The sequence below is a fragment of the Endozoicomonas sp. SCSIO W0465 genome, from assembly GCF_023716865.1.
Classification (GTDB): domain Bacteria; phylum Pseudomonadota; class Gammaproteobacteria; order Pseudomonadales; family Endozoicomonadaceae; genus Endozoicomonas.
This window is the reverse complement of the sequence record NZ_CP092417.1, coordinates 7,006,091-7,063,761: the sequence shown is the minus strand read 5'-3', so window position 1 is coordinate 7,063,761 and position 57,671 is coordinate 7,006,091. Positions and strand designations below refer to the sequence as shown.

Here is a 57,671-nt window from a genome sequence, read left to right as displayed (position 1 = left end):
GCAAAACCTGCCAGGCCTTTACCTGACCCCCCACCTACACCTCCACCTGAACCACTGGTTTTACCCTTTCTGGCGGCTTGCTTTTCTGAGTTGGATGCAGTTGCTGAAGTGTTGTCGGTTTTCGACTGAACATCTTCAGGTGTCTTTTCGGGTAAACGGTCTGTGTTCTGGTCTGTATCGCTCACGCTTGGGCCTTCCGATTGTTCGAGAGGGTTGCCTGAGAGAGTGCCACCCTTATTTTTCTGACTGTTACAGGGCTTGTGATCATGTCTTTCAGGGGTCCTGCTCATTTTTCAAAAGAGGCAGATCCGGGCCAGTGCTTGCAACATCATCTCATTGCTGGCGCCACCGGTGTTGGTCACCTGTTGGAAACCCAGGCTACGGGCCTGCCGGGCAACCCGCTCACTGGGAACAAGCAGCCGGTAGTCGGCTCGATAGGACATGGGTAAGTAGTACCCAAGATTTGTCAGGGTTTCTCCGCTACCACAGAGGATGACATTGATTGAATGGCTTTCCAACTTTTTTACCACCGCATTGCGCTCATAGCTTGGGCAGGCACGTTGATATACGACCAACGTATCGACACGGGCACCACAATTGCCGAGATGCTGCTCCAGAACCTCCCGGCCGCCCACACCTTTGATAATCAGGACTTTCTTATCCTGCACATGATTAAAGGCATCCAGAGCCAGGAGGGCTTCACTGTCTTCGCCGGTTTGTGAATATTGAGCCTTGATAGCAAACTGCTCAAGTTCTGCGGCGGTGCTGCTGCCAATGGCAAACCACTGGCAGTGCATCGGTAGCTGTGGCCAGTAGCGCTCGATCAGCTCAACCCCCAGGCGGGCAGCCGGGCGGCTGGTCACAATAACGCGGTCAAACTGGTCGAGCATTAGCAGGCAGTCTCTCATTGCCTGCGTTTCTGCCAGGGCGTCGATATCCAGCATGGGCATTGACCAGGCCTGGCCATTACTTTCTCTGATAGCCTCTGTCAGTGCTCTGGCCTGTGGCTCAGGACGGGTTACCAGCGCTCGGATATGTGACAGATTCATGGTTCTCTAATTACCCGATATTCAGTGATGAGCCAGTTCAGCAAGGATTTTGTCTGCCCCCTGTTGCAGGAGCGATTCAGCTACCTGAATTCCCGCAGACTCGTAATCTACGGCAGCACAGGTCACGTCACTGCGATAGATGGTCCGGCCATCAGGGCTGCCGACCAGGCCCCTGAGGAATAGCCGATCCCCGTTCAGTTCTGCAAAGCCACCAATAGGAACCTGACAACCACCATTCAGGCGCCTGTTCATGGCCCGTTCAGCACCCACCCGGATGGCCGTGTGCTCATCGTGCAAAGGGGCAATCAGCTGTCTGGTTTGTTCGTCATCCAGACGCAGTTCAATACCAACGGCACCCTGTCCGGCAGCTGGCAAGCTCAAGGTTGTATCCAGGTAACTGCGAATGCGATCAGCCATCGTCAGTCGAATCAATCCTGCGGCTGCCAGTATGATAGCGTCATACTGGCCGTCATCCAGTTTAGCCAGACGGGTATTCACATTACCCCGCAGAAACTGGATCGTCAGATCAGGGCGAACAGCCAGTATCTGACACTGTCGGCGAAGGCTTGACGTGCCAACAATGGCTCCCTGTGGCAGCTCGTCCAGGGCGGCATAGTGAGTTGAGACAAAGGCATCCCGTGGGTCTTCACGGGGGCAGATGATCCCGAGGCCAAGACCTTTTGGAAACTCCATGGGGACATCTTTCATGGAATGCACTGCAATATCTGCACGACCCTCCATCAGCGCATTTTCCAGCTCTTTGACAAACAACCCCTTGCCACCAATTTTCGCCAGTGGTGCGTCCAGAATGCGATCACCCTGGCTGGTCATTTTCACCAGCTCTACCCGGATATCCGGATGATGGTATTCCAGCTGCTGTTTGACATATTCTGCCTGCCACAGGGCAAGAGCACTTTTACGGGTCGCGATACGAACGGTTTTCACAGGAATGACGGCTTCTGTTGTTAAATGTTGTTAAATCTGTTGCAAAAATAGTACTCAAATCCAGTGCCTGTCAGTTGCTGGTAATAGTCACTGGTAACGTAGTTGTCAGGGATAATACGACAGACGGGCTTTAAGAGACAGTAGTTGCGGGGGAGGCCAGGTATTCGTTGCCTGGCTACAGAGATTGCATGATTTTCTTGATCAGTGGTACATGACGCCGGCTGATGGACAGTGGCTCCGGCACTTCGCGAAGATGGATAAAGCAGTGCCCTTTGTCATCCCGGGACAGGCTTTCAATGGCATCACGACGTACCAGCGCATTTCTATGAATTCTGACAAAATGCTGATTGTGGTCTTCCTCCAGGGTTTTGAGCGGATCATCGATCAGCACTTCACCATGACGATGATGGACCGTTACATATTTATTATCCGCCATAAAATAGAGCACATCATGTAAGGGGACCAGCTCAATGCCACGCAGTGTTCTGGCCGCGATATGACCCTGTTCTTTGTGCTCTGGCAGATGGTCGTTCAGCCAGGCCAGTTGCAGACGATTCAGTTTACTGGCACGTTGCAATGCCTGGCTCAGGTCTTCCTGACGGATCGGTTTCAGCAGATAACCCACGGCCTGGGCATCAAACGCTTCGAGGGCGTGATTGTCATAAGCGGTACAGAAAATGACGGCTGGTGGTTTGTCCATCGTGCTGATATATGTGGCTGCTTCCAGCCCGCCCATAACCGGCATGCGAATGTCCATCAACACGATATCGGGCTGATACTGGCTGCACAGATCAATGGCGTCCCGCCCATTGCCGGCTTCGTGCTCAAGCACCATAAAATTATCAATTCGGCCAATCAGGTGTCTCAGCCGTTCCCGGGCCAAAGGTTCATCGTCAACAATCAGCACATTCATTGTTCAGTGATCGGTCCCAGTCAGTTATTGGTCAGTGTTGTCAATTAATGGTGGCAATCAATGGTGGCAATCAATGGTGGTAATCAATAGCGTTATCCCATCAGCAGGGATACTGCACCTGCACCGTGAACCATTTGGAGCCGGTATGCTCCCGAATATCCGTGGTCAGACTGGCTTTGCTGCCATAAAGCATTTCCAGGCGGGAGCGGATATTGTTCAGAGCGATTTGATTGCCTTTTGAAATAGTCTCTGTATAGGGCATCGGATTTTCTACAGAAATCTGAACCGTTTGGTGATCAATATCGATGGAGATCGTAATGCAGCCACCGGCCTCCAGAGGCTGGATACCATGGTACACGGCGTTCTCCACCAACGGCTGCAATGTAAAGGGCGGAATGGCCAGTCGTTCCGGAAGTTCATCGATCTGCCACTTGACCTCAAGGCGGTTACCCAGTCTCTGCTGTTCGATCCTCAGATAACTCTCACTGATCTGTATCTCCTTTTGGATGGGGACGACAGCACTGTTGTTTTGACCGGTATTTTGCAGGCTGGCTCTGAACAGATCTGAGAGGTCTTCCACAGCCTGCTCTGCTTTTTCCGGGTTGACCTGAATCAGGCTGGCAATAATGTTCATCGAATTAAACAGGAAATGAGGACGGATATTTGCCTGCAAAGAATCGAGGCGGGCATTGTGGATAACCTGCTGCTGCAAATTGACCTCGTACTGGATATAGAAATAGCGCAGCAGCATGGCGGAGATAATCAGTGCAGCCAGCAGGTTGCGGCTAACTTGTTGCCAGTCAGGTTCAAAGTGAATAGGAGATAGCACTACCTGAGAGAGCAAAGTCAGTAACAAGGTAATGATCTGCACGCCCAGCAATGACATCATGACCGACTGCCAGGTGAGGAGTCTCTTCAGGAAAGGTCTGGCCAGGTAGAGAAAGGCACTGCTGGAGAGCACAATCCACTGAACAAAGAGTGACAGCGTGGCCAGCCGTGTCCAGCTGAAGTCAATATTACCCGGCAGGGCCAGCACCTGAACCAGGACAAACAGTTCTGATATCAGTACCAGCATAAAAACGGACTGGCCTGACCCAAGATCGGGTAGAAAAAAATTATCTTTGCTGTTCTGGATGTGGATCATAATTTTACAAATCTTGTTCTCACAGGGATGGCGAGCATTTACCCGTATCCGATTTTTTCAGTTTCAGAAATTTAAAATGATTCATCTGTGTTATCGGAAGTCTGTCTATTCTCTTGCCCGGAAGGAGATAGGGATGGAGATGGTGAGCGATGCAATCAGGTCATGACACCGATATAATAGCTTCGCTCTCAATGCGGTAATGACGGATCGGCATTGATTGTACGTTAGTCTTTAAAAAATGAGAACCGGGTGGAGAAGAGAATGTCGACAAGCCATTCAGCAGAGAAGGGTGAAAAGAACAGCAGCCACAGTTCCAATAGCAGCTCTGATAATAGCTCTGATAACACGTTCAATAAACAGTGGGGTGGACGTTTCAACGAAGGCGTTGATGCCTTTGTTGCCCGTTTTACCGCTTCCATCGATTTTGACCGACGCCTTTATCGCCATGACATTCAGGGTTCCATGGCTCATGCACAGATGCTGCAACAGGCAGGTATTCTGAGTGAAGACGAACTCAATGCCATTACTGCCGGTCTGGAAGGCATTCTTGACGATATTGAGCAGGATCGTATTGACTGGTCCATCGAACTTGAAGATATCCATATGAATATTGAGGCTCGCCTGACGGACCGCATCGGCGCTGCCGGCAAAAAGTTGCATACCGGGCGCTCCAGAAATGACCAGGTCGCTACCGATATTCGTTTATGGCTGCGTGATGAGATTGATGCCATATCCGGGGAACTCAAACGCCTGCAGTGCGGACTGTTGGAGGTCGCCGAGCGTGAAGCGGACACCATCATGCCGGGTTTCACCCATCTACAGACAGCACAGCCTGTGACCTTTGGTCATCACCTGATGGCCTGGTATGAAATGCTGATGCGTGATGACGAGCGCCTGCAGGACTGCCGGAAACGTGTCAATATCTGTCCTCTGGGCGCTGCGGCACTGGCTGGTACCACGTATCCTGTCGACCGGGAGTTCACCGCTTCTGCCCTTGGCTTTGAGCGTCCTTCCCGCAACTCTCTGGATTCAGTAGGTGACCGGGATTTTGCCATTGAGTTCTGTGCAGCCGGGGCCCTGATCATGACCCATCTGTCACGTATGTCGGAAGAGCTGGTACTCTGGACTTCTGCACAGTTTAACTTTATTGATCTTCCCGACCGCTTCTGTACCGGCTCTTCCATTATGCCGCAGAAGAAAAACCCGGATGTGCCCGAACTGGTCCGGGGTAAAACAGGACGGGTGAATGGTCACCTGGTGTCATTGTTGACACTGATGAAGTCCCAGCCTCTGGCTTACAACAAAGACAATCAGGAAGATAAGGAACCACTGTTTGATACGGTGGATACGCTCAAGGATTGTTTGCGGGCGTTTGCTGATATGGTGCCTCATATCCGGGCGCGTAAAGAGAATATGCTGGAAGCAGCTCGCAGAGGTTTCAGTACCGCTACTGATCTGGCTGATTACCTGGTGCGCCGTGGTATGCCATTCAGGAATGCCCATGAAGTGGTGGGCAAGGCAGTGGCCTTTGGTATTCAGGAGGATCGGGACTTGTCTGAGATGACGTTGGCTGAACTTCAGGTCTTCTCTGATACTATCGGGCAGGATGTGTTTGATGTACTGACTCTGGAAGGCTCGGTAAGCGCCCGTAATCATCCCGGTGGTACAGCGCCAGCGCAGGTCAGGCAGGCTATTTTAAACGCCCGTAAAATGTTGTAAAAGGTCTTGAAAAAGAAAGAACCACCAAGACACAAAGTTTTTCCTGAACCTGGCTGGGGCTGGCAAAGGCTGGCAAAGACTGGCAAAGAAAAGCTGTCCTGCGTGTTGGTTCAAATTCAGGACTTTTTGCAGCAACCCCGGACTGCAAGGACCGAGCGCTTCCGTTGTGTCTCCGTGCCTTTGTGGTTAACCCTTGTTATCAGACTCTGTTGTTTATCATGAGCTTGTTGTTACACCAGATTGTTCTGCGCCAGGCAGAACGTTCGCCTTTCTCAAAAGCCCTCGGTTGCAAAGACCAGTGGTTTGATTACCAGACGCTTGCCCGCCAGGTTTGTTCGGTTGCAGCCGGGTTGCAAAAATTGGGGCTGACGCAACATGAGCGGGTGGCCATTTATTTGCCTAAAACGCCTGAAGCGGTCTTCAGCTTCTTCGGTGCAACAGCCGCCGGTGGTGTGATGGTGCCGGTAAACCCGGTACTGAAAGCACCCCAGGTCTTTCACATTCTCAAAGACTGTAATGTTCGGGTTCTGATCACGAACAAAGCCCGCTATCAGCAGTTGGCAGCGGAAATTCACCAATGTCACGACTTGCTTCATATCATTCTTGTTGATACCGGGCAGGTATTTGACAGTCTGGCCGATGTGGACGATTTGCATAACAGCCTGGTAGAGGGTGCTTTTGTTAACCGCCAGTCAGCCAATGTGCTGAACTGGGTAAATTTCCTTAAGCCCTGCGCCTGGTGGGAACCGGTATCTTCCATTGATGCGGATATGGCGGCGATTCTTTATACCTCGGGCAGCACCGGTAAGCCAAAAGGTGTTGTCCTGTCGCACCGGAATATGGTGACGGGTGCCAGCAGTGTTGCGGAGTATCTGGGCAATATACCGGAAGATCGGCTGCTCTGTGTTCTGCCATTCAGTTTTGACTACGGTTTCAGTCAACTGACAACGGCCTTTCTGGTCGGTGCCAGTTGTTATCTGCTGGAATATCTGTTGCCAAGGGATGTCATTAAAACCGTCGAGATGCAGCAGATTACCGGGCTTGGCCTGGTGCCGCCACTCTGGGTTCAGATTGCCGACCTGCCCTGGCCAGAAGGGGCCGGTGACAGCCTGCGTTACTTTACCAATACCGGTGGTGCCATGCCGACAGCCACTCTGGGGGTGTTGCGTCAGCGTTTTCGCTATGCCAAACCTTACCTGATGTATGGTTTGACTGAGGCATTCCGCTCCTGTTTTCTTCCTCCCGAACAGATTGATTTACGACCCGGGTCGATGGGCAAAGCCATTCCCAATGCCGATGTGATGGTCATCAATGAGTCGGGTGAGATCTGTGGACCCCATGAAGCCGGTGAGCTTGTGCACCGTGGCGCCCTGGTCAGTATGGGATACTGGAATGATCCGGAGCGAACCGCTGAACGTTTCAGGCCTGCCCCCTGTGCCATACCGGAAATCCCTGCCAAAGAGCTGGCTGTCTGGTCCGGCGATATTGTCCGTAAAGACGACGACGGTTATCTTTATTTTGTGGGTCGTCGCGATGATATGATCAAAACATCCGGTTATCGGGTCAGCCCCACGGAAGTGGAAGAGGTTGTCTACTCCTCCGGGCTGGTGGCCGAAGTGGCTGCCATTGGTGTCCCTCACTCCCGTTTGGGACAGGCTATCGTGTTGGTGGTGGTGAGCACTGACAGCAGTGAGATTGATGAACCCTCATTGATCCGCCACTGTCGGCAATGCCTGCCCGCCTACATGGTGCCCATGCGCGTTATTCAGCAATCGGCTCTTGCCAGAAACCCCAATGGCAAAATTGATCGCAAGCCATTACTGGAAGAATACCGGAGGCTTTTTCAGGATGAGTACCAGGAGGCACTTGTGTTGTGAATGATCTTGAGAAAAGCCCTGTGAAAAGCGTTGTGAAAGAGCGGTTGAGTAAAGGACATCATCGGCTGGAAGCTCTCCAGTCAAGAAACAATCAATTACTGATTGCCGGACATACCGCTACTGAACTGGTGACTATTGCCGGTTCTTCACCCTGCTATATCTACGACCGGCAAGCTCTGACACAAAGAGTTATCCGGTTCCGTCAGCAGATGCCGGGTGAGCTGAAGCTTCATTACGCGATAAAAGCCAATCCAATGCCCGCCGTAGTCGGCCATATGGCACAACATGTGGACGGTCTGGATGTCGCTTCCCATCGGGAAATGCTGGTCGCCCTGGGGGCAGGTATGGCTGCTGCCAATATCAGTTTTGCCGGGCCGGCAAAGGGAGAGCATGAACTGAGAGCCGCCGTTGCTGCCGGTATTACCATTAATATCGAGTCGCCTCTGGAGCTGCACAGACTGTATCTTTGCTATGAGGAGATGGGTGTTCGTCCCCGCATAGCCTTTCGTGTCAATCCGGACTTTGAATTAAAGACCTCCGGGATGAAAATGGCCGGTGGTGCCAAACAGTTTGGTATAGATGCGGAACAAATGCCGTCTATTTTATCAGGGCTCGATTTGGATAAACTGGATTTTCAGGGGTTTCATATTTTCTCCGGGTCACAGAATCTCAAGGCAGAGTCTCTGATCGAGTGCCATCAGCAAACCTTTGAACTGGCCGCACGGTTGGCTCGTCAGGTTTCTGCCCCGGTAAAACATATCAATATCGGTGGCGGCCTGGGCATTCCCTATTTTCCCGGAGAGCAGATGCTGGAAATTGCGGGTATCGCCGAAAACCTCCAGTACCTTCTGGATCATCGCCCGGAGTCCCTCAAGTCATCGGAGTTTGTGATGGAGCTCGGGCGCTGGCTGGTGGGTGAGGCGGGTTATTATATTTGTCAGGTGACGGATAAAAAAGAATCCCGTGGGCAGACTTTCCTGATGACCAACGGTGGATTGCATCATCACCTGTCAAACTCAGGTAACTTTGGTCAGGTCATCCGGAAAAATTACCCGGTTGTTCTGGCTCATTGCCTTGACGGTGAAGAGCAGGAAGTGGTCGAGATTGTGGGGCCGCTCTGCACGCCTTTGGATATTGTCGGGGCAAAACTGGCATTACCGAAAGCAGGGGTAGGAGACTTTATTGTTGTTCTGCAATCAGGCGCTTATGGTGCTACAGCGAGTCCACAACAGTTCCTTGGGCACCCCGAAGTGGTGGAGCTGTTAATCTGAACAGAGATAATCAGGCCAGCATCATTCTGGCCTGGGAATAACTGGGAATAAATAGCCGGGGCAATCAGGCTTCTGCACCGGCAGTGTCCACATAGACAAGAACAGAGCCAACGGTTTCAAATAGTTCGGCATCCAGGTCATCATCATTAACGGTAATACCAAAGGTTTCTTCTATTGCCGTAATCAACCCGACCACTGCCATCGAGTCAAACTCCGGAAGGGCGCCCAGCAGTTCAGTCTGTTCATTGAACGCACTGGTATCCAGCTTGAGAAGATCTGCCAAAATGGCGTTTATTTGTTCCAGCCTGGTCATTTATTATCCCGAGGGTAAAATCGGCAACTTTAGGCATTTTCCGGCTACCGTGCAACTGTGGTCGTCAGCATGGAATAAACGGAAAACTCTACTCTTTACTTATCGTGATGGTGATCGTTAACGTTCGATCTGTGGGTTCAATGCCTGCCAGACAATATCCGGTGTCATCGGGGCAAAAATTTCCGGTTCTGTTTTTGGAAAATCACCTGCCGGGCATTGATCAAGCGTCAAGTGTATCTGTCCCGGGCCATAAGCCCCGACTTTTAACGGGCTGGTGGGGCCGTAGAGAGTGACTGCCGGTGTCTCCAGGGCTGCCGTTAAATGCCCCAGACCGGTATCAACCGCAACGGCTGCCCGGGCTTCACAAATCACGCCGGCAACTTCTGCCAGTGACAGTTTCGGCAGCACAGTGGCCCGGCTGCTGGCATTGGCAATGCGCTCCGCCCTGGCCTTTTCATGGTCATTACCCCAGGGCAATACCACATGGAATCCAGCCTGATTCACCTTCTGCGCCAACTCACACCAGTAGTTTTCAGGCCAGTGTTTTGTCGGCCATGTGGTTCCGTGAATAAAAACCACATAAGGCCTGTCACTCACCAGTCCCCCGGGGAATTGGTCTTTGTTCAGCAGAAACTGGCCTGGCGTTTTGGGCAGTACATAGGCCAGGGACTTGGCAAAGAGCTGTCGTATACGTTCAACGGCGTGCTGTTCCAGTGGGACCGATTGTGGGAACGGGTAAAAACGGCTGGCAATGGGTTCACGGGCCGAATGTTTATCCAGCCCAAACAGCGGGCCTTTGGCTTTGCTGGCAATGAACGCACTTTTTAACAGCCCCTGGGCATCAATCACGGCATCGTAGTTGCTGGCACCCAGGGCTTTTCTGAACTGTTGCCACTCCCCGGACTTCCAGGTTTGCAGCAAAGACTTGCGCCAGCGGCGAACAGCAACGGGAATCACCCGGTCAACAGCGGGATGCCAGGTGGGAATCTCGGCAAAACTCTCTTCCACCACCCAGTCGAAACGAATACCGGGCAGCGCTGACGCCGCATCGGTTAGTGCCGGAAGGGTGTGGATTACGTCCCCCATCGAGGAGGTTTTTACCACCAGAACGTGTTTTGGTTGAGTCAACGGGCCTTACCCCCCTCTTCTACCAGCGTGATTTCAGGATGTGCTTTCGGCTTATCTTCCCGATGATCCGTCAGATGGGCGATGGCTGCCAGAACCCTGTCTGGAGTCAGCTGCTTCATGCAGTTCATATGCCCAAGGGGGCACTCCCTTTTGAAGCAGGGGCTGCAATCCAGTTTCATTGACAGTGTTTCGCTGTTTTTGTTCATGGGCGGCGTATGATCGGGCGTGGTTGACCCGTAAACCGCCACCAGGGGGCGATTCAGAGCCGCCGCTATATGCATCAGGCCAGAATCATTACTGACCACTGCACTGGCACAGGAGAGCAGGTCAATGGCATCGGCCAGCGACGTTTCACCGGCCAGGTTATGGCAGAGGTGCTGCAATGCATCAGGCAGGCTGTTTTTTATTTCAGCGGTGACGGCTTTATCTTTGGCTGAGCCAAACAGCCACACCTGCCATCCCTGTTCAGACAGGGATCGTGCCACTTCTGCGTAGTAACCGGTTGGCCACTGCTTGGAGGGGCCAAACTCAGCACCCGGGCACAGTGCCAGAATCGGCCTGTTAGTGTGCAGATCATAGCGGCCGGGGACTTTACTGGCGGTATTGGTATTGACCTGAAGTGTCGGAATCGGCAGGGGCGATGGCAGTGAGGCACCCTCAGGATAGGCAAGAGCGACAAATCGCTCCACCATGAGCGGGTATTGGCTTTTGTCCAGCTTGCGAATGTCATTCAATAGCCCGTAACGCATTTCACCGCGCCAGCCAATCCGGTGCCTGATGTTGGCCCAGAAGGGAACCAGCGCTGATTTGAATGAGTTGGGTAAAGCAATGGAATGTGTATAGCCTTCCGCTCTCAGGCTTTTGCCCAGCTGGTAGCGGTCTTTAAGCCCGAGTTTGCCATGACCCAGGGGCATATCAATACCCCGGCGAACTTCAGGCATGCGCTCAATAATTGGCAAGCTCCAGGCTGGGGCAAGGACATCAATGATGGCATCAGGATGTTGTTGTTTCAGGGCAATGAACAGCGTTTGCGCCATTACCATGTCCCCCACCCATGAGGGACCGACGATCAGATATTTCATCCCGTCTGGCATTCCTTATATTGAATGGGGAGGCATTATAAGCGGTGTTTGGAATATTTAAAAAGTAAGAGGAGACTCCAGCCTGCTTTATACCCATAAATGAACAAGGCTCTCCGGGGTTGGAGAGCCTGAATGGGTCAAACTTCTGGAATGGCTTTCAAAGTAGCAACCAGCAGGCCCCAGAACCTGGCAACGCTCTGGATATGGACTTTCTCATCCGGAGAGTGCGGGAAGCGGATGGTTGGGCCAAAGGAGATCATATCCCACTGTGGGTACTTGCTGCCCAGCAGGCCACATTCCAGACCGGCATGAACCACTTGCACACCGGGTTCCTGACCATACAGTTCAGCGTAAACCCGCTTCATGGTGGCCAGAATCCGGGAATCCGGGTCTGGCTTCCAGCCTGGGTAACTGTCGGAGAAGACGACTTCGGCATCCAGCATTCTGAACAGCCCGGCAACAGCATCACTCAGGGCGTCGATACAGCTGCCTACCAGGCTTCTTGGCAGAATATGGGCTTTGATCTTACCTTCATTGATGGTCAGAACCCCCAGATTCAAAGAGGTTTCTACTACGCCTGCAATGGAGTCACTCATTCTCTGGGCGCCATTTGGGCAGGCGTCTACCACCGCTACCCACTGGTTCTGATCCCGCAGGGACATCAACTCAGCAGCAGGCGCTGCATCACTCAGAGCCAGTGTCAGCTTTGGCTCTGCATTGGCCAATTCTGCACTCAGCTCATGGCGGCACTGATCAATAATGTTGTCGCACGCTGCCAGGGATGCCTCAGGAATGGCGATGACGGCAGACGCCTCACGGGGGATGGCATTGGCCAGAGAACCACCGTTCAGGCTGGCGATACGCACACCTTCTGCCTCCAGACGATGCAGGACACGGATCAGCAGTTTGATGGCATTGCCTCTGCCCAGATGAATATCACAACCGGAGTGGCCACCTTTGAGTCCGGAAATGGACAGTGTTTTGAAGGTCAATCCACCCTGGGCTGATTCCGTTGAGTAATCACCACTGATTTCGATGCGGGTACCGCCAGCACAGCCGATGTAGAGCTCACCCTCCTCTTCGGTATCCAGGTTGAGAAGGATCTTGCCTTCCAGAACACCCTGCTGAAGTCCCTGGGCACCAATCATTCCGGTCTCTTCAGTAGCGGTGAATAGCACTTCAACAGGACCATGCTGCAGGTCTTTGGCAGCCAACACGGCCAGCGTTGCCGCCATACCGATGCCGTTATCGGCACCGAGGGTCGTGCCCTCTGCAGTCACCCAATCACCATCGACATAGGCTTTAATGGGATCAGTGGGGAAGTCATGAACGGTGTCGTTATTTTTCTGAGGCACCATATCCATATGGCCCTGAAGAATAACGCCAGTTCGGTTTTCCATGCCGGGCGTCGCCTGTTTGCGAATAATGACATTGCCTACCGCATCGGACTGCCACTCAAGATTGTGCTCTTTGGCAAAGCCAATCAGGTACTCACGAATCTGTTCTTCATGGAAAGAAGGGTGAGGAATATCACATATGGCGGAAAAATACTGCCATAGCGCGTGAGGCTGCAGTTCATGGATAGCGCTCATTTAAGACTTCAGTGCTAATTATATTGACTGCTGTATCGGAATATTTATGTGCAGTAGCCGTATAGTGGGGGTGTTGGGGGTAAACATCAATGAGGATTTTCTACTTTGTTGCATTTTATAGCTGTATTATAACGTGCAAAACGGTCTTCAATCGCTGAAACAGAACAGTAAGTATACTGATGAATCAGCAATTTTTTAGGGAACTTTTTTAGGGAACAATGCTGGAATAGATCTGTCTGAAAAGCGAAACAAATACCATCGACCGGAAACCTGATTTTGGACGTAATAGCCAAGCCCCAATCTGATAATCAATCTGACCGATGTCAGACTGTTGAGGATTTAACCGAGTCTTTGGTGGAGGTTTTATTCAATCAGCGTGTAACCGGGGTTACAACCGCTGGATCTGAGACAACCTCACAAACTGACTCTGCCCCGGTTTCGGACTCATCTCTGCGTGATGTTCCGGTAATCACCAGATCAGTTTCTGTGCCGTCCGGTAGTAAATGTGCTTATTCACCAGCAGATACGGGCTTGCGGTTGGAGTACTTACGCCAACATCATGTTGTTGAAGGGTTACATAATGATCCGGATTACTCTGGCTTCATTGCACAGCTATCCCGTCCGCCATCAAGCCATGCAAAGTCATCTTTATCCGATAAATTACTGGACGCGATTGATCGTAAACATAAAGCAGATTTCGAAAAGGCGCTTCCTGTTATTCAGGACCTGGCAAGAAATACATCCTTTTTAGAGCAAGCAGTTAATTTGATCAGAAAAAGCGATCAGGTTTTGCGCAACAGTGGTGATATTGATGAGCCGGGCCTGATATTTAGTGCCGGTATGCTGGACTCCCTTTATAGTCAGTTGACGGATATCTCAAAGCTTTTAAACGGAGAGCTGTGTACGGAATCGCTTTCAGTAATACATTATATAAATATGATATCTTCTGAGCCTGTATTTGATCTTGATATCCTTCAACTTGATCAGTCCCATGTTGATGAAAAAAAGCCATCGCCCTATCACAAGAAAAAAGTAGCGCTAAAGCTTAATCGGACTCTTTATGATCTGCGAGCTATCAATATGACAGGGATGATTGCTAATTATCGTGAAACTGAACTCGTTGTTTATTCCAGTATTTCTAAAACCTCGGCAAAGCATCTTCATGATTATCTAAGGACGAATCATATTGACCGATTGTTTTTCCCTATGGCGGGGGCCGGTTATTTTTCTAAAAGTATGATTGATGCAGGCATGCCCTCAACCTGCTTTGATATCCATCCGCCGGAAAAAACCTTTACCAGGGTAACTAAAGCGGATGTTTTTGTCAGCATTGATAAGTTTGCCAAAGTACTCGCTTTGACTGGCGGAACTATGGATTCATCAGCATTGGTACTTGATGCGCCTCAGCCCACGTTCATGGTTGGTAAAGAGCGCTGGATAGACGCTGGTGAATTCCTTCCCGGCGTCATTAAGTCCTGGTGTGATCATGGAGGCAAGAATTTGCTGGTCATTTCAGAGGCCAGTGATCAAGAGCTGCTTTTCTCTTCTAACGCATTAAAAAGAATGAATATAGTGATGATACCGGTTATACCAGGTTTTCCTCCTGAGATATTTAAAGGTCTGGGGGAGTATGTTGGTATCTGTGGTCTTTACCGGATTGACAAAAAATAAGCGGTTGATCGTCTACTACTGTTCTCACATTGGTTGATGTCCAATAGGGATGGCGAGACTCTGGCGGGACCATTTTTTTCTACTATTCTTCCAGTTGAAATATAAGTCAATGTCAGGGTGTCTTCGTAATGAAACTCTACATGAAACTCTACGACGTCTGTTTAAAACAGAGTAACTGTTCAGCACCCCCACATAAATCTGGAATTTTCTGATTTTTATACCATCCTCTTAAGCACCATTTTTCCACAATATTCGCCAGCATGATTCCAGAACTACCCGCAACTATGTCGGCTGAGATTCTCTTGAAAGAGAATGCAGAGCTGCGGATGAGAGTTGCCTGTCTGGAAGAGCGATGTCGAGAATTGGAAGAAAAGGTTGGCAAGAACAGTCAAAACAGCAGCAAGCCGCCATCGTCTGATGGTTATCAAAAACCTTGTAAAAACAGTAATTCTCCAGATCATTCTGACGACCTTTCCGCAGATAAAGGTACCGATCCATCGGATGAAAAACCCAATCCTAAAAGTCTGAGACAGTCTTCTGGTAATAAAGCCGGTGGAAAGAAAGGGCATCAGGGCACTTGTCTTAAACAGGTCGATATCCCTGACTATATTGAGTACCTTCCGGTTAAAGAATGCAATAAATGTCAGGCGTCTCTTCTTGATAGTGAGCCGGTCAAATATATTGAACGACAGGTGTTTGAACCAGGGAGACCGGGTGAATTTGAAGTAACGGCCCATAGAGCTGAAGTAAAAATCTGCACTTGTGGTTGTCGGAATCAGGCTGAATTCCCGGAAGGTGTTACCGCTGCCGCACAATATGGCTCAGCCACACAGGCTATGGCCGTCTATCTTAACCAATACCATTTCCTGCCTTTTAAGCGCGTGTCAGAGTATTTTAATACTCTCTATAAAATGAGTGTAAGTGCAGGCACTGTCGCCAATTTTGTGGCCAGAACCTATGAAAATCTGGCTTCTACTGAAGAGGTTATTCGTGACGCCTTGCGGGAATCGTCTGTTGCCGGAGCCGATGAAACGGGTATGCGGGCCGAGGGCTCTTTGCACTGGCTACACGTTATGCGGGATGAACAATGGACGCTCTACTACTTGTCTAAAAGCGAGGTCGTGAGGCCATGGACACGATGGGCATACTGCTAACATTTGCAGGCGTTCTGGTTCATGATCATTGGAAATCCTATTTTGCATATGCGGCAACTCACGTACTTTGCAATGCCCATCACCTGAGGGAGCTTTTGGGTGTTGTTGATAGGGACAGCAATCAACTGGCGTTGCGATTGATGAAGCTACTGAGGCTTTCCTGGCATTACTGCAAGGGCTTTAAGACCATAGGTATGCTACAGATGCCAAGTGTTGTCTGTGAACGAATCGAGAAGATTTATGACCGGTTGCTTCAGCGGGCTCTAATGAAAGAAGTCGTCTATATGGAGAAGCAACGAGAGGAGCTTAAGCGCAAGAAAGTCAAGAATACTAAAGCTTACAATCTCTTCAAACGACTCACTGAGTTCAAGGCTGAGACACTGCGCTTCATGTCAGATTTTACCATTCCCTTCGATAACAATGGCAGTGAGCGGGATGTTCGAATGGCCAAGTTAAAGCAGAAAATCTCAGGCTGCTTCAGGAGTGCAGACGGTGGTTCTATGTTTGCACGGATTCGCAGCTATTTGTCGTCTGCCAGAAAACAGGGAATGGACATATATCAATCACTTCATAGAGCTGTTCGGAATTACTGTAATATGCCTTTGCTCAGTGCTGAATAGTTACAAAACAGAAGTTAGCCAGATGGTTCTCTGCTGTCCTGCTGGCATCCACTGTGTTGGTTGCTGAAGGAGCTTATACCGGGCCAGACTCAGGGGGAGGGTATAGAGCACCTGTCTCAGGTGATGGCACGACAACTGTCGCTGCAATTCTGAAGAATCCCCATGACGACATGCGGGTAGTTCTTAAAGGCAACCTGGTTCGTAAAATCAAACATGAGACTTATATGTTCAATGACGGTACCGGTGAAATCACGGCGGATATCGATGATAACGACTTTCCACCGCAACCGGTCAATGCCAATACCAAGGTAGAAATTATTGGTGAGGTGGATGTTAATCGGATATCAGGCGTTGAAATAGACGTAAAGTCACTGCGAATTATCAGCCCATAAGATAAAAGTAGGAATGAAGTATGAAAATCAGGCTAACTGCCGCTGGCCGGACAGTTAGCCATAGCCTGTAAGCTTAGCAATGACTTAACCACTCAGGGTTTTCCTGACGCTTGCCACGAACTTGGTCAAAATACATGGCCTGAAGCTTTTCAGTAATCGGACCACGCTTACCACAGCCAATCTTGCGTCCATCGTGTTCACAAATGGGCATTACTTCTGCCGCGGTACCGGTAAAGAATGCTTCCCGGGCGATATACACTTCATCACGGGTAATACGCTTTTCCCGAACTTCCAGCCCAAGCTCTCTGGCAAACCGAATGATCGTATCCCTGGTAATGCCTTCCAGGCAGGAAGTCAGTTCCGGTGTATAGAGAATGCCATCCTCTTTCACAATAAAAACGTTCTCACCACTGCCTTCAGCCACATAACCTTCATTATCCAGCATCAGGGCTTCTTCACAGCCACTGTCCAGTGCTTCCCGCAGGGCCAGCATGGAGTTCATGTAATTACCATTGGCTTTGGCTTTGCACATGGTGATATTTACATGGTGTCGTGTATAGGAAGAGGTACGAATTTTGATGCCCCTCTCAAGCGCTTCCGGGGACATGTAAGATGGCCAGTTCCAGGCAGCGACCATAGTATGAACCTGAAGGCCTTCAGCCCTTAACCCCATGCCCTCAGAGCCCAGGAAACACATTGGGCGAAGGTAGGCTTCGTCCAGCCCATTCTCGCGAACAACGAGCTTTTGTGCTTCGTTCAGTTCTTCTTTGCTGAAGGGGATTTCCATTCTCAGGATGTGGGCACTGCGAAAAAGGCGGTCAGTATGTTCCTTCAGACGGAAAATAGCAGGCCCTTCCGGCGTATGATAGGCTCTGACACCTTCAAAAACCCCCATACCGTAATGCAGGGTGTGGGTCAGGACATGAGTTTTGGCTTCACGCCAGGGAACTAACTCGCCATCTAACCAGATAACGCCATCACGATCGGCGAAAGACATTGGGAAACTCCAGTTTTACATTGTTTTATCGCTATTGGATCATAAAAAAACGCAGGATGCCAAAGCCAGGTTCAGTCGAGATATTGGATGCCTCATGTTGCCTTAACATCCATAAACCCATTCCAGACAGAAATCACATTCTGTCGAAAGCTTTTCGCAATCGCCTCTTCCGTCACAGGTTCTTCATTCTGTAATGCCTTTTGATGGATACAGAGTCGGAAGGTTTTGTAGGCCTCCCGGAGCTGGTAGGCATCGTCCTTACTGAGAAGCCCTGCTGTTTCCAGTTCTTCAGAGATCCGCACATTGTCGGTCCACTTTAACAGCGAAGGGTACTGGCTTGAGTACCCCAGAACGGCAAACTGCATCAGAAACTCAATATCGACAATGCCCCCCGGGTCATGCTTTAAATGGAACACGCCAGCATTTTTTGATGCCGATGAAGTAGGGTTTGATAAAGAGCCGGTTGACCTGGTGCCCAGGTGCTCCCGCATTTTCTGGCGCATCTCCACAACATCATCACGCAGCTTTTGAATATCCCGTTGCTGGCCGAGAATGTCTGATCTGAGGCCTGCAAATTTCTGTGCAAGCGTTGGGTCGCCAGCAATGACACGGGCACGCACCAGGGCTTGGTGCTCCCAGGTCCACGCTTCTTCTTTCTGATACTTCTCAAAGTAACTGAAGGAGTTGACCAGTAACCCTTTGGAGCCGGATGGGCGAAGCCTCATATCCGCCTCGTAAAGAGTACCGGAAGGTGTCTGCGTCGTCAGAATATGGATGATCCGCTGGCCAAGGCGGGTATAGAACGTTGTGCTGTCAATGGCCCTGGGGCCATTGGTCTCTTTATTGGTACCCCCATTATGGATAAATACCAGATCAAGATCAGAGCCGGGGCCTAACTCAATACCGCCAAGCTTACCGTAGCCAACAATAATAAAACCGGGATTGCACAGGTTGCCGTCAACATCCCGAGGCATTCCATGTTTTTCCACCAGATTTCGCCAGGCAATGGCCAGAACGGCCTCAAGAATAACTTCAGCAATCCAGGTCAGGTAGTCACTCTCTTTCATCAGCGGCAGCGTGCCGGAAACCTGGGCAGCCGTAACCCGTAAGACATGAGCCATCTTGAAGTGGCGCAGTACTTCCATCTGGTTCTCAAGATCGTCCTCCGGTATATGGGCAAGCTGTTGCCGCAGCTCATTGGCCAATGCTTCTTTTTCCGGTGGGTTATAGAGGTCACCAAGATTGAGGAACTCATCGAGCAGCGCTGGGAAACGGGCTATCTGTTCTGCAATCCATGGGCTGGCAATACAGAGTTTGCCAAGGTGCTCCAGCGCGGCAGGGTTCTCGATCAGCAGAACCAGGTAAGCCGTTCGGCGCAATACTGCTTCAATCAACGGAAGAATTCGCAGTAAAAAAGTATCCGGTGCCGTGGAATTGCCGGCCACCCGGAGCAGAAGAGGGATAAACTTATCCAGTCGGTCACGGCTTTGCCGTCTGACCCGGGTAATGGCTTTTCCGTCTCGCAAAGAAACCAGCCGCTTCCAGGAGGCAGCAATATCTGTGAAGCCCTCCTGTAACATCAGCTGCTGTTCTTCCTCCTCACTGAGCTGGCCGAGCCAGAGAGGTTGCCAGTGGTCGCTGTGAGGTTCCTTGGCATTTGTGGTTTCAGGATCAGCAATAACCGCATCAAAGTGAGTGGTAACGTGCTGACGGTGTTCTTCCAGCTTGGTCAGTAACGCCAACCAGTCTTTTTGTCCCATACTATAGGCGACACGTGCCTGGGCCTCGGGGTTTTTCGGCAGATCCTGAGTCTGTCGATCGGCAATGGCCTGAATGGCATGTTCAAGGTTGCGCAGGAAGATATAAGCAGCTTTCAGCTCATTGGCTTCGTCAGAAGAAAAATAGTGTTTGCTCTGCAGCGTCTCCAGCACCGTCAGCAGGTTTCGCTCCTGCAGACTGCGGTCACGCCCGCCATGAATTAACTGAAAAGACTGAATAATGAATTCAATCTCGCGTATACCACCGGGCCCGAGCTTGATATTACTCTCCATGCCTTTGCGCTTCACTTCCCGCTGAATCAGCTGCTTCATTTCCCGCAGGGCGCTGATGGACCCAAAATCAATATAGCGACGATAAACAAATGGGCGCAGCTGGCTGAGCAGTAACTGACCGGCAGGAATGTCCCCGGCAACTACCCTGGCCTTAAGCATGGCGTAACGCTCCCAGTCCCGTCCCTGATCCTGATAATACTGCTCCATCGCCGCAAAACTCATGACCAGTGCGCCGCTGGAACCATAAGGCCGCAGTCGCATATCAACCCGGAACACAAAACCATCGGCACTCTGACAATCCAGCACCTTGATCAGTCGCTGGCCAAGGCGGATAAAAAACTCCTGGTTGGTAATGACCTTTTTGCAGCCACGGGTTTCTCCCTGGCAGGGATAGGTGAACATCAGGTCGATATCTGAAGAGAGGTTGAGGTCTCTGGCACCGAGTTTGCCCATACCCAGCACCACCATGTTCTGGGGAACCGGTTCTTCACCCGGAATGTTGGTACCGTAGGGTGTTCCCATGGTTTGACAGCAGTCCCGGTAGAGCCAGTTGAGTGCACTTTCAATGCAGGCATCCGCCAGGGCCGACATATCCGCTGTCGTTTCCTCCATGCTGACCCGGCGATTCAGGTCGAGCCAGATAATTCGGAGCATTTCACGGTTGCGGTAGAGCCTGAGTGCTTTGATCAGGTCCTGTTCACTCTCAACCGCTTCCAGGGCTGTGTGTAAACGTTCCGGATGGGTTTCGGCAAAATCAGGCAGTTTGTCATGGTTTTCCAGAAGGCTGGCCAGCCACTGTGGGTGGCGAATGCATTGCTGCGCTGCAAAGTCACTGCCTGCCCAGCAATGGATCAGCTCATCCATGACCTCAGGGTTCAGTTGATCGCTTTTTTCAGGAAAAAGGTTGGCAGGAAGTGTAAATGTCGGGTTGTTATCAGCAAATTGCTGCCAGTGGGCAATGACAATGTTCCTGATCGCTTCAGGAATGGTTTCAGTTGACCCGGAGGCAGTTAATTGTTGACTGAGTTGTGCCAGTGGCTCCATAAACCCGCTCTCTTCTGGTTGCTGGAGCCATTTTATGGGAATGGTTATGGGACTGCCAGTAGGCTTGGCATCCTGACTTGTCAGAGGTGATCAATGACTATAATGGGGTTTTTTAAATAACTGATACACGCCGAGCATGCTTTTTATTCGAATAATATCCTATTTACCATTTTTTTTGATTTATCGGTTGGGATGGTTTGTTTATTTTTCTCTTTATTATCTTTTTGGTTATCGAAGAGACGTTGTCTGTCGCAATATCAGGCAGGCCTTCCCTGAGAAGAGCGAAAAAGAAATAAAGCGTTTGGCAAAGCAGTTTTACCGGCACTTTGCAGACCTTTTTATGGAGGTGGTTAAAGCCCATCAAATGAGTGCTGAGCAGTTTAAAAAACGTTGTCGGATCAAGGGTGAAGAACAGCTAATTCAATGTTCTGTTCACAAAGATGCCGGACAAAACAGGCCTATCATCGTGTTAACCATCCACCAGGGAAATTGGGAGTGGATGCTCCATGGCGCCTCGCAACACCTCGATATCCCAATTGACCCGGTTTACAAACCTTTGCATCACCAAGGTTGGGATCAGTTCATCCGGGAGGTGCGCAGCCGTTTTAATTCCCGCCCCATTCCAATGAAACAGGCTGGACGAGATATTCTTAAACGCAAAAACAGTTTCCGGCTTTTTGTCATGTTGGCAGATCAGGCACCGGCAGAAGGTGAAGGCAGTTACTGGGTTTCCTATCTCAATAAGGAAGCTCCGTTTTACCTTGGAGCTGAGAAACTGGCTTACCTGACCCGGTACCCTGTCTTTTTTGCCCAGTGCCGACGGCTAAAGCGTGGTTACTATGAACTTGAGTTTAAAGAGCTGGCCATGCCCCCTTATGAACATGCGGATGATAAAAACAATCATCAGATCATTAATGCTTATGTAAATGCGGCGGAAGCAGCGATCCATGAACAGCCGGAAACGTTTCTCTGGAGCCATCGTCGCTGGAAAAGAAGCCGGGAACGATGAATGAAGCATTGCTGCCTTGCTGGCCTGATCTGGCACACCTTTGAGTGCCAGGCTCCGGGTTGGTAATTATGTCCCTGATGACATCGATTATTGAGTAATATCAATATTTCTGTTGTCAAAACTTTAGGTATTCGGCTTTTAACCAACAAAACCCGGAATTGGCAAATCATGAGCTGGTTTGATTGATTTTGTTGTGCGTGCTGCAGGGTTTTTCCTGAAAAATCAATGCTTTTCGCAATAAAAAATACACATAAGTACTGGTACTCATTGCGGAAATTGCTTATCTTGTAGTTATATTACAGTTGATTAATATCATTTTTTTTACCTTGGGCTGTTAGACGAAATTTGTTCGGTATGCTTGATGTTGCAAGTGATCAATCATTAACAATAACGAACACAAGGTTTGGTGTGGCAGTTTGATACGTCAACAGGCGTAAGGGTTAGCAGGATTGCTACTCGCTTGGCAGGATAACCGGGCATCAGGCTCACCTGTGAAGCTGGCGAGATAAAGTGCATTGCCTCCTGTGGGAGGGGCTGTCTGATCCATTCCGACCATTTGTCCGGAAACTCTGATCCAGGTTCAGGGCAGAAATTCTTTTTCCTGCCTTGATTCTGTCTCATCTGCGCCTGACCCGGGAGTTTGGCAGAGAATAGATTGATGTCAGCCTATTCTCCGTCAGGTTCCCGGCTTTATCGATCTCGGAGCCGATTTGTATGCATGATATCGACCCTATAGAAACCAGGGAATGGCTGGAAGCACTGGATTCCGTTCTTGAACAGGAAGGCGAAGACCGTGCTCATTTTCTGCTGACCCGGCTTTCTCAGCATGCTCGTGCCAAAGGTACGCAGCTGCCCTACGCGATTACCACGCCTTATCGCAATACCATTCCACCAGAAAAAGAAGCCCGCATGCCTGGTGACCTGTTTATGGAGCGCCGTATTCGCTCCCTGGTCCGCTGGAATGCCCTGGCCATGGTGATGCGCGCCAACAGGAAAGACAGCAGCCTGGGGGGGCATATCTCTTCCTTCGCTTCCAGTGCCACTCTTTATGACATCGGTTACAACTACTTCTTCCACGGCCATGAAAGTGACCGTGAAGGCGACCTGGTTTACTACCAGGGGCACGTATCGCCCGGTATCTACTCTCGGGCCTTTCTGGAAGGTCGTCTGGACGAGGGCCAGCTGGATAATTTCCGTCAGGAAGTGGATGGCAATGGGCTTTCTTCCTACCCCCACCCCAAGCTGATGCCGGACTTCTGGCAATTCCCGACCGTATCCATGGGTCTCGGCCCTCTGCAGGCGATCTATCAGGCTCACTTTATGAAGTACCTGATTAACCGTGGTATGTCCCCGGATCAGAATCGTAAAGTCTGGGCATTTTTGGGTGATGGTGAGATGGATGAGCCGGAATCGCTCGGTGCCATCTCCCTGGCCGGTCGTGAGAAGCTGGATAACCTGATCTTCGTGGTCAACTGTAACCTGCAACGTCTCGACGGCCCGGTGCGTGGTAACGGTAAGATCATTCAGGAGCTGGAAGGTATTTTCCGTGGCGCTGGCTGGAACGTTATCAAAGTAGTATGGGGCCGTCATTGGGATCCGCTGCTGGCCCAGGACAAGCATGGCAAGCTGCAGGAAGTGATGGACAAAGCCGTTGATGGTGATTACCAGAACTGTAAGGCGAAAGGCGGTGCCTGGACCCGTGAACACTTCTTTGGCCGTGACCCTGAAGCCCTGAAGCTGGTTGAACACCTGTCGGATGATGATATCTGGCGTTTGAACCGGGGTGGCCATGACCCCTACAAAGTCTTTGCTGCCTACCACGAGGCGGTTAACCATAATGGCCAGCCTACTGTGATTCTAGCCAAAACAGTGAAGGGTTACGGTACCGGTGCCACCGGTGAAGCGGCCAACGTCAGCCACAATGTTAAGAAACTGCCGGTTGATGACCTGAAGCACTTCCGTGATCGCTTCGACCTGCCGATCAAAGACGAAGACATTGAGACCCTGCCTTACTTCAAGCCTGACGCTGACAGCCCGGAAATGAAGTACATGCGCAAGCGTCGTGAAAAGCTGGGTGGCTTTATTCCACAGCGCCGTGTCGAAACGGACGTAAAGCTGGAAATTCCCGGCCTTGAGGCTTTTGAGGCGGTAACCAAGGGCAGTGGTGAGCGTGAAATCTCCACCACCATGGCTTACGTCCGTATTCTGAGCGCACTGGCCAAAGACAAGAGCCTTGGTAAGCACATCGTACCGATCATTCCGGATGAAGCCCGTACCTTTGGTATGGAAGGGATGTTCCGACAGCTGGGTATCTACTCTGCAGAAGGCCAGAACTATGACCCGGTAGACTCCGACCAGGTCATGTTCTACAAAGAATCCAGGCAGGGGCAGATTCTGGAAGCGGGTATTAACGAAGCGGGTGCCCACGCCGCCTGGGTCGCTGCCGCAACCTCCTACAGCAGCAACAACGTGCCGATGATTCCGTTCTATGCGTTCTATTCCATGTTTGGTTTCCAGCGGACTGGCGATCTGGCCTGGGCTGCGGGTGATATTCAGGCGCGTGGCTTCCTGATTGGTGCGACGGCGGGGCGTACCACGCTGAACGGTGAAGGTTTGCAACATCAGGACGGCCACAGCCATATTCTGGCGTCCACCGTACCGAACTGCATCAGCTATGATCCGACCTACGGCTATGAAATGGCGGTGATTATCCAGAACGGTCTGCAGCGTATGTATGGCAACGGTGACAATGTCTGGTACTACATCACCGCCATGAATGAAAACTACCGTCAGCCAGCACTGCCGGAAGGACCGGAAGTGATAGAGGGCATCATCAGGGGACTTTACAATCTGGAAGAAAATTCCCGCAACCAGGGACTTAAGGTCCAGCTGATGGGTTGTGGCACTATTCTTGAAGAGGTACGTGCTGCCGCCGGTATTCTGCGTGAAGAATTCAACATTGAGTCTGATATCTGGAGCGCAACCAGCTTTAATGAACTGGCCCGTAATGGTCAGGACGCCAGGCGTTACAACATGCTGAACCCGGAATCTGAACAGCAAGTCAGCTGGGTTGAGCAGCAGCTCTCTGGCCGTAAAGGTCCGGTTATTGCTGCCACTGACTATATGAGCCTGTACGCTAACCAGATTCGTGAATTCGTGCCTGCAACTTTCGTTTCTCTGGGTACTGACGGGTTTGGTCGCTCCGATACTCGGGAACAGCTGCGTCGCTTCTTCGAGGTAGACCGTTACTTCATCGTGGTGGCTGCCCTGTATGCGCTGGTTCAGGATGGTGAGCTGGAGGCGTCTGTGGTCAGTGAGGCCATCAGGAAGTTTGATATCGACCCAACCAGGGCTAACCCTCTGTATTGCTGAGTCCGGAACTGAAGAGAAGGTATGAGGAATGAGTGACGAAATCATCAAGGTTCCAGATATCGGCAGTGGCGAGGCAGAAGTTATCGAAATCTGCGTCAAGCCCGGTGATACGGTATCGGCTGAAGACTCCCTGATTGTCCTGGAGTCTGACAAGGCAACCATGGAAGTCCCGGCACCACACGATGGCGTGGTGACAGAAGTGCTGCTGACGGTTGGTGACCATGTCGGTGAAGGTGCGCCGATGGTCAAGATGGCTGCCGCAGCATCTGAGGTTGCAAAACCTTCAGCGGATAGCGGGCAGCCAGCAGAAGCCCCCGTGGTGGCAGCTTCGACTGCGGAAGCGGTGCAGGCCGGTGGCTCCCGGATTGAGTCTATGCATGTACCCGACATCGGTGCTGAGAATGTGCCGGTGATTGAGGTTTGTGTGAAGGTTGGGGACACCGTTGCCCCGGAAGACTCATTGATTGTCCTGGAGTCTGACAAAGCGACCATGGAAGTGCCTTCACCATTAGCAGGCGTGGTGAAAGCCATTCACGTCAAGGAAGGTGACGCCCTGAGTCAGGGTGACCTGGTGATCGACGTTGAAGTTAATGGCGGTGGTTTGGTCGCTGTTTCTGATAAACCAGCGCCGGTAGCAGCACCACCAGAGCCTGCCGCTGTTGTGCCTGCTCCGCCACAGTCTGGACCACGCATTGAGAAAGTTACGGTACCGGATATTGGTGCTGAGAATGTTCCCGTAATTGAGGTCTGTGTCAGCGTTGGCGATCAGATTGAAGAAGAAGCATCACTGATCGTGCTGGAATCCGACAAGGCGACCATGGAAGTGCCGTCACCGTTTGCCGGTGTCGTAAAAGCCATCATGGTCAAAGAGGGCGATACCCTGAGCCAGGGTGACCTGGTTCTGGATATTGAAGTGTCTGGTGGCGCTGAAGCACCCGTGGTCAGCCAGCCGGCTCCGGCAGCCGCTGCGCCTGCCATTACGCCACCGCAGCAGGAGACTCCGTCCCGTGCGCCATCAGCGCCACCACCCCGTGCTGAAGCAAACCCGGTGGAACTTGGGCGGGTCAACCGCAAATTCCATGCTGGCCCTGCAGTGCGCAAGCTGGCCCGTGAGTTCGGTGTTGACCTTGCCGAAGTGACCGGCAGTGGTCCCCGTCGTCGCATTCTGAAAGAAGACGTGCAGAAGTACGTCAAGAAGCGCCTCAGTGACAAGGCACTTTCAGGGCAAGGAGCTGCTCAGGGTGTCTCTTCCGGGTTGGGCATTCCAGCCATGCCAGAGATCGACTTCAGCAAGTGGGGTGACATCGAGAAGGTTGCCCTGAGTCGCCTGCGTAAAGTGGCGGCCCAGAACTTCCAGCGCTCCTGGCTGAATGTGCCACACGTTACCCAGTTTGATGAGTGTGACATTACTGAACTGGAAGCGTTCCGTAAGGCTCAGAAAGCCATGGCCGAGGCTCGTGGTACCAAACTGACACCACTGCCGTTTATTCTGAAAGCCGTTGCCTATGTGTTGAAAGAACTGCCACAGTTCTGCACTTCTCTGAGCCCGGATGGTGAAACGCTGATCTACAAGAAGTACATCAATATTGGTGTTGCAGTCGATACGCCCGATGGCTTGCTGGTTCCGGTCATCAAGAACGTCGACCAGAAGAGCCTGTGGGAGCTGTCTGCCGAGTGTATCGAGCTGGCTGGTAAGGCCCGTGACAAGAAGCTGAAGCCTGACGAAATGCAGGGCGGTTGCTTTACCGTCTCCAGCCTGGGTTCCATCGGTGGCACAGCGTTTACGCCCATCGTCAACGCGCCAGAAGTGGCCATTCTTGGCCTGTCCAGGGCTGCCATTAAGCCGCTGTGGAATGGTAAGGATTTTGATCCGAGGCTGATGTTACCGTTGTCTCTCTCTTATGACCACAGAGCCGTCAACGGGGCAGATGCGGCACGCTTCACCACCATGTTGGGTGAATTGTTGAACGATATTCGCAAGCTGCTTCTTTGAGACGTTTGCTAACAATCCGGAGGTGATTAATCTCCGGATTCTGAATTTTATATATTTATTATTTTAATGGAGTTAACAGATCAACCAGTTTATCACGGGCTGTAAGTAAAAAAACTACCTTAATGCCACTACGGGGTGAATCCCAAACGTCAACGAATTTACCGCATTCTTCTTTTCCAATTGATTCTAATATTCTTTCTCTGAGCTTATTGGCTTCCTCTGAAGAATTAACCCTGATTGATAAGTCCATCTTATCCATTGATATAGCAGTAATCTTAAACTCCCCATTCGGGTTGAACCTTTGCTGTATTAAAGTATTCACATCAATGGATATTAAGTCCTTGGTTTTATCATCAGGAGCATTCCCAATTGGCTTTTGCCTATTTGGCCTGGGGGCAGAAGAAAATCTGTTTTCATCCACTATTCTCTCGAACCATTCATCATCGGATGTATTATGTTTGTCATCAGATGTCGCGTCTTTAGCGGGGGTGATCTTGGGTGAGCCATCACAGACTAAAAAGCTGCCATCCTTAATTACCAATTCAAGCAACGGGTTACCTTCTCTGTCTACAATGCACATGTAGCCGGGGCAGTTAAAATCAAAGCAAGGGGTCCTTTCAAAGCCCCTGGCTGTAGTTACTGCGGCAGTGGCAATTTTACCGTAAGCACCTTCTTCATCAATGGACGCTATGAGTTTTTGTACCATGTGCAGGTCATCAGAGGGTGCTGTGCCTAACCTTGATAGATGTTGTGCTGTTATGGTGGTTCCCAATGCCTGTTCAATTTTCTCCAGTAGCACAGTGTCACAACTGCCCGCTACGTCTATTTTGGGTAGCGTTAGCTCCACATTTACTTTACCTTCATCATTTAGCTGGTGCTTCAGACTATTAATGGTGGGACGACTAAGGGTCGAAATTGCTGTTGCACTGGGTAAGTGGGGTTTTATTGCGACAAATTTAAGGCCTGATTGGAGCTCTTTGGCAATGGCAACAAATTTTGTGTTTTTAGCGTATTGAACTTTTTCCGTTGTACACATCATCTTGGCGTTATCGACACGAGAGCCATCTGCGCACAGAAAATGGCCCGAAGTCGTATGAGCCGGGTCAAAACGTGTCTCCCAGGCACCCCGGAACTCCATCACATTACCCAATACCGCTCTAACGTTTTCCCGCTGAGATTCGTCAAGGCCATCAAACAACGTTTTCATTTCTCCTCTGGTTTTACCATGAACAAAAAGATCCGTAATGTCCGCTACTTTCTTGGTATCATCATTCAGTTTTTCGGTTTGATAATATGTAGACAATATCTGATCAAGATACTCGTCCCTGTGGGCATAGTCAGAAGCAATGAAGTTGGCGGAAGAAACTGGCTTTCTATCATCGCTATTGTAAGGGTATTTTATGCTGAATTTGCCGAGTTCTTGATGGATATCAGACTCCAGATCTGGAGTTAAGGAACCTTCGGGAATCCCCAGGATTGATTCCTTTTTGTTGTTATCTTCTATACACGCCAGAACCATACCCAGAACCGGCGCCAGGCTGGCAGGAGACAAGGCTGTGCTTGCGTCCTCTGTCATGGCTAATAACGTAAGTGATACTTTATCCATCAGTTGTTTAACGACATCTGAAACCGATAAGGTGGGCACGGACGATGCGTCTGCCGGATTTATTGGCGGCAATGACAGTGATATATTTTGGTTTGACGGTGTAATAGGTCCCATAGTATTCACTCCAATGTGTGATTAAGTGATTAGGGAACCCAAAATCGTTGCTTCATGCGTTGCGGCAAGTTCAAACGACTACCATATTGCATAAGGGCAAATCAGAATCCCGATTTTGGGATGAATCCTAATGGTGGACATTTTGTGTGAATAATGGTTCCTGTAAGTGCTCAAAAACCACGGGTATAAGGCAAAATTTCCCGTAGTCGTCTACATTTATCACTCATGACTTTTCCCTTTGAGATTCCAGACGATCTAAAATACGACTTAGTCAGGAAACTGCTGACATATACGACAAACCTTGAGAAAAAGTCACGCTACTTCTTGTTGAGGATAATAGCCGTCTCCGGGAGGATAATACCTGTCTTCTTGAGGATAATGCCCGCTTGGATAAGCGAGTTACCAGAAGGGTCAATATTAAAAGAAGTTACTTATTATGACGTACAGGAGTTGTCGTTTTCTGTATTCGTCACCCGCTATGAGCTGGAACACTGGCTTACCCCGGATGGTACCTACATAAGTGGTCGTCTCCAGAGAATATTCAGGGTTATCACTTTGATCCAGAATTTACCTGGTTTGGCAGCACTCAGAGCAAGCGTCGTGAGAATTTTCAGACCTTGCTGCATCGTCCATGAAAAATCTTTGTCCTGAATGAACACACCATGAGTTACCTGGTGGGCCATGATTTCACGGTCAAGTGGCAGAAAAATTCCAGGATTGCCTTGGAGTTCACTTCTTTAATCGCAAAGCCTGGGATGGTTTTTTAGACGACTGCGGTATGGAAGGGCCAGACCTTCGGCGGCGAGCTTCTGAAGCGATGTGACAAGAAGCTGAAGCCTGACGAAATGCAGGGCGGTTGCTTTACCGTCTCCAGCCTGGGTTCCATCGGTGGCACAGCGTTTACGCCCATCGTCAACGCGTCAGAAGTGGCCATTCTTGGCCTGTCCAGGGCTGCCATTAAGCCGCTGTGGAATGGTAAGGATTTTGATCCGAGGCTGATGTTACCGTTGTCTCGCTCTTATGACCACAGAGCCGTCAACGGGGCAGATGCGGCACGCTTCACCACCATGCTGGGTGAGTTGTTGACCGATATTCGCAAGCTGCTTCTTTGAGACGCTTGTTAAAAATCCGGAGGTGATTAATCTCCGGATTCCGCATTTTATATATTTATTATTTCAATGAAGCTAACTGATTAAGCAGTTTCTTACGAGCTTCACAAGAAACCTCTACCATAATACCACAGGGTATATCCCAAACTTTAACGAATTTATTGTATTCTTCTTTTCCAATTGATTCTAATATTCTTTCTCTGAGCTTATTGGCTTCCTCTAAAGAATTAACCTTGATTGATATCTCTATGCTACGCACTGATATAGCAATAATCTTAAACTCCCCATTCGGGTTGAACTTTTGTTGTATTAAAGTATTCACATCAATGGATGCTAAGTCCTTGGTTTTATCATCAGAAGCATTCCCAATTGGCTTCTGCCTGTTTGGCCTGGGAGCATAAAAAGGTCTGTTTTCATTTATTAATCTCTCGAACCATTCATGCTCAGGTGTATTAGGTTTGTCATCAGATTTCACGTCTTTAGCGGGGGTGACCTTGGGTGAGCCATCAAAGACTAAATAGCTGCCATCCTTAATTACCAATTCAAGCAACCGGTTACCTTTGCTGTCTACAATGCACATGTAGCCGGGGCAGTTAAAATTAAACCCAAAGGTCTTTTCTGAGCACCTGAGTGTAGATACTGCGGCAGTGGCAATTTTACCGTGAGCACCTTCTTCATCAATGGACGCTATGAGTTTTTGCACCATGTGCAGTTCATCACAGGGTGTTGTGCCTAACCTTGATAGATCTTGTGCTGTTATGGTGGTTCCCAATGCCTGTACAATTTTCTCCAGTAGCTCAGTGTCACGACTGCCCGCTACGTCTATTTTGGGTAGCTTTAGCTCCACCTTTTCTTTAACTCCATCATTTAACTCGTGCATCAGACGATTAATGGTGCGATAGTTGAGAGTCCAAATTGCTTTTGCACTGGGTAAGTGCGGTTTTATTGCAACCAATTTAAGGCCTGGTTGGAGCTCCTTGGCAATGGCAACAAATTTTGTGTTTTCAGCGTATTGAACTCTTTCTGTTGTACACATCATCTTGGCATTATCGATATGAGAGCCATCAGCACACAGAAAATGGCCCGAAGTCGTATCAGCCGGATCAAAACGTGTCTTCCAGGTACCCCGGAACTCCATCACATTACCCAATACCGCTCTAACGTTTTTCCGCTGAAATTCGTCAAGGCCATCAAACAGCGTTGTTATTTTTCCTTCGGTATTACCTTTAACAAAAAGATCCGTAATGTCTGCTACGTTCTTGCCATCATCACTGTTCAGTTTTTTGGTTTGATAATGTGTAGACAATATCTGATCAAGAGCCTCATCCCGGTGGTGGTAGTCAGAAGCAATAAAGTTGACGGAAGAAACTGGCTTACCATCATCGCTATTGTAAGGGTGTTTTATGCTGAATTTGCCGAGTTCTTGATGGATATCAGACTCCAGATCTGGAGTTAAGGAACCTTCGGGGATCCCCAGGATTGATTCCTTTTTGTTGTTATCTTCTATACACGCCAGAACCATACCCAGAACCGGCGCCAGGCTGGCAGGAGACAAGGCCGTGCTTACGTCCCCTGTCATGGCTAATAACTTAAATGATACTTTATCCATCAATTGTTTAACGACATCAGAAGCCGATAAGGTGGGCAGGGAGGATGCATCAGCCGGATATATTGGCGGCGATAAAAATGAAATATTTTGGTTTGAAGGTGTAATAGGCCCCATAGTAGTCACTCCAATGTTTGACAATAAGTTATTAGGGAACCCAAAATCGCTGCTTCCATGCTTTGCGGCAAGGGCAAAGTTTACTAGTGCAGCCAAGCGTTGATACCCATACCGTTCGTGCGAAGTACGGTGACACCACCCTTCGACTCCGCTCAGGATGAACGGGGTGTACGGGTATTAACGCTCTTATGCACTAGATAGCCATAAATTACCGACTACCCTATTGCACCAAGGCAAATCAGAATCCCGATTTTGGTATAAATCTTATTATTTGGACATTTTGTGTGGATAATGGTTCCCTGGACAGGTTGCAACCGGTGGTTATGGCTGGTTTATTATCTGCTTATTATGGATATTATTTTGTCACGTATTTCCATTCGCCTTTCTTCTGTCATTAATGCCGCCCGTTCCCATTGTGGAGGAATTTCTGCCCGAAGTTCTGCCAACATCTGTTTGGCTTCCGTTTGCCTGGGGGATATGTCCTCAAGCCACTGTAACCAACGTAGATCAAGGGTCGCCTCATGGAGGTCAAGCAAGCGACGATGAATATCCCGGGTTGTCGGGCAGGGGCTGACAGAAGGGTAAATATAAATAACATCTCCCTCCCGGCCATCGGTAGGGTCAAACGGATCGGCCGTGGGCATCCGGCCATGCCACTGCAAATAGCCTTCGGCACCGGAGCGCCAGAGGAAAAGGCCGGCAGCTATGGTCGGTTTTGGCATGTTGTATAGCCAAACCGTACTGTTTTCTTGCCAATGACTGATATTGTCCTCGGTAACTTCTGTGCCATGGTTGATCAGGAGAAGATCCGTTACTTCAGCAAGTTCAGCCTGATGGTCATGATTCATATGACCAGCGGTATTGAATTGAAGCGCGTTATCATTCAGCAGACGGGCAGTATTCTTTATTTGAGCAACGTGATCGTTGGCTGGCTCATCAAAAATTGACCAGTAAATTTCAGGCAGGTTCTGGTTCTTCGATAACTGTTGCAGCTGCTTTAAATCTTCAATGGCCGCTGTTTCGCCCTTCTGCCTTAACAGGCGTTTTAATGGAGCGTAAGCCAGAATCTGGTCATTGAAGCCAAAGCGATCTAATTGCTTCAATTGCTGAATAAACGCCCGGCGTCCTGTCTCAGTGTCTGGTGTTGTCAATGCAGGAGCGACGGTGCTGAAACCATGGGAAGCCAGCAGCGAAAGATCACAGGAGGTAGTATTGGCAACCTGCCCCTGCAGTGCCTTGAACCACTGATAGTAGGGAGGGGGCTCCAGGTAGAGGCCTACAGGGGTATCCAGCTCAGGCAGCCGGGTCGGAAGTACCCGCACCTTGTAATCCAGCAGTCTTAGCTCACCCCGGCTGAACAGCTGAATCATACCGGAGTAGTCGCCGGGGAGCGCTTCAGCGGGAACCTCCACCTGTACGTGGAGACGCCTGGGCCTTTTGCTGGATAGGCGGATGCTTTCCAAATCTGAACGGAGATAACTATCATCCAGTATCAGTGACGTTGCGTTGGGGGTCGGTCTTTCATAACGCCAGTGCCCATAGCGGGTGATGACGGTTAACGAGGTTCCATCCGACGATTTAGGCGGGGAAACCACAACAGCGGGTGCCACATCATCCATCGGACTTTCTATTTCAAAGGCCAGGTTAAGCAGGGTGTTTCTGGCTGCCAGATAAAAAGCGTCATCATCTGTTACCTGCTGGCTGATATCTTCCAGTGTGAGTGTATCCGCAGGCGTGTAGGGCTCAGTCACGACAGACCACTGATTAAGAAGCCGTTCCCGTCGTTTTTCCTGAGTGGCCAGGGCATAGGTGCCATCAAGTGGTTCCAGTACCAGCGCTGCCAGGTATCTGGCGTCATAGTCACCGGTCAGATCGATAGTAACCATTCCGTTGGTGACACGAATGTTTTTGCTGATAAAGTCACTTCGGCGCTTACCCACCGATGCCCAGAGGTCCCCATCAATACTTCCTTCTTTTTTCCTGCCAGCCAGATAAACATCATTGATCCACTGCTCCCGGGTCAACTTCTCATCAACGATGGTGGTTCCATTGGCGATGATTTGCCGAGTAAGAAAGTGCGGCAGGTATTCCCATTCGCCCTGATCCTGTGTCCACAGGCTGAGTTTCCATAATCCATCAGGCCAGGGGATCTGCAGGCTGGTGACCCCGGCAATACCATCGCGAATCAGCGAATCACCGGAAGTGCGAACTCGTTCGGTGATTTTGCCTTTCAGGTATGGGCTGTTTTTGCCAATGGCTTCAAAGCCGGGAAAAGCCGCACTGCTGCCTGATCCAAAATCCAGTGCCAGGGTGTTCTCAGGAAGCCTGGCGGCTGAACTGATACGGATTTTTTCCAGATCAATGCCGGCCCACATATCGGCACTGAAAACAAACAGTTTGGTGTATGGCTGTTTAAATGGCTGTCTACCTGATGTTTTCAGTCCTGAAAGCGGTAATATCACTTCAAACGGACCGGGTGACAGAGTGAACTCCTGGTTAACCCTGGATCGGTAATCTGATGAGTTTTCATTATCAATCCGTACAATCAGGATTTGCTGGTCACTTGAGCCATTATTGCCACTGATGATCAGTTCAGATCCATTCTCAAAGCTGGCCTGCCCGAAGGTGTGGATGAAGGGTGGAGAGCCTGTTTCACTAAGCAGCAGTATATCATTGCCAGTCGCAGAGAAAGGGCTGATGAGGCTTACAATACAGGCAGCCACTGCAATCAGTTGTCTGGTCGATGTACCAATAAACCCTGCTTCCGGCCATATGGACTTTGCGAGCGTGTACTCAATGGCCTGTCCCATGATGTGTTCAGCTGCCTCAGCGTTGCTTGGGGAATAGCCTTAATATCGACGAAAAGGAGACAGTTTAAAGAATCGGGCAGGCGGGACACTGGCCCTGATCCTGAGATCAGCACCAGTGGTCAAATTTGCCGGGTCAGGCCAGGGCACCCAGAAAATTTTTCAGCGTAATGATAATGATCACCAGGACCATCAGGGAAAAATCCAGTCCGCCAAGGGGGGGGATCACTTTGCGTATCCGGCTGGTGAGTGGCTCGGTAATCTGGAGCAGCAACATCAGTCCCGGGTTATAGCTGTTGGGTGCTACCCAGCTGGCAATGGCAATAATAATCAGGCTGAACATATAAATATTCAGAAACTCGATGCACAGTTTAATCAGGCTACTGATCAAAACACTGGGGAATGGAATGGCCGCCAAAGAGTAACCACCCATCAACAGCAATACGTAGAGCAGTATGATCTGAAGTATCAGAGCCAGGACCAGAGAGGCCATGTCCACCCCGCCGTAACCGGGAATGATCTTGCGGATGGGGTTCAGTAGCGGCGATGTTGCCTTGACGATGGCCTGAGAAATCGGGTTATAGAAGTCGGCCCGAACCAGCTGAAGCAGGAAGCGAATCAATACAGCCATGATATACAAACCACCCAGGGTTTGGACCAGGAAGCTGAGACTCGAAGAAAGTGCAGACATAGAGTGTATTGGTTACCCTTTTTTTCAATAAAGAACAGATTATCAAAAAACAATAGAAGTTAATAATCGTTACGCATAATACAATAAAGGTTTGCCGCCACGCTTCAACAGAATGAAAATCAGTCTTTCAGAGCCTCTGCAAGTTCTTTCGACCGGTTGACGGCAGCATTCATTGCTTTCTCCACCAGCTCAGGCAGCCCTTGTTCCTGAAACGTCTTGATGGCCTGTTCAGTGGTTCCGTTCGGAGAGGTAATACGACGCCGAAGTTCGGCGGCATCAACATCCCCTTCAGTGGCCATTCTGGCAGCTCCCAGTGCGGTTTGCAGTGTCAGCCGTCTTGAGGTGTCTGCATCAAGGCCGAGGCGGGTACCCACCTGTTCCATCATTTCCATCAGCAGGAAATAGTAAGCCGGGCCACTGCCGGAAACCGCAATAACCGCATCCATTAACGATTCCTGATTGACCCACGTGGCGATACCCATGGCACGGAAAATGTCATCGGTCAGCGCTTTTTGAGCCGTGCTGACGTTATTGTTGGCAAACAAACCGCTGGCGCCACATTGCAGTGCAGAAGGTGTGTTCGGCATGCTGCGAACGATCGCAAGGTGCTCTCCTCCCCAGTTCTGCAGGCTTTCCATGGTAATGCCGGCGGCAACTGAGATAATCAGTGCATCGGGTTTGATGGACGGACGCAAATCGGTCAGAACGGTCTTCATCGATTGTGGTTTAACACAGAGCATAATGATGTCAGACTTGCTGACGGCCTGGTGGTTATCCACGGTGGTTTCAATATTAAATCTTTCGCGGATATCGGACAGTGTCGCTTCCGTTTTAGCGGTAGCAACCAACCGATAGGTTGGCCAGCCATGCTTGATCAGGCCAGCGATAATACTGCTGGCCATATTGCCAGCACCGATAAAAGCGATGGTTGATTCAGTCATTTTTGTTATCCATTTTGGGTTCCTGTTGAGGCTTCTGTTGAAGCTTGAACAGAGTGTCTGGAGCCAAACAGGGCAGTACCGATACGAACCATGGTTGAACCCTCCTGAATAGCCGACTCAAGATCATCCGTCATGCCCATGGACAGGGTATCCATCGTGAGAGAGAACTGGTCATTCAGGGTGTGTAGCGCATGGGTCAGTGCCCGGAAAGGCTCGCGCTGTCGGTCAGGCTCCGTTTCAGGGGCTGGAATGGCCATCAAACCACGCAGTTTCAGGTTGGGTAAATGAGTAATAGATTGCACCAGCACAGGCAGCTCATTCAGGCTGATGCCGGATTTTGTCTCTTCTCCGCTGATATTCACTTGCAGACAGATATTTAATGGGGGCAGTGCCTGAGGGCGTTGATCATTGAGCCTTTGCGCGATTTTCAGGCGGTCAACACTGTGAACCCAGTCGAAGTGGGTGCTGATATCCCGGGTTTTGTTTGACTGGATCGGGCCGATGAAATGCCACTGGATGTCTGAAAGGTCATTGAGCTCATCCATTTTATCCAGGGCTTCCTGAAGGTAGTTTTCACCAAAATGCTTTTGGCCCAGATGCCATGCCTCACGCACCATACTGGCAGGTTTGGTTTTGCTGACTGCCAGCAGCTGCACTTGCCCGTTGCGATTGCAGGCTTGTTCAGCTTGATGAATTCGGCCATAAACCCGTTGAAATCGGTTTTGTAATATGGTCATTAGGTTGTACATTACCGGAAAATAAATTCGCAGTTTACCTGCTTCCGGTTGTAAGGGGGATAATTAATGGATATTACTGAGCTATTGGCGTTCAGCTTTAAACAGGGGGCTTCGGATCTGCATCTGTCGGCAGGGCTTCCGCCAATTATCCGAATCGATGGTGATGTTCGCCGTATCAATCTGCCAGCCATGGATCAGAAGGAAGTTCATGGGTTGATCTATGACATCATGAACGACAAACAGCGTAAGGATCTGGAAGAGCATTTCGAAGCGGACTTCTCGTTTGAAGTCCCCGGCGTTGCGCGTTTCCGTGTGAATGCTTTCAACCAGAACAGGGGTGCGGGAGCGGTGTTCAGGGCAATCCCCAGTAAAGTACTGACCATGGATGACCTGGGCATGGGGCAGGTATTTAAAACCATTGCGGATAAACCCAGGGGGTTAGTGCTGGTGACTGGTCCTACCGGCTCTGGCAAGAGTACCACACTGGCTGCCATGATGGATTACATTAATGACACCAAATATCAGCATATCCTGACCATTGAAGATCCCATTGAATTTATCCACATCCCGAAAAAGTGCCTGGTTAATCAGCGGGAAGTGCATCGGGATACCCATAGCTTCAGTAATGCCCTGCGCTCTGCGTTGCGTGAAGATCCTGATATTATTCTCGTCGGTGAGATGCGTGACCTGGAAACAATCCGTCTGGCCATGACGGCGGCTGAAACCGGTCATCTGGTGTTCGGAACGTTGCACACCACATCGGCTGCAAAGACCATTGACCGTATCATCGATGTATTCCCGGCTGAAGAAAAGTCGATGGTACGTTCAATGCTCTCTGAGTCACTCCAGGCCGTGATTTCGCAAACACTGTTGAAGAAAAATGGCGGAGGGCGTGTGGCCGCACATGAGATTATGCTCGGTACTGCAGGTATTCGTAATCTGATTCGTGAAGATAAGGTTGCGCAGATGTACTCGGCCATTCAGACCGGCGGTGGGCTTGGCATGCAAACATTGGATCAGTGCCTCATGAACCTGATAAAAAAGGGACTGATCTCTCGTGATGTGGCTCGTGAAAAGGCCAAGGATCGAGACGCATTTTAAATGGATATTGAAAAATTATTAAAGTTGGTCGTCGTTAAAAAAGCATCGGATCTGTTTATCACCGCAGGTTTTCCGCCCAGTGTAAAGCTTGATGGACGTCTCAAGCCTGTCACCAGGACACCGCTGACTGCCACAGAGACAAAAAATATGGTGCTGGGTGTGATGGACGAGAAGCAGCGTCTTGAGTTTGAGACTAAGCAGGAGTCTAACTTTGCCATTGCCAGAATGGGGATTGGTCGGTTCCGGGTCAGTGCTTTTCAACAGAGAAACCAGTCAGGCATGGTTTTGCGCCGCATTGAAGAGAAAATTCCCAGACTCGACGACCTGAGGCTTCCCGCTGTTCTTAAAGACCTGACCATGGCCAGGCGCGGCCTTGTCCTGGTGGTGGGTGCTACCGGTACGGGCAAGTCGACAACGTTGGCAGCGATGCTTGGCTATCGTAATGAAAACGACACTGGCCATATTATCAGTATTGAAGACCCCATTGAATTTATCCATCAACACAAAAAGTGCATCGTAACCCAGCGGGAAGTGGGGATTGATACCAGGTCCTATGAAGTGGCGTTGAAAAACACCCTTCGTCAGGCTCCTGACGTCATTATGATCGGTGAGATTCGAAGCCAGGATACTATGCAATATGCCCTGAACTTCGCAGAAACCGGCCATCTCTGCCTGGCAACACTTCATGCCAATAATGCCAACCAGGCATTGGATCGCATTCTGAATTTTTTCCCCCCGGAACATCATCACCAGATCTGGATGGATCTTTCCCTTAATCTGAAGGGCATTGTTGCCCAGCAGCTGGTTCCTTCCCTGGATGGCACCGGTCGGCTTCCGGTTATTGAAGTGCTACTCAATACACCGCTAGCCAAGGATATGATTCGCAACGGGGATGTTCATGCACTGAAAGAGTTAATGAAAAAATCCCGGGAGCTGGGCATGCAGACGTTCGACCAGGCATTATTTGATCTCTACAACGAAGGGGAGGTCAGCCATGAAGAAGCGATTCGGCATGCTGATTCGGCAAACGACTTGCGCCTGATGATTAAACTGGGTTCAGAAGTGAATGAGCGTTATCTTACCGAACGTTCCGTTAAATTGATCCTGCAGATGGAAGGAGGATAGAGACTCACCCCTGTGAGCCAGCCGGGGGCCGGTGACTGACGGGCTTAATCATACATAAGGTGTTCATTCCCGGGGTCATTCAGCCAGGCTTCCAGAATAATCTGGGCAGCCATGGCATCCACCGGGTTTGATCCGTAATGCCCTTTATGGCCGAGCTTGTTGGCCCATTCTTTGGCCTCGAAAGACGTGAGTCGTTCATCGGCTTGATAAAATGGCAGGTTGAAGCGTCCATGAATCCGGTTGCCGAACTTTCTGGCACGTCGCGACATGTCTGACTCTGAGCCATCCATATTCAATGGTATGCCGACGACGACAGCATCCGGCTTCCATTCCATGATCAGGGCCTGAACCTGATTCCAGTCCGGGATTCCATCTCTGGCTTGCAATGATGGCAGGGCAGAGGCGGTTCGGGTAATAACCTGTCCGGTGGCAACACCGATGTTGCGGGTGCCAAAGTCAAAACCCAGCACAGTTCTTAATTTGCTATCAGTCATCGCTCTTTGTCAAAAAAACCTATGCATGGCCAACCTGATCTGAAATCAGATTGAGATTAACACCCAGTGAACTGGCCGCTGCACTCAGTCTCAGGTGATAAGGTGTATCGAAGACAACGGATGGATGCGCCTCACAGGTCAGCCAGGCATTCTCAGAAATTTCCTTTTCCAGCTGACCAGCTCCCCAGCCTGCATAACCAAGAGCAACCAATACCTGTTTTGGACCTTTGCCTTCTGCCATGGCCATCAGTACATCGGTTGATGTAGTCAGTTGCAGCCCCGGGCATATCTCCAGGCTGGTATCCCAGCTGGACTCCCCTGAATTCAGGACAAACCCTCTCTCCTGAGACACCGGGCCTCCAGAATAGACAGCGTGCTGACTCACTGCTGACTGTTCATGGTGGTCAATGCCAATTTGCCGGAAAATCTCACTCATCGGCAGGGTGCTTGGTCGATTCACCACAATACCCAAGGCACCTTCCGGGCTGTGCTCACAGATAATGGTCAGCGTTTCAGCAAAAGAAGGGTCGACCATGCCGGGCATGGCAATCAGGAAGTGGCTTTTGAAATTCTGGAAAGGAACACTGCTCATAGCGGCAGTATTAAGGTAAAGAGCATTTATGGCAAGTCCTGATACATACATTCGCGCGAGACACTAAAACCTTACTGGCTCACTTACTGGCTCACTTACTGGCTCAATAGTCGGTTTCCGGGCTCAAAGCGCCAGGTACGAATGATTTCAACGATATCATAGCTCTTGAGCGTGTCGTCGAATGGGGCAAAGGGTGAAGCCATTTTGACAATACGAACCGCAGCATCATCCAGAAGCTGATAGCCAGACGAGTCCAGTATCTCAACCGTTGATAATGTGCCATCCCGATTGATAGCAACCATTAAGCGCAACTCTCCATAGAGCTGGTATTCACGCGCTTTTTCCGGATAGTTGAGGTTACCAACCTTCTCAACCTTTCGCCGCCAGGATTCTTTATAGAATGCACCGGCTTCCTGTAGGGTGGATGCGGCTGTCAGCCGCTTGATACGAGGGCGCTTGGCGTACATCTGACGCTGCTGATGGAACTGGGCTTCAAGGCTGGCAATTTCATTTTTCAGGTCAATGTGCTTGCGTGGCTGGTCTTTTTCAACTGCAACCGGTTCCTGCTGTTCACGGTCATCGGTGGCAGCAACGGTCTGATCGCTCTTGGCCCGGGTGGTAATACGGGTCTGTTGTGTCAGGGTATGTTCTGGTTGAGCCGCAGTTTGTGACTGTGGCTGGACTTCCTTGATGGTGTCTTCCTGAAACTGCGCCTGCTGATCACTGGAGGGCAATGCTTTTTCTTCCAGAGTGCCGCTGCCCTGTTGATTGATCTGGGCCAGGTAGTCGGCTTCTTTGGGTTTCTCTTTGCTTTGATAGCTGGCCAGCGTCACTTCCAGCGTTGGCGGTGGTGCCGGCTTGTCTTTAAAGCTAAACGTTACTCCCAGTACTATCAAAACGTGCAGAGCCGCCGCCATAAAAAGGGTAAAACCCAGGCGGTCTGCCGACGATACGGCTGTTGATGAAATGGTCGTTGGCTGAGTCATAGCTTTCTGATTACAGCTTTCCTTGGTAAAGCACAATGGCAGAGCCGTCCTGATGAATACGATACGAGCCCTTTTCGCAAGGGCTCTCTCTTACAGGGCAAGTCTGATATTCAAGACTATATGCAAGATTCTGTTGGAAAAAAACCGTCTATAGAATAATCGTCTGGTTAGTGCCTGCCCTTGAGCTTTTCCTCAATCTTATCAATCAACTGACCGGCGATGTCGAGTGCAAACTGGTTGTCCAGCTCACGGATACAGGTAGGCGAGGTAACATTGATTTCTGTGAGGTAGTCGCCAATGACATCGAGTCCAACAAAGATCAGGCCTTTCTTGCGAAGCTCCGGGCCTACCTGGCGGGCAATCCACAGATCCCGTTCACTCAGGGGACGGCCTTCTCCTGTACCGCCCGCAGCGAGATTGCCTCTGAGTTCCCCGGCAGCAGGAATGCGTGCCAGACAGTAGGGAACGGGTTCCCCGTCAATCATCAGAATGCGCTTGTCACCGGATGTAATATCCGGAATAAACTTTTGAATCATGGCCTGACGCTGGCCCATTTCCGTCAGCGTTTCAATGATTACGCTCAGGTTCGGATCATTGGGGGTCGAGCGGAAAATAGAACTGCCGCCCATACCATCCAGTGGCTTTAGTACCACATCACCATGCTCTGCCGCAAACTCCTTCAGTAATCTTGGGCTGCGGGATACCATAACGGGAGGCGTACACTGTGGAAACAGGGTGGCAAACATCTTTTCGTTACAGTCACGGATACTGCGAGGATTATTCACAATCAGTGTTCCGGCCGCCTGAGCCTGTTCCAGCAGGTAAGTGCTGTAAATAAACTCCATATCAAAGGGCGGGTCCTTGCGCATCAGGATGACATCCAGTGCATCCAGAGGCATCTCCTGACGTTCTTTCAGTTCAAACCAGTGTTCAGGATCGGCATTCACGGTCAATGGTTTAACGCTGCCCATGGCAATACCTTCTTTCTGATAAAGGTCAGCCTGTTCCATGTAAAACAGCTGCCAGCCTTTCTGGCTGGCCGCCAGCAGCATGGCAAGGGAACTGTCTTTTTTGTAATTGATGGAGGCAATAGGGTCCATCACAATGCCGAGTTTTATCGCTATCACAATGTATACCTTTTACACTGTCCAACTGGAATCAGGCCTCCGTCCCTTGCCAAAGATTATGAACATAAATGCATGGCGTTTCCGGGCTAAGTTCCCTTTACCAGTTGAAAGAACTGTTGTGCTCCTGTCTTCTACTGCGTCGGGGAGCCTTATGCAATATAAACTATTTCAGGATTTTATTAATTCCATTTCAGGATTAATTACAGAACAATTATCTATGACACCCAATCGAAGGCCGATCCGCTGATTCTGCATTGAGTCGTAAGGTTGTCCACGGTGCATGACCTGGGAATTATCCCAGAAAACAATATCCCCTTCCCGCCAACGGTGTGCGTAAATGACACACTTGCCGAGGATTTCATCCAACAGTGCTTCCCAGAATGTTCTGGCGGCCTCAGGAGCATCTTCAAGCCCAACCGGTATGGCAGTATCTGATCCCATATAGAGACCCTCCCTGGCAATCAGTTGATGTTCCGAAACCAGGGGATGGGTTTTTAACGGTGTTTCCGCTGTCCATGCATCGGGCGTTAGAAACGGTGGCGAGTGAATAAGTTTTACTTTTCTCAACTCTGCCTGCCGTCCGGGGCTGAATGAACACCAGGCTTCCAACTGGTCGAGGAAGTGCGTTGTGTGAGGCTGTCCATCACACCCGGTCTCAGGCACCTTGTGCATATGAAGCATCACAATATAGAGTGCATTCATCGACAGCCCTTCCAGGCGGGGAAGAGCGTCCTTATCGTGATGCCATTGGCAGGCAACTGCCTCCGGTGGTCGGGCAACGGGACCCAGAGGATTGCCAAGTATGGCAACATGATTACTGACCAGTTCCGGTGGTAACGGTGGGCGATCCTTGCGTTGGCGATTGTCGCCGATCATCATGGGACCAAAAGTATCCAGTGCAAATTGTTCCATCTCACTGGCATTCATGTGTTGGTTTCTGGCGAAGATCACTCCATGCTGCCAAAGTGCATGCTTCAGACCAAGCCTTTGGCTGTTGGTTAGCGCTTTCAGGTCCAGACTCTGACCTACTTCAAAGCCGAGTCTTGGGTGCCGGCTGGTGGTCTGGTAGTTGATCATTGTCGTCAGGCAGTGTTATCTGATGTCGCTGAACAGTATAGGTAGTCTGTGGGCCAGTTGATGAAAATTCATTGCAAAGGGTTGTCCGACAGCCGACTAAGCCTTTTCCAGAGAATTCAGGATGTTCTGGTAGCTGTCCATTCTTTCCGGAAGAATATCGCCATTCAGCAGGGCTTTGCGAATGGCACAACCCGGCTCCTGTTCATGATGGCAGTCCCGGAACTTGCAGTGGCCAATAAATGGTCGAAACTCTTTAAATCCGTGCAACACAGCCTCCGGTTCCATATGCCAGAGTCCGAATTCCCGAATCCCGGGAGAGTCGATCAGTGTTCCACCTGCCGGGAAGTGGAAAAGTCTGGCTGCCGTAGTGGTATGGGTACCTTTACCGGTGCTTTCAGACAACGGGCCTACCCGGGTATCAACACCGGGTAGAAGCGTATTGACCAGGGACGACTTACCGACACCACTCTGGCCGACGAAAACACTGGTGCGTTCCTTCAGCAGGCTTTTGAGTTCATTGAGTCCATCTTCCGTCCGGGTGGATGCTTTAAGTACCCTGTATCCAATGTGCTCATAGCTAATGAGCATATCGTTAATCTCTTTAACAAAAGATTGCTGACTCGCTTTATCTTCCAGCAAATCAGTTTTGTTCAGCAGGATGACCGGTTCAATACCAACGGTTTCAGCAGCAACCAGATAACGGTCAATCAGATTCATATGGGGGACAGGAACCGGAGCAATGACCAGAACAATGTAGTCAATATTGGCAGCAACCGGCTTTAACTGTCCTCGCATATCCGGTCTGGATAGCAGGTTGTCACGATCCTCAAGCGCCACTACAACCCCCATACCACCTTTGCTGGAGGCTTTCCAGACAATACGGTCTCCGGTCACCAGTGGTGGCAGATTGGCCCTCAGGTTACAGCGATAAGTCTCACCGGGTTTGTCAATGGGTTCGATATCCAGCTGTGCTCCATAGTGGGCAATGATCAGCCCCGGTTGCTCTGGTCCCAGCGAGTCATCCTGAAGTTCCCGGGCAATCTTATCCTCACGCTTTTGGGCGCGTGCTTTGCGTTCTTCCTGAATTTTCTCAATGCGCCAGCTTTGTCTGCGCGTTAGTCTGCGCTTACTCATGATGTGCAGGAGGGAGTCTGAATGGTAAGGTGTGAAAGTATCATAAATTTGTGTTGAGCTGATTTCGCTGCAATTATGAATGAAGTAGACTTATTATGTCAGCTCATTCGTTATTTTCTAAACTGTAACTGCCGGGTGTTGGATGGCTAAATCGGATAATCTCATATGGATCGACCTGGAAATGACGGGCCTGGATCCGGTAAATGATCGGATTCTTGAGATCGCAACCATTGTTACCGATGGCCAGTTAAACATTCTGGAGGAAGGTCCGGTTATTGCTGTTCATCAGAATAATGAAGTTCTGGATGGCATGAATGAGTGGTGTGTCAACACGCATGGGGCGACAGGCCTGGCTGATCGGGTCCGGGCCAGCACCATCAGTGAAAGGCAGGCTGAACAGATGACTCTGGATTTTCTTCGTAAATATGTCGACCAGGGCATCTCTCCAATGTGTGGTAACTCTATTGGACAGGATCGCCGTTTTCTCTGGCGCTATATGCCGGAGCTGAATGATTACTTCCACTATCGGAATATTGATGTCAGCACCCTGAAAGAGCTGGCCCGCCGCTGGAAGCCTGAGTTATTGACCCAATTCACCAAGCAAGGAACTCACCTGGCGCTTGAAGATATTCGTGAATCTATTGCTGAACTTCGGTTTTATCGTCAGTATTTTATCAAATAGCCTATTGCCGTAAATGTTAATGGCTCTATTTTGATTACGAACTGCTCTACAGTGAAAACTGACTGTAGGTCACGAAAAACAAGGATTGGGCAACATTACCGGACAATATGCTGACAACCTTTGTAGATAAAGGGCTTCAGCAATGTTCAACCCAGTAGCAGTCTGAAATCCTACAAGAGCCATGTTAATTGCCGGATCATATTTGTTGAGGAATTCCGGCCATCAGATTTCAGGCCTTCAGAATATAACGATGTAATCTTTTGCCACTGTATTTGTGGCATTAACAAAGCCTCTCAAAAAGAGGCTTTGACATCATGAGCCATTTTATCCATCCGATCCATCCGCTTGAATTTGCTGATACCACTGGCCAAGTAAATTTCGCTCTTCATCGGTCATACCGGTGCGATTTGCCAATGGCATAATCTGTGTCTGCACTGTCTGGCTATAAATCTTATCTGCCTTGTTAGCGATTGAATCATAGTCATGGAACACCAGACCGCCGGGAGGTGATTGAAAGAGAGGGTCCGTTGGTGTTGTTGAATGACAGGTGCTGCAGCGAGCCGTCACAATTTCAACGATTTCACCCTGGCCAACCGCAGACTGCTCTGCCACCGGTGTCTGCTGAACCGCCATTTGTGGTCGGATGATAAAGGCCAGCGTCAGCATTAATACGGCAGCCGCTGGCCATAGCCAGGTTAAAATGGCGCCCTGATTGCGTCGGTTAAAGAAATGACGAACCAGAACGGAAGCCGCTGCCAGAACCGCGAGAATTGCCCAGTTCCATTGACTGCCAAACGTCATGGCATAGTGGCCACTGATCATGATAAACAACAGTGGCAGAGTGAAATAGTTGTTGTGACGAGAACGCAGCAGGGCATGCTGGGCACTCTTTCCAAGGCAAGAAGGATCGAAGCTGGTGTTCCCATTTTCAGCGGCGGCAACCAGTTTTCTCTGTGAAGGAATAATAACCCTGAAAACATTCCCCACCATCAGGGTGCCAATCAGCGCACCGACATGAATGTAGGCGGCACGACCACTGAACAGCTGAGCATACCCCCAGGCGGCAAACACAAGCAGTGAAAACAGAACCAGACTGAACAGGGTTTCCTGCTTAAACAGTGGGGATTTGCACAACAGGTCATAGATCAGCCAGGCGGTTAGCAGGCTGAAGATACTGATGGCAATGGCCTGAATGGGTGTCAGCGCTGATTGTGGTGCCAATAGATAACTCTCGGCCCCCCAATAATAAATAATGGCCAGCAATCCCATACCGCTAAGCCAGGTGACATACGCTTCCCATTTAAACCAATGCAATGTTTTTGGTAGCTTCTCAGGGGCAAGATGATATTTATTCACTTCATAAATACCACCGCCGTGAAGCGCCCACAGCTCTCCTTTGATGCCTTTTTTCTGTTTGTTTGCCGGAGCTGCCTCCAGCCGCCCTTCCAGCCAGTTGAAGTAAAAGGAGGCGCCAATCCAGGCGACACCGGCAGTAACATGCAGCCAGCGAAATAGCAGGTTTAACCACTCTTGTAGATAGGATTCCATGGTTTAATACTCTTGTTATTATTGAAAGTGCTGAGCGACGGTTGTTATTGCGGTTGTTATTGCAGATGTAATGGTTGTCATTGCAATAATGTCGTCAGCACTTCCGGCTTTCAGGCTTCCTGACCCATGATGATGGCTTTTTCAATGACCCGGTCATCACCCATTACCATCAACACGCCAAGCAACTCTTCCAGTGCCCTTGGTTCACTATGGGCACTTATTTTTTTCGTTCTGAATTGAAGCATTGGGGTAGCCGCAGGATTCAGCACCAGAAAATCCGCTTCATTTCCGATACGGAAGCTACCAACCTTGTCTTCAAGATGAAGTGCTTTCGCACCTCCCAGTGTGGCCAGGTAAAAAGCTTGAAGCGGTGAGATCGTTTCCTCCCGCAACTGAGATACCTGATAGGCGTCTTTCATAGTATTAAGCAGGCAGAGGCTGGTTCCACCACCAACATCGGTACCAAGACCGGTGGGGATACCATGAGCTTTAGCCTGATTCAGATTGAACAGCCCGCTACCGAGAAACAGATTGGAGCCGGGACAAAAAGCAATGGAGGAGCCTGAGTTGCCCATGCGCTGCCAGCTGTGGTCACACAGATGGACCGAATGAGCAAATACCGATCGCGGCCCAAGCAGCCCATGCTGATCATAGACATCCACATAGTGTCTGCTGTCGGGGAACAGCGTCTGAACCCAATCGATCTCTTTCAGGTTTTCCGAGAGGTGAGTGTGAAGATAAAGACCATCGTGTTCCTGCAACAACCGGCCGGCCAGGTGCAGCTGCTCAGAGGATGAGGTGGGGGCAAAGCGCGGGGTCACTGCATAAGACAACCGCCCTTTGTTATGCCACCGATTGATCAGCGCTTTACTGTCTTCGTAGCTGCTTTCAGGAGTGTCAAGCAGATAGTCAGGGGCATTACGGTCCATCATCACTTTGCCGGCGATCATGCGCAGGTTTCGTTGATGGGCCTCAGCAAAAAAGGCATCGACGGATTGAGGTGCCACGGTACCAAACACCAATGCGGTGGTGGTTCCATGGCTGAGACACTGATCCAGAAAGAACCGGGCAATCTCACTGGCATACTGTTCATCAGCAAACTTCTGCTCTGCCGGAAAGGTATATTGGTTCAGCCAGTCCAGCAGTTGAACTCCGCAGCCTGCCAATACTTCAAGCTGAGGGTAATGCACGTGGGTGTCGATAAAACCGGGTACCAGAAGCCGACCGGTCAGATCCTTTATTTCGGTTCCTGTGGGCAGGTTCTGCAAAACCTGATCGGATGGACCGCATCGGGTTATCAGACCATCTTCAACCAAAAGGGCGCCATCCTCGAAAAATTCCCAGGTGTCCGGATCTCCCGGCTGCTGTTTTTTGGCCGGATCATCCAGGAAGTGGAGGACAGAGGCTCGCCAGACAACCGATCTGCTCATCGTGGCACCTCCACCTTATATCGCTGTGCAGCAGGCATCGGGACTTCGTCACAATTGTTACCTGGCCCCTTGCGGTCAATGACCAGGTACTCTTCTCCATCATCAACGGAAAGCAGAGGATGGTGCCAGACACCGGGGTGGTAGGTGATTCCCTGTTTTCCATTGCTCAAAAAGCAGCGAATGGATGCCAGGTCTGGTGTTGTGCTGTCACTGGCGCCAGAGGCAACTACCACCAGAAAACGCTGGCCTGCCAGGGGCATAAATGTCTGGCTACCCAGTGGGTGTCGCTCAAGCAGGTCCAGTTGATATGAGTGATTAATCGGGGCTGTTTTATAAATATGCATTGTCGTGTGACCCTGATCATCAGTGGTTACTGATGTCAGGTCGCTGTATTTATGACAGCGCCCCTGATTAATCACGACGGGTGTATCCCGGGTTTCAAGTACGTCGCCAAAAGGCTCAAAGGCCTCACGGGTCAGTACTTCCACCTTCAGCGTTTTGGCTGGCATTTTTTCATCCATGTGCCTTCTTCTCTTTCTTATTACATGGGGCTAATCAGCGGCTCGTGATGGCTTGTGTTAACTTCCCCGGTAAGTAGAGTAACCGTAGGGCGACAATAGCAGTGGCACATGATGGTGACGGTCATCACTGACTTGAAAAGTCACCACAACTTCCGGATAAAAGCACTGGACTTCATGCTTGTGGAAATAATCCTTAATGGCGAAATGCAGTTGATAGACCCCTTTGGGCAAGTTCAGGCCATCAACCGCCAGGTTCTGAATGCGACCATCATGATTGGTGACACCGCTACTAACAGGCGTCCAGCAATCACCTTCCTGCCGGGATAATGATACAGGAACCCCTTCAGCGGGCAGCCCGCTACCGGTATCCAAAATATGGGTACTGATGCCGGTCATGCCATTTGCCTCCATTCAATCAATTTGTTCAGGCGCAGTCGGGTAATCTTATGTTGCTCGGCTGCGGCAATCTCCAGCTCATTTTCCGGGTGATTATCTAGCCGGTCATTTAGCAGTGATAGCATCTCATCGGCTGACTTCCCGGTGGCACAGACAATGAATATATAGCCAAAGCGTGTTTGGTAAACGGTGTTACCCTCTGCCAGTGCCTTGAGTGTTTCGTCACTGGCAGTCGATGCACCTGATTGCTCATGACCCGCCATATCGCTGGTGTTGGCATATTTTGCCTTCAGACTGCTTACGTCTCCAATTTTCGAATGGCCCTCAAAAGCCTGTAGGTAGTCGTTTTCTTTGCAGACCGACCAGCTTTTGTCCGCTGTGGATAACAGTTCATCCTGATTGGAGTATGGTCGGTTATTTGCCATGGATTCCAACCACAGGTCACTGGTACAGCATTGGCGGAAAAAATCTCTGGCGCTGTCAATATCCAGGTGGTTCAATTCATCAAGTGTCATGAATCATGCTCCTTTCAAGCTGCTCTCATAGCCGCTCTCATAGCGACTCTCATAGCGACTCTCATAACCACTCTCATAGCCAAGAATGCGAAGCCTTGATACACCCCCATCAGGGAAGATATTCAGACGTACATGGGTGTATTGTTGCTCAGTATTCTGCAACTCACTCAAGAAAGAGTGGTTGCGATGGGCATGCAGTTTTTGCTCAGGAAGAATGGTATGCCACTGAACATGATCAGCCGCATCTTCAGGGTTATCCCCATTGAAGGTACAGGCCTCCAGGCTGCAACGGTCCGGGTAGTTACCTTTGAAGTTTAAGGTATCTACTTCTACTCGATGAATGGTTCCGGGCATTGCCAGCTTTACCATCATCCAGTCATTGCCACCCTGGCGTCGGCGTTTGGTTTCCCAGCCGTTATGCATATCAGCGCCGCGCCCGGGCAGTAACAGGTTTTGCATAGGACTGAAGAATGAGTCGCTGCAAGCTACAGAGCGGCCACCGTTCATCAGTGCCGCCAGATCCAGAGGTTCACCAGGTAAGCGATAGCGCTGATCAAGATGAATCTTGCCATAGACCCGCAGACGGGCAACGCCGCCATCCGGATAGATTCGCAGTCGGATATGGCTTGCCTTTACCGGTTGATCAAGATGAACCAGGTTTCTGAAATCAGGCTTGACGTCTACCCGATCCGTAAGAGGTAGCCAGTTGCTTTGGTCGTCAGGATCAGCATCATCAAGCAGGTAGTCAAGCTGCACAGCACCGGGGGCATTACCCTTGAAGTGACGTGTATCAATCTCCAGCGCTTCGATTTCGCCCACAGAAGCCAGGCGCACAGTGACCCAGTCACAGCCTTCATAACCCGGTGCATCCCGACGTCGGCGCGACTCCCAGCCATCCATCCATTTGCCGTAGGCCGTATACTTTTCAGGAAGAAATATCGGGTCCTCGACCAGTAGCAGGTTATCTTTTTCAGCAAAGAAATCATCGCTGCAGTCGAGAATATCACCGCCCAGCGCACGGGCTGCCAGATCGATTCGTGTTTGCTGCCACTGTGCTGCGAGATCATCAGAAGAAGTGTTATTCATAAAAATGTCAGACCTGATGTTATTATTTTTACGACGTATGGATAGCGGCAAACATCGATGAGCCTTATACCGCTTTATCCTGATAGACTATGTTTTGTTATTTGACTAATTGGTCAATTTTTTTTCAGCATTTATGCCATAGAAACCATCAGGCAGGCAATAAAAAAATGGAGAGCCCAATGACGATCGACCCGCTGTTCAAGGCGAGTGACTACCCAAGAGATCTGGTTGGTTATGGCAAAACCCCTCCTGATCCGAAGTGGCCAGGTAATAGCAGAATTGCTGTTCAATTTGTTATCAATTACGAAGAAGGCGGGGAGAACTGTATTCTTCATGGTGATGAAGCATCAGAGGCATTTCTTTCAGAAATTATTGGTGCTCCTGCTCATAAGGGTATGCGTCACATCAGTATGGAGTCCATTTATGAATACGGCTCAAGAGCGGGATTCTGGCGGCTTTACCGGCTTTTCACACAGCGCAATATACCGGTCACTGTCTATGGTGTGGCTATGGCCATGGCTCGCAACCCGGAAGCGGTTAGAGCCATGATCGATGCTGACTGGGAGATTGCCAGTCATGGCTATCGCTGGATTGACTATCAGTTTATGGACGTTGATGAGGAACGCCGTCATATGGAGGAAGCGATCCGCATTCATACTGAGGTGACCGGTAATCGTCCAACCGGTTGGTATACCGGACGTTGCAGTCCAAATACCGGGCAACTGGTGGTAGAAGAGGGGGGGTTTTTATATCACGCCGATAGTTATGCCGATGACCTTCCCTACTGGGATACTCGCTTTGGTAAGCCCCAGTTGGTGGTACCCTATACACTGGACTGTAACGATATGCGTTTTGCCACCGCCCAGGGTTTTAACAGTGGTGATCAGTTTTTCAGTTACCTGAAGGACGCTTTCGATGTACTTTATGATGAGGGCGCTACCGCTCCCAAAATGATGTCAGTAGGCCTTCATTGTCGTTTGGTTGGTCGGCCCGGAAGAGCCGCAGCCCTGTCTCGTTTTCTGGACTATGTACAATCCAAAGACCGGGTATGGCTATGCACGCGTGAACAGATTGCTCAACATTGGCATACTCGTCATCCTTATAAGTAAAACTGGTTGGAAATTTCCGGGGGAAGAGATGTATGGGCAGTCTGATTGACATTCAGGCCGGAGCACAGGCGTTGGATTATATTCGCGCCAATGGCCTGCCCCATGAGAGTGTCAAAGTGATGGTGGGTGCTTCCGGAGGACCAAAGTGGTTTGTGCTCAGTGGGCTGGATAAAGCCTTGTTGGGTGAATACTTCCGCAATAGAACCTCACCTCTCGATCTTATTGGAACGTCTGCCGGCAGCTGGCGCTTCAGCTGTTACGCTCAGGATGATCCGCTGGCTGCCCATGAGCGTTTTGAACAGGGTTATCTTCATACCCATTATTCCGAAAAGCCAGATCCTGCAGAAATAAGTCGCAAAGCCAGAGAATTGGTAGAGAATATTGTTTTGCCTGAAAGCGTAGGACAGATTCTTAATAATCCCGTTTTTCGTTTCAATCTGATTGCCGTGAGAAGCCATGGACTGACGGCTTCTGAGCACAAATTGCTGCAAATGGCAGGTCTGGGGCTTGCTGCTACCGGTAATTTGATTAATAGAAAACATTTGTCGTCATTTTTTACCCGCACGCTTTTCTACCATCCTGCCTATGGTACTTCAGATAAGCCTGCGTTTTATCACGCCAGCGATCTGCCAACGGAGCGTGTGAGACTGACGGAAACCAATCTGGTCGATGCCATCCTGGCCTCTGGCTCCATTCCTGCGGTGATGCAGGGTGTGAAGCATATCTCTGGTGCTCCTGCAGGCTGCTATCGGGATGGTGGAATTACCGATTACCACTTCGATATGCGTTTTCATCAAGGCGATGGCCTGGTGCTTTATCCACACTTTTATCCAAGGATGATTCCCGGATGGTTTGATAAGGCTTTAAAGCATCGCAGGCCGTTGCCACAGAATACCGATAATATGGTGCTGATTTCTCCTTCACAGGCATTTGTTGACCGGCTTCCTTATCAAAAAATACCCGATCGCAATGACTTTGCCCGATTTACTTATGATGAACGCATTCGTTACTGGAAACGGGTTGTGGATGAGAGTAAACGGTTGGGGGATAATTTTATTGATCTTGTCAATAATGGAAGTATCAGGAGATACATCAAAGCATTATAAAGAATGCGAGTTTATAGTATTACTCGAAGTACAAACCAGGAGCCTGTCGTACTTAAGCGTCCGTAGCGAGGATTGCGAGAAATTGAGGATAAAAAATTCTGATTCTGAGGAGAATAGCAGGGCTATTTGACGAAGAAGCAGAAATTTTTAGACCAATTCATAGCAACCACAGTAGGACAGCCTTAAGTCCGACAGGCTCCTGGCCAACCCACAGCCATTTAGTAAAATGGCTGATGAATATTTTCTCTAATTATAATCATGAGTAGCCATCTACCGATGGTTTAAAGAAACTCTGAACTGGAGTTGCTCAGGACAATTGGCATCTTCAACAGCTGTTTTTATAGCTTCCCGAAACAGCTTTTTCAGTTCGTGTTGCTTAAAGAGTCTTGTAAATGTTATTGGATCTGCCTGAATGAGTTCATCTCTGTGCTTTTTGCAGGAGTTAAATGTAGTAAAAACATCATCAATACTGTCAGAATCGAACTTGAGCAAGTTCCTGGTTTCAATATGCTCTTTAAACTCATCGAATCTCCAGCCGTCCATTGCGTGACCATCCAATAAAAAGGTATCAGCTTTATCCTGAAACGTAATATAAGGATGTTCTGCCAGGAGTTTTCCATCGGTATCTGTCAACGCTAAACTCCAGGTTGTGCATTGCTGCCACGGATTTTTGTCCTGATCTGAGGTGTCTGAAGAAGTTATTTGAATGTCGACTGGGCAAATTTCCTCTTCAGGGATGCTATAGATACCCCCTTCTTTATCGCATAATTCGAGCATGTAAACCTGCTTACTACCATGTCGGTATAGGTAGTTGGTCGCATCAGTTGTAGATCCGGCATCTTCCGGTAGGAACTTTCTAAATACCCCATCCATATCCCCTATATAACGACGTAATAATTCCAAGTCCTCTGTTTGCTTCAGATGGGCGGTTTTCGCAAAAAACTGTTCAGTCAGTGTTTGCAACTCAGCCAACTCCAACTGCTTCTTATTTATTGAGTCTTGTATTTCTTTCTGAATTTCTGGTGATGGCACCGGTTCTCTATTGGCTGATACCCAGTCAGGGCCTTTAGCGACAAGAAACACATCAGAGCTTCCGGAGCTACATGTTGACCACTGCACATAGAAGGTAACAGGATGCCCATTGACTTGAACTTGTGCAGGTGGTGTTTTACCGGTTGAGTTTTTATGAACTGATAACTGTTGTTTGGTCACAGGAAATACAATGGTATTTTTTGAACACTCATCCTTGTAGGGTATTTCTGCAGGAAGCGTTTCTGTAATCTCCATGGGAGAGGCGCCTGAATCATGAAGCATTGCACTATCTTGCACACGAGTTGCAGAACGCTCTTGAATTGACTTTTCAGAAGCTTGCCGGCCAACCAAACTCTGACTTTGGAGAGCCTTGGAGAACTCAGATTCAAATTCATCACAGCCAGCAGATTGTTCATGTTGGGGGCAAAAAGATGGTTGAAAAGTATTCACTCCAGATAATAAATTATCCATAATTTACCTCATAAAATTACTGTTAAATTTATTTGTGTTTGAAAAGCGATGCTTTGCCATCTAAATTCTGACAATTTGTCAAAAAAAAGGTTCCGGTTATTTTTTAACCGGAATCTCAGAAATTGATGTTATCGCCAATCTTTCAGATGTGAATATACAAGAATCTAATCTGGCATCGTCTGAAGCGCTCTTTGCCATACTATTGCGCTACATACTATTGCGCTAAAAGTGGGGACAGCTCTGGCCATACATTCTTTAACATCATTGGTTGGGCTGCTTCCGTTGGGTGAATCCCGTCAGGTTGATTCAGTGCATCATTACCAGCAACGCCCTCCAGGAAGAAGGGGATGACAGGAACATCCCACTTCTTGCCCAGCTCATGAAAAGTTTCTGTAAAACGTTGGGTATAGACCGGCCCATAGTTGGGTGGGATCTTCATTTCAAAGAGAATAATGTCAGAATGGTATTCCCGGGTCAGTGCAATCATCTGATCAAGGTTGGATTTGATGGTTTTCAACGGCTTTCCCTGAAGACCATCGTTGCCACCCAGTTCCAGTAACACCAGGTCCGGGTTGGTTTGTGCCAGCGTTGATCGGAATCGGCTCAGGCCTCCGGCGGTGGTTTCGCCACTGATGCTGACATTGGTAATTTTCCAGGGGTACTGATGACTGTCGATTTTTTCCTGAAGTAATTGCACCCAGCCCCGATCGATATCCGTAAGACCGTAGGCAGCGCTGAGGCTGTCACCATACATTAGTAGTGTTTTTTCTGAAGCTGATAGATTGATGGCTGGAAGGGTCATTAAGACAGCAGTTAACAGCCTTGAGCTGATAAAAGGCCTTGAGCTGATAAAAGGCCTTGAGCTGATAAAAGGCCTTGAGCTGATAAAAGGCCCTGAGCTGGTAAAAGGCCCTGAGCTGGTAAAAGGCCCTGAGCTGGTAAAAAGACGACGAAATAAGGATTTTCTCATGAATGACGCGCTCTCCAGTCCCCGCAACACGCTCACATCTGAGACCGCTGCTGAAACAACTGCATCGATAGAATCTGATTCACTGGCGGTGACTGCCTCTGGCCTTGAAAAGACCGTAGTTGCCCGTGATAACCCGCTCACCATCTTGTCCGGACTTGACCTGCAGATCAAGTCCGGTGAGTCTGTGGCGATTGTTGGCACCTCGGGATCAGGCAAGTCTACATTGTTGGGTATTCTGGCCGGGCTGGATTTGCCAACGGCCGGTAGTGTCAGTCTTGCGGGAAAGCGCATCGATCATCTGGATGAAGACGAGCGGGCAACAGTGCGTGGCGAGCATACCGGGTTTGTTTTTCAGTCATTTCAGTTACTTTCCAACTTAACGGCGCTCGAAAATGTCATGCTACCCCTTGAGTTGGCGGGTGTGGACGACCCGGGTGAGCGGGCCAGGAAACTATTGACCCGCGTTGGCCTTGAGCACCGCCTGGAGCATTACCCGAAACAACTGTCTGGTGGTGAGCAGCAACGAGTGGCCATTGCCAGGGCGTTTGCTGGCGAGCCGGATATTCTTTTTGCCGATGAGCCAACCGGTAACCTGGATGAGAAAACTGGGGAAAGCATTATTGAACTTTTGTTCGAAGTGAATCAGGGCAGCGGCACCACTATTGTGTTGGTTACCCATGATATGGATCTTGCCAGACGGTGTCAGAGGGTACTGAAACTGCACGGTGGTCGTCTGGAGGAGGTCGCATGACGGTGAATACTTCCTCAGCAAGCCTCAGGCGCAATGTTACCCACAGGCCAAACAGTACGTTCGGACTTTCCTGGCGCTTCCTGATCAGGGACTGGCGCTCCGGTGAGCTCTGGCTGCTGGTGGCTGCACTGTTGATGGCGGTTGCAGTCAGTACTGCCATTGCCCTGTTCAGTGAACGTCTGCAGCTGGCTCTTGGGCGACAGGTGGCAGAAGTTCTTGGTGCTGATATGTTGATTCGCAGCCCGGGACCGGTGCAGCCAGTCATTCTGGAAGCAGCGGAAAATCAGGGATTGACGTTATCCACAGTGCTTGAATTTCCATCGGTGGTCATGGCCGGGGATGAGATGCAGATGGTCTCTGCCAAGGCTGTGGAAAACAATTATCCACTGCGTGGTCATATCCGGACCGCAGATCAGCCCTTTGCGCCGGACCAGATCGTCAGTGACACACCCGGCGTCGGTGAAGCCTGGCTTGAACCCAGGCTTTTTCCTTTACTGGGTGTGGCTATCGGCGATCAGGTGATGCTGGGTAACACCTGGCTGACCATTACCCGGGCAATCACCCTGGAAACGGATCGGGGAGGCGATTTTTACAGCTTCTCCCCACGGCTGATGTTCAGTATGGCAGACCTGGAAAGCACCGGTATTATCCAGCCGGGCAGCCGGGTCAGCTGGAAAACACTGATGGCGGGGGAGCTTTCAGCACTGGAGCAATTCAAGGCGTGGTCCAAAGATCGTCTGGATGACAGTGAACGGTTGATGATGGCCGACGACAGTCGACGTGATCTTCGTAACTCGGTGGTGCGGCTGAAACAGTTCCTCGGATTGGCCAGTATGGCGGCGATGCTGTTGGCTGGAGTCGCGGTGGCCATGGCCAGCCAGCGGTTTGCAGAGCGACGGTTTGATAGCTGTGCGGTGATGCGTTGCCTGGGTGCCAGTCGACAGCAGGTGCTGAGACTGCTGCTCGTGGAGCTGGCTTTTGTGGCTGTGCTGGTGGCGCTTCCCGGTGTGTTGATTGGCTGGTTTCTTCAGGCAGGCGTCGTGCAGTTGCTCAAGGGTGTGCTGCCCGCCTGGCTGCCGGCAGCGGGTATCATGCCGATGGTTATTGGCGGGGCAACGGGGGTTATTACCCTTGCCGGCTTTGGGCTTGCGCCGCTGCTACGATTGCAGGATGTTTCGCCATTGCGGGTGCTGAGGCGGGATCTGTCGCCAGCTCCTGCAGCTTCCTGGCTGGTCTATGGCTTTTCGTTGATGGCGGTTTTTCTGCTGCTCTGGTATCACACCGGTGAAGTGGTTATAGCCCTGGTGCTCGCCCTGGCCTCAGGGGCTGTGCTGTTAATGATCTCCCTTGGCGT

49 protein-coding genes and 1 pseudogene (2 of these 50 running past the window's edge) are annotated in these 57,671 nt (G+C 50.0%); 19 read left to right on the top strand and 31 right to left on the bottom strand.

Annotation, left to right across the window (positions count from 1 at the left end; translation table 11 throughout):
• The 5 genes from MJO57_RS31895 to MJO57_RS31875 form a co-directional block, all read right to left on the bottom strand.
• Positions 1-185, bottom strand: the beginning of a protein-coding gene (locus tag MJO57_RS31895; RefSeq protein WP_252021652.1) for a uroporphyrinogen-III C-methyltransferase. 1,201 nt of this gene lie to the left of the window's left edge; only the first 185 of its 1,386 coding nucleotides appear in the window; the start codon lies at positions 183-185; the stop codon falls past the left edge of the window.
• 108 nt (positions 186-293) lie between these two features.
• Positions 294-1,049 carry a uroporphyrinogen-III synthase gene (locus tag MJO57_RS31890; protein WP_252021650.1) on the bottom strand — a complete coding sequence of 252 codons (756 nt, stop codon included), beginning with the start codon at positions 1,047-1,049 and terminating at the stop codon, positions 294-296.
• Between the two features lie 21 nt (positions 1,050-1,070).
• A complete protein-coding gene (gene hemC, locus MJO57_RS31885; protein WP_371924726.1) occupies positions 1,071-1,994 on the bottom strand; it encodes a hydroxymethylbilane synthase in 924 nt (307 codons plus the stop codon).
• 175 nt (positions 1,995-2,169) lie between these two features.
• Positions 2,170-2,907, bottom strand: coding sequence for a LytTR family DNA-binding domain-containing protein (locus tag MJO57_RS31880; protein WP_252021648.1), 738 nt, complete (start codon positions 2,905-2,907; stop codon positions 2,170-2,172).
• A gap of 100 nt (positions 2,908-3,007) precedes the next feature.
• Positions 3,008-3,943 (bottom strand): sensor histidine kinase, encoded by a 936-nt coding sequence (locus tag MJO57_RS31875; RefSeq protein WP_252021645.1) that lies wholly within the window; start codon positions 3,941-3,943, stop codon positions 3,008-3,010.
• Between the two features lie 369 nt (positions 3,944-4,312).
• Here MJO57_RS31875 and argH point away from each other — a divergent pair, with 369 nt between their 5' ends.
• From argH to MJO57_RS31860, 3 genes are all read left to right on the top strand, one after another.
• Complete coding sequence (gene argH, locus MJO57_RS31870) at positions 4,313-5,770, top strand: argininosuccinate lyase (RefSeq protein ID WP_252021643.1); 1,458 nt, start codon at positions 4,313-4,315, stop codon at positions 5,768-5,770.
• Positions 5,771-5,988: 218 nt separating this feature from the next.
• Entirely contained in the window at positions 5,989-7,647 is a 1,659-nt protein-coding gene (locus tag MJO57_RS31865; RefSeq protein ID WP_252021641.1) for an acyl-CoA ligase (AMP-forming), exosortase A system-associated, read from the top strand.
• Positions 7,644-8,918, top strand: a complete 1,275-nt coding sequence (locus MJO57_RS31860; protein WP_252021639.1) for a pyridoxal-dependent decarboxylase, exosortase A system-associated — start codon at positions 7,644-7,646, stop codon at positions 8,916-8,918. The genes MJO57_RS31865 and MJO57_RS31860 overlap by 4 nt, the downstream gene beginning before the upstream one ends.
• Before the next feature lie 64 nt (positions 8,919-8,982).
• On the opposite strand, the gene MJO57_RS31855 is transcribed toward MJO57_RS31860, so the two are convergent.
• The 4 genes from MJO57_RS31855 to MJO57_RS31840 all read right to left on the bottom strand — a co-directional run bounded on the left by MJO57_RS31855 (position 8,983) and on the right by MJO57_RS31840 (position 13,033).
• Positions 8,983-9,231, bottom strand: a complete 249-nt coding sequence (locus tag MJO57_RS31855; RefSeq protein ID WP_252021637.1) for an acyl carrier protein — start codon at positions 9,229-9,231, stop codon at positions 8,983-8,985.
• A 117-nt stretch (positions 9,232-9,348) separates the two neighbouring features.
• Entirely contained in the window at positions 9,349-10,359 is a 1,011-nt protein-coding gene (gene waaC / locus MJO57_RS31850; protein ID WP_252021635.1) for a lipopolysaccharide heptosyltransferase I, read from the bottom strand.
• Positions 10,356-11,441, bottom strand: a complete 1,086-nt coding sequence (gene waaF / locus MJO57_RS31845) for a lipopolysaccharide heptosyltransferase II (protein WP_252021633.1) — start codon at positions 11,439-11,441, stop codon at positions 10,356-10,358. Before waaF ends, waaC begins: the two co-directional genes overlap by 4 nt.
• A 137-nt stretch (positions 11,442-11,578) precedes the next feature.
• Positions 11,579-13,033, bottom strand: coding sequence for an aminoacyl-histidine dipeptidase (locus tag MJO57_RS31840; protein WP_252021630.1), 1,455 nt, complete (start codon positions 13,031-13,033; stop codon positions 11,579-11,581).
• Between the two features lie 276 nt (positions 13,034-13,309).
• Between MJO57_RS31840 and MJO57_RS31835 the strand changes: the two genes are divergently transcribed.
• The 4 genes from MJO57_RS31835 to MJO57_RS31825 all read left to right on the top strand — a co-directional run bounded on the left by MJO57_RS31835 (position 13,310) and on the right by MJO57_RS31825 (position 16,870).
• The gene (locus tag MJO57_RS31835) at positions 13,310-14,704 is read left to right on the top strand and encodes a hypothetical protein (protein ID WP_252021628.1); all 1,395 of its coding nucleotides are present in this window, start codon (positions 13,310-13,312) and stop codon (positions 14,702-14,704) included.
• Between the two features lie 260 nt (positions 14,705-14,964).
• The gene (locus MJO57_RS33025; RefSeq protein ID WP_305881901.1) at positions 14,965-15,858 is read left to right on the top strand and encodes a transposase; all 894 of its coding nucleotides are present in this window, start codon (positions 14,965-14,967) and stop codon (positions 15,856-15,858) included.
• Positions 15,834-16,478 (top strand): transposase, encoded by a 645-nt coding sequence (locus MJO57_RS33020; RefSeq protein ID WP_252025790.1) that lies wholly within the window; start codon positions 15,834-15,836, stop codon positions 16,476-16,478. The genes MJO57_RS33025 and MJO57_RS33020 overlap by 25 nt, the downstream gene beginning before the upstream one ends.
• Positions 16,475-16,870, top strand: coding sequence for a YgiW/YdeI family stress tolerance OB fold protein (locus MJO57_RS31825; RefSeq protein ID WP_256493401.1), 396 nt, complete (start codon positions 16,475-16,477; stop codon positions 16,868-16,870). The genes MJO57_RS33020 and MJO57_RS31825 overlap by 4 nt, the downstream gene beginning before the upstream one ends.
• 73 nt (positions 16,871-16,943) lie before the next feature.
• Here the strand turns inward: MJO57_RS31825 and MJO57_RS31820 are convergent, their stop codons facing one another.
• On the bottom strand, positions 16,944-17,867 hold the full coding sequence (locus MJO57_RS31820) for a branched-chain amino acid transaminase (protein ID WP_252021623.1): 924 nt from the start codon (positions 17,865-17,867) through the stop codon (positions 16,944-16,946).
• A 92-nt stretch (positions 17,868-17,959) separates the two neighbouring features.
• Positions 17,960-20,962, bottom strand: coding sequence for a bifunctional [glutamate--ammonia ligase]-adenylyl-L-tyrosine phosphorylase/[glutamate--ammonia-ligase] adenylyltransferase (gene glnE, locus MJO57_RS31815; RefSeq protein WP_252021621.1), 3,003 nt, complete (start codon positions 20,960-20,962; stop codon positions 17,960-17,962).
• A gap of 136 nt (positions 20,963-21,098) precedes the next feature.
• Between glnE and MJO57_RS31810 the strand changes: the two genes are divergently transcribed.
• From MJO57_RS31810 to aceF, 3 genes are all read left to right on the top strand, one after another.
• Entirely contained in the window at positions 21,099-21,971 is an 873-nt protein-coding gene (locus MJO57_RS31810; RefSeq protein ID WP_252021619.1) for a lysophospholipid acyltransferase family protein, read from the top strand.
• 714 nt (positions 21,972-22,685) lie between these two features.
• Complete coding sequence (gene aceE, locus MJO57_RS31805) at positions 22,686-25,343, top strand: pyruvate dehydrogenase (acetyl-transferring), homodimeric type (protein ID WP_252021617.1); 2,658 nt, start codon at positions 22,686-22,688, stop codon at positions 25,341-25,343.
• Positions 25,344-25,371: 28 nt separating this feature from the next.
• Positions 25,372-27,336, top strand: coding sequence for a dihydrolipoyllysine-residue acetyltransferase (gene aceF / locus MJO57_RS31800; RefSeq protein ID WP_252021615.1), 1,965 nt, complete (start codon positions 25,372-25,374; stop codon positions 27,334-27,336).
• Between the two features lie 58 nt (positions 27,337-27,394).
• On the opposite strand, the gene MJO57_RS31795 is transcribed toward aceF, so the two are convergent.
• Entirely contained in the window at positions 27,395-28,942 is a 1,548-nt protein-coding gene (locus MJO57_RS31795; RefSeq protein WP_252021613.1) for a serpin family protein, read from the bottom strand.
• Positions 28,943-29,281: 339 nt separating this feature from the next.
• Between MJO57_RS31795 and MJO57_RS31790 the strand changes: the two genes are divergently transcribed.
• Positions 29,282-29,707: a hypothetical protein gene (locus MJO57_RS31790; RefSeq protein WP_252021611.1), complete on the top strand. Its 426-nt coding sequence runs from the start codon at positions 29,282-29,284 to the stop codon at positions 29,705-29,707.
• A 173-nt stretch (positions 29,708-29,880) separates the two neighbouring features.
• Positions 29,881-30,168 (top strand): annotated as a pseudogene (locus MJO57_RS31785) (2-oxo acid dehydrogenase subunit E2); the annotation flags it as partial.
• A 58-nt stretch (positions 30,169-30,226) separates the two neighbouring features.
• On the opposite strand, the gene MJO57_RS31780 reads toward MJO57_RS31785, so the two are convergent.
• The 5 genes from MJO57_RS31780 to MJO57_RS31760 all read right to left on the bottom strand — a co-directional run bounded on the left by MJO57_RS31780 (position 30,227) and on the right by MJO57_RS31760 (position 37,064).
• Entirely contained in the window at positions 30,227-31,984 is a 1,758-nt protein-coding gene (locus tag MJO57_RS31780; RefSeq protein ID WP_252021609.1) for a serpin family protein, read from the bottom strand.
• A 239-nt stretch (positions 31,985-32,223) separates the two neighbouring features.
• The gene (locus tag MJO57_RS31775; protein WP_252021607.1) at positions 32,224-34,698 is read right to left on the bottom strand and encodes a hypothetical protein; all 2,475 of its coding nucleotides are present in this window, start codon (positions 34,696-34,698) and stop codon (positions 32,224-32,226) included.
• 133 nt (positions 34,699-34,831) lie between these two features.
• A complete protein-coding gene (locus tag MJO57_RS31770; protein ID WP_256492933.1) occupies positions 34,832-35,386 on the bottom strand; it encodes a YggT family protein in 555 nt (184 codons plus the stop codon).
• 119 nt (positions 35,387-35,505) lie between these two features.
• Positions 35,506-36,327 carry a pyrroline-5-carboxylate reductase gene (proC, locus tag MJO57_RS31765; RefSeq protein WP_252021603.1) on the bottom strand — a complete coding sequence of 274 codons (822 nt, stop codon included), beginning with the start codon at positions 36,325-36,327 and terminating at the stop codon, positions 35,506-35,508.
• A gap of 5 nt (positions 36,328-36,332) precedes the next feature.
• Positions 36,333-37,064, bottom strand: coding sequence for a YggS family pyridoxal phosphate-dependent enzyme (locus MJO57_RS31760; protein ID WP_252021601.1), 732 nt, complete (start codon positions 37,062-37,064; stop codon positions 36,333-36,335).
• A gap of 66 nt (positions 37,065-37,130) precedes the next feature.
• Here MJO57_RS31760 and MJO57_RS31755 point away from each other — a divergent pair, with 66 nt between their 5' ends.
• Together MJO57_RS31755 and MJO57_RS31750 are read left to right on the top strand one after the other, a co-directional pair.
• Entirely contained in the window at positions 37,131-38,165 is a 1,035-nt protein-coding gene (locus MJO57_RS31755) for a type IV pilus twitching motility protein PilT (RefSeq protein WP_252021599.1), read from the top strand.
• Entirely contained in the window at positions 38,166-39,290 is a 1,125-nt protein-coding gene (locus tag MJO57_RS31750; protein ID WP_252021596.1) for a PilT/PilU family type 4a pilus ATPase, read from the top strand.
• 44 nt (positions 39,291-39,334) lie between these two features.
• Here the strand turns inward: MJO57_RS31750 and ruvX are convergent, their stop codons facing one another.
• The 6 genes from ruvX to rsgA form a co-directional block, all read right to left on the bottom strand.
• Positions 39,335-39,784, bottom strand: coding sequence for a Holliday junction resolvase RuvX (ruvX, locus tag MJO57_RS31745; RefSeq protein ID WP_252021594.1), 450 nt, complete (start codon positions 39,782-39,784; stop codon positions 39,335-39,337).
• A gap of 19 nt (positions 39,785-39,803) precedes the next feature.
• On the bottom strand, positions 39,804-40,376 hold the full coding sequence (locus MJO57_RS31740) for a YqgE/AlgH family protein (RefSeq protein WP_252021592.1): 573 nt from the start codon (positions 40,374-40,376) through the stop codon (positions 39,804-39,806).
• A 95-nt stretch (positions 40,377-40,471) separates the two neighbouring features.
• Positions 40,472-41,293 (bottom strand): energy transducer TonB, encoded by an 822-nt coding sequence (locus MJO57_RS31735; protein ID WP_252021590.1) that lies wholly within the window; start codon positions 41,291-41,293, stop codon positions 40,472-40,474.
• Between the two features lie 236 nt (positions 41,294-41,529).
• Complete coding sequence (gene gshB, locus MJO57_RS31730) at positions 41,530-42,486, bottom strand: glutathione synthase (protein ID WP_252027153.1); 957 nt, start codon at positions 42,484-42,486, stop codon at positions 41,530-41,532.
• Positions 42,487-42,657: 171 nt separating this feature from the next.
• The gene (locus MJO57_RS31725) at positions 42,658-43,566 is read right to left on the bottom strand and encodes a TauD/TfdA family dioxygenase (RefSeq protein ID WP_252021588.1); all 909 of its coding nucleotides are present in this window, start codon (positions 43,564-43,566) and stop codon (positions 42,658-42,660) included.
• A gap of 96 nt (positions 43,567-43,662) precedes the next feature.
• Complete coding sequence (rsgA, locus tag MJO57_RS31720) at positions 43,663-44,700, bottom strand: small ribosomal subunit biogenesis GTPase RsgA (RefSeq protein ID WP_252021586.1); 1,038 nt, start codon at positions 44,698-44,700, stop codon at positions 43,663-43,665.
• Positions 44,701-44,842: 142 nt separating this feature from the next.
• On the opposite strand from rsgA, the gene orn reads away from it, so the two are divergent.
• The gene (orn, locus tag MJO57_RS31715; protein WP_252021583.1) at positions 44,843-45,382 is read left to right on the top strand and encodes an oligoribonuclease; all 540 of its coding nucleotides are present in this window, start codon (positions 44,843-44,845) and stop codon (positions 45,380-45,382) included.
• A gap of 324 nt (positions 45,383-45,706) precedes the next feature.
• Here the strand turns inward: orn and MJO57_RS31710 are convergent, their stop codons facing one another.
• From MJO57_RS31710 to alc, 6 genes are all read right to left on the bottom strand, one after another.
• Positions 45,707-46,930: a urate hydroxylase PuuD gene (locus MJO57_RS31710; RefSeq protein WP_252021581.1), complete on the bottom strand. Its 1,224-nt coding sequence runs from the start codon at positions 46,928-46,930 to the stop codon at positions 45,707-45,709.
• A gap of 110 nt (positions 46,931-47,040) precedes the next feature.
• The gene (gene guaD, locus MJO57_RS31705) at positions 47,041-48,360 is read right to left on the bottom strand and encodes a guanine deaminase (RefSeq protein ID WP_252021579.1); all 1,320 of its coding nucleotides are present in this window, start codon (positions 48,358-48,360) and stop codon (positions 47,041-47,043) included.
• The gene (locus tag MJO57_RS31700; RefSeq protein WP_252021577.1) at positions 48,357-48,881 is read right to left on the bottom strand and encodes an ureidoglycolate lyase; all 525 of its coding nucleotides are present in this window, start codon (positions 48,879-48,881) and stop codon (positions 48,357-48,359) included. Before MJO57_RS31700 ends, guaD begins: the two co-directional genes overlap by 4 nt.
• Before the next feature lie 57 nt (positions 48,882-48,938).
• Complete coding sequence (gene uraH, locus MJO57_RS31695; protein WP_252021575.1) at positions 48,939-49,277, bottom strand: hydroxyisourate hydrolase; 339 nt, start codon at positions 49,275-49,277, stop codon at positions 48,939-48,941.
• On the bottom strand, positions 49,274-49,792 hold the full coding sequence (gene uraD, locus MJO57_RS31690; protein WP_252021573.1) for a 2-oxo-4-hydroxy-4-carboxy-5-ureidoimidazoline decarboxylase: 519 nt from the start codon (positions 49,790-49,792) through the stop codon (positions 49,274-49,276). The genes uraH and uraD overlap by 4 nt, the downstream gene beginning before the upstream one ends.
• Before the next feature lie 3 nt (positions 49,793-49,795).
• A complete protein-coding gene (alc, locus tag MJO57_RS31685; RefSeq protein ID WP_252021570.1) occupies positions 49,796-50,878 on the bottom strand; it encodes an allantoicase in 1,083 nt (360 codons plus the stop codon).
• Between the two features lie 179 nt (positions 50,879-51,057).
• Here alc and puuE point away from each other — a divergent pair, with 179 nt between their 5' ends.
• Both puuE and MJO57_RS31675 read left to right on the top strand, forming a co-directional pair.
• Positions 51,058-51,987 carry an allantoinase PuuE gene (gene puuE / locus MJO57_RS31680; RefSeq protein ID WP_252021568.1) on the top strand — a complete coding sequence of 310 codons (930 nt, stop codon included), beginning with the start codon at positions 51,058-51,060 and terminating at the stop codon, positions 51,985-51,987.
• 32 nt (positions 51,988-52,019) lie between these two features.
• Positions 52,020-53,093: a patatin-like phospholipase family protein gene (locus MJO57_RS31675; protein ID WP_252021566.1), complete on the top strand. Its 1,074-nt coding sequence runs from the start codon at positions 52,020-52,022 to the stop codon at positions 53,091-53,093.
• A 270-nt stretch (positions 53,094-53,363) separates the two neighbouring features.
• Here the strand turns inward: MJO57_RS31675 and MJO57_RS31670 are convergent, their stop codons facing one another.
• Both MJO57_RS31670 and MJO57_RS31665 read right to left on the bottom strand, forming a co-directional pair.
• On the bottom strand, positions 53,364-54,596 hold the full coding sequence (locus MJO57_RS31670; protein WP_252021565.1) for a hypothetical protein: 1,233 nt from the start codon (positions 54,594-54,596) through the stop codon (positions 53,364-53,366).
• 214 nt (positions 54,597-54,810) lie between these two features.
• Complete coding sequence (locus MJO57_RS31665) at positions 54,811-55,398, bottom strand: arylesterase (protein WP_252021564.1); 588 nt, start codon at positions 55,396-55,398, stop codon at positions 54,811-54,813.
• A gap of 166 nt (positions 55,399-55,564) precedes the next feature.
• Here MJO57_RS31665 and MJO57_RS31660 point away from each other — a divergent pair, with 166 nt between their 5' ends.
• Complete coding sequence (locus MJO57_RS31660) at positions 55,565-56,317, top strand: ABC transporter ATP-binding protein (protein WP_252027152.1); 753 nt, start codon at positions 55,565-55,567, stop codon at positions 56,315-56,317.
• Positions 56,314-57,671: the 5' portion of an ABC transporter permease gene (locus MJO57_RS31655; RefSeq protein ID WP_252021563.1), read on the top strand. Its footprint extends 1,186 nt past the window's final position; 1,358 of the gene's 2,544 nt are visible here — the first part of the coding sequence; it begins with the start codon at positions 56,314-56,316; its stop codon lies off the right edge, out of view. Before MJO57_RS31660 ends, MJO57_RS31655 begins: the two co-directional genes overlap by 4 nt.

What these genes read in the sequence shown, in the direction of transcription:
- MJO57_RS31890 (WP_252021650.1), bottom strand. Translation starts at nt 1,049, where the DNA reads ATGAATCTGTCACATATCCGAGCGCTGGTAACCCGTCCTGAGCCACAG.
- MJO57_RS31880 (WP_252021648.1), bottom strand. Translation starts at nt 2,907, where the DNA reads ATGAATGTGCTGATTGTTGACGATGAACCTTTGGCCCGGGAACGGCTG.
- argH (WP_252021643.1), top strand. Translation starts at nt 4,313, where the DNA reads ATGTCGACAAGCCATTCAGCAGAGAAGGGTGAAAAGAACAGCAGCCAC.
- MJO57_RS31865 (WP_252021641.1), top strand. Translation starts at nt 5,989, where the DNA reads ATGAGCTTGTTGTTACACCAGATTGTTCTGCGCCAGGCAGAACGTTCG.
- MJO57_RS31855 (WP_252021637.1), bottom strand. Translation starts at nt 9,231, where the DNA reads ATGACCAGGCTGGAACAAATAAACGCCATTTTGGCAGATCTTCTCAAG.
- waaF (WP_252021633.1), bottom strand. Translation starts at nt 11,441, where the DNA reads ATGAAATATCTGATCGTCGGTCCCTCATGGGTGGGGGACATGGTAATG.
- MJO57_RS31840 (WP_252021630.1), bottom strand. Translation starts at nt 13,033, where the DNA reads ATGAGCGCTATCCATGAACTGCAGCCTCACGCGCTATGGCAGTATTTT.
- MJO57_RS33025 (WP_305881901.1), top strand. Translation starts at nt 14,965, where the DNA reads ATGATTCCAGAACTACCCGCAACTATGTCGGCTGAGATTCTCTTGAAA.
- MJO57_RS33020 (WP_252025790.1), top strand. Translation starts at nt 15,834, where the DNA reads ATGGACACGATGGGCATACTGCTAACATTTGCAGGCGTTCTGGTTCAT.
- MJO57_RS31820 (WP_252021623.1), bottom strand. Translation starts at nt 17,867, where the DNA reads ATGTCTTTCGCCGATCGTGATGGCGTTATCTGGTTAGATGGCGAGTTA.
- glnE (WP_252021621.1), bottom strand. Translation starts at nt 20,962, where the DNA reads ATGGAGCCACTGGCACAACTCAGTCAACAATTAACTGCCTCCGGGTCA.
- MJO57_RS31810 (WP_252021619.1), top strand. Translation starts at nt 21,099, where the DNA reads ATGCTTTTTATTCGAATAATATCCTATTTACCATTTTTTTTGATTTAT.
- aceE (WP_252021617.1), top strand. Translation starts at nt 22,686, where the DNA reads ATGCATGATATCGACCCTATAGAAACCAGGGAATGGCTGGAAGCACTG.
- aceF (WP_252021615.1), top strand. Translation starts at nt 25,372, where the DNA reads ATGAGTGACGAAATCATCAAGGTTCCAGATATCGGCAGTGGCGAGGCA.
- MJO57_RS31795 (WP_252021613.1), bottom strand. Translation starts at nt 28,942, where the DNA reads ATGGATAAAGTATCACTTACGTTATTAGCCATGACAGAGGACGCAAGC.
- MJO57_RS31790 (WP_252021611.1), top strand. Translation starts at nt 29,282, where the DNA reads ATGACTTTTCCCTTTGAGATTCCAGACGATCTAAAATACGACTTAGTC.
- MJO57_RS31775 (WP_252021607.1), bottom strand. Translation starts at nt 34,698, where the DNA reads ATGGGACAGGCCATTGAGTACACGCTCGCAAAGTCCATATGGCCGGAA.
- MJO57_RS31770 (WP_256492933.1), bottom strand. Translation starts at nt 35,386, where the DNA reads ATGTCTGCACTTTCTTCGAGTCTCAGCTTCCTGGTCCAAACCCTGGGT.
- proC (WP_252021603.1), bottom strand. Translation starts at nt 36,327, where the DNA reads ATGACTGAATCAACCATCGCTTTTATCGGTGCTGGCAATATGGCCAGC.
- MJO57_RS31760 (WP_252021601.1), bottom strand. Translation starts at nt 37,064, where the DNA reads ATGACCATATTACAAAACCGATTTCAACGGGTTTATGGCCGAATTCAT.
- MJO57_RS31755 (WP_252021599.1), top strand. Translation starts at nt 37,131, where the DNA reads ATGGATATTACTGAGCTATTGGCGTTCAGCTTTAAACAGGGGGCTTCG.
- MJO57_RS31750 (WP_252021596.1), top strand. Translation starts at nt 38,166, where the DNA reads ATGGATATTGAAAAATTATTAAAGTTGGTCGTCGTTAAAAAAGCATCG.
- ruvX (WP_252021594.1), bottom strand. Translation starts at nt 39,784, where the DNA reads ATGACTGATAGCAAATTAAGAACTGTGCTGGGTTTTGACTTTGGCACC.
- MJO57_RS31740 (WP_252021592.1), bottom strand. Translation starts at nt 40,376, where the DNA reads ATGAGCAGTGTTCCTTTCCAGAATTTCAAAAGCCACTTCCTGATTGCC.
- MJO57_RS31735 (WP_252021590.1), bottom strand. Translation starts at nt 41,293, where the DNA reads ATGGCGGCGGCTCTGCACGTTTTGATAGTACTGGGAGTAACGTTTAGC.
- MJO57_RS31725 (WP_252021588.1), bottom strand. Translation starts at nt 43,566, where the DNA reads ATGATCAACTACCAGACCACCAGCCGGCACCCAAGACTCGGCTTTGAA.
- rsgA (WP_252021586.1), bottom strand. Translation starts at nt 44,700, where the DNA reads ATGAGTAAGCGCAGACTAACGCGCAGACAAAGCTGGCGCATTGAGAAA.
- orn (WP_252021583.1), top strand. Translation starts at nt 44,843, where the DNA reads ATGGCTAAATCGGATAATCTCATATGGATCGACCTGGAAATGACGGGC.
- MJO57_RS31710 (WP_252021581.1), bottom strand. Translation starts at nt 46,930, where the DNA reads ATGGAATCCTATCTACAAGAGTGGTTAAACCTGCTATTTCGCTGGCTG.
- guaD (WP_252021579.1), bottom strand. Translation starts at nt 48,360, where the DNA reads ATGAGCAGATCGGTTGTCTGGCGAGCCTCTGTCCTCCACTTCCTGGAT.
- MJO57_RS31700 (WP_252021577.1), bottom strand. Translation starts at nt 48,881, where the DNA reads ATGGATGAAAAAATGCCAGCCAAAACGCTGAAGGTGGAAGTACTGACC.
- uraH (WP_252021575.1), bottom strand. Translation starts at nt 49,277, where the DNA reads ATGACCGGCATCAGTACCCATATTTTGGATACCGGTAGCGGGCTGCCC.
- uraD (WP_252021573.1), bottom strand. Translation starts at nt 49,792, where the DNA reads ATGACACTTGATGAATTGAACCACCTGGATATTGACAGCGCCAGAGAT.
- alc (WP_252021570.1), bottom strand. Translation starts at nt 50,878, where the DNA reads ATGAATAACACTTCTTCTGATGATCTCGCAGCACAGTGGCAGCAAACA.
- puuE (WP_252021568.1), top strand. Translation starts at nt 51,058, where the DNA reads ATGACGATCGACCCGCTGTTCAAGGCGAGTGACTACCCAAGAGATCTG.
- MJO57_RS31675 (WP_252021566.1), top strand. Translation starts at nt 52,020, where the DNA reads ATGGGCAGTCTGATTGACATTCAGGCCGGAGCACAGGCGTTGGATTAT.
- MJO57_RS31670 (WP_252021565.1), bottom strand. Translation starts at nt 54,596, where the DNA reads ATGGATAATTTATTATCTGGAGTGAATACTTTTCAACCATCTTTTTGC.
- MJO57_RS31665 (WP_252021564.1), bottom strand. Translation starts at nt 55,398, where the DNA reads ATGACCCTTCCAGCCATCAATCTATCAGCTTCAGAAAAAACACTACTA.
- MJO57_RS31660 (WP_252027152.1), top strand. Translation starts at nt 55,565, where the DNA reads ATGAATGACGCGCTCTCCAGTCCCCGCAACACGCTCACATCTGAGACC.